This window comes from Achromobacter sp. AONIH1 (genome assembly GCF_002902905.1).
Taxonomy (GTDB): domain Bacteria; phylum Pseudomonadota; class Gammaproteobacteria; order Burkholderiales; family Burkholderiaceae_B; genus Achromobacter.
In genome coordinates this window covers 395,553-451,850 of sequence record NZ_CP026124.1, presented here as the reverse complement: position 1 = coordinate 451,850, position 56,298 = coordinate 395,553, and the positions used below count along the sequence as shown (strand labels likewise).

Sequence of the window (56,298 nt, the reverse complement as noted above, 5' to 3'; positions counted from 1 at the left end):
TCCAGACTGCGCAGCATCAGCACTTCGGACGCCGGAAAAATCGACAACTGCGGGAACCGCGTCAGCATGGCGGTCAGGTTGTCCCAATCCCCCGAGCTGTCCTTGACGCCGACGATGTGCTGGGGAAACGCGGTGACCAGCCGTTCGATCAGTGACAGGGTGAGGGGTACGCCGGACACCGCTGGGATGTGATACAGCACGATGCGCAAGGTGGGGTTGTTCACCCGCTCGATCAGTTGGCGGTAGTAGGCGAATACCCCCGCTTCGGGAACGTTCTTGAAGAAGAAGGGCGGCAGCACCAGCGCGCCGGCGCAACCCAGCTCCAGCGCGTGGCGGGTCAGCGTGACTGCGTCGTCGATGGCGCAGCATCCCGTACCCACCAGGATGCGTTCGGGCGCGATCCCCGCGTCGATCACGGCGTCGACCAACGCCATGCGTTCGCTCAAGGTTTCCGAGCAGGCCTCGCTATTTGTGCCGGAGATCGCCAGGCCGGCGCCGTCCGCGACGAGCTGTTTGCAGTGAGCGACAAAGGCGGGCACGTTGAGGGAGGCGTCCGCGCGGAAGGGACTGACCACGGGGGCGAACACGCCGTGCAAGGCAGGATGTGACATGTAGGGTTCCTTAGGATGATCGGCCGGGCGCGGCTGCGCCGGACGGAAGGACGGGCAGGGGGGCGGCGTGGGCCTGGACAAAATCCAGCAAGGCCGTGGCGAATTCGCGATCGGCGCTGCCCAGGTGCGCCACGATGGAGGTGTGATTGTGTCGCGCCACCTGGACGATGCGCGGCATCCGCCCGGCGGCGGCCACGCGCGCCGCGTATTGCAGCGCGTAGAGATCCAGGTAGGGATTTTCGTATTCCGCCACGGCGACCATGAGGGGCACGGTCATGGCCTCGGCGTGCGCCATGGGCGCGTGGCGTCGTTGCTGCGCCGGGTCCGCGCCGTAGTAGGCCACCACGCCGGCGGCGTTCGGGTTGCCGGGCAGGGTATCGGCATCCAGGCGGGCACTGATCAGGGCAGCGGCCGTCACGCCTTGCGCCTGGCCCTTGTAGCGGGGATCCGTCAGGAAGGTGGCGACATGGCTGCCACCGGCCGAATGGCCGAGCAGCACGATGCGTTCCGGGTCCCCGCCCCAGGCGGCCGCGTGCTCGCGCAGCCAGCCCACCGCCGCCGCCACGTCGTCGGCTCCGGCGGGATACGGCGCCCGTGGCGCCAGCCGGTATTCGATGTTGACGCCGATGCAGCCGGCGCGCGCGAACAGCCTGGGCACGTTGGCGTAGATGTGTGGCGTGGCGTCCTTGTTTCCGCGCAGGAAGGCGCCGCCGTGGACGAAGGCCACGATGGGCCGCGCTGTCTGGTCGTGCGCGATGGGCAGGTACAGGTCGAGCTGTTGGCGCGGATCGTCGCCGTATGCCTGCGCGGGCGCGACGCGCAGATCGTCGGCGGGAAGGGCGCCGTGGATGGCGTCGTAGATGTCGCAGACCCGGCGCCGGTTTTCCTGGATATCCTGGGCCCAGGTTGGGCCCAGGGCCAGCATGGCGGCGCGTTGCGCGTCGTCCAGTCCGGGAAACGGCGCTGGCGGGAAGGGGAATGTCATCGCGCGCTCCCGTCTATTCGGGCGTGTTCTTCTTGCCGGGCGCGGGCCTGCCTTCCTTGGCCGCCAGTATCGCGGCGGACGGCTGCACCACGAAATGCGCCAGGCGGTGCCGGTCGAACGATTCGAGTTCGCGCGGCCAGGTCTGCGGCTGGTGGTCGGCGTCGGCGGGGATCTGTTCCATGTGGGTGTAGATCTCGACGTTGTTGCCGTCCGGATCCTTGAACACCAGGAACCAGTTGCCGCCCGGGCCATGCTGGCCGATACCGCGTTCGATCTCCACGCCCTGCGCGCGCGCTACGTTCACCGCGCGCTTCATCTCGTCCAGCGACTCCACGTAGTACGAGAAGTGCTCCAGCCCGGGCCGGGTATGGCGGGGCAGGTCGTCGCGGTCGGGCGCGTCGGCTGGCAGGCGCGACAGGGCGAGATCGTGATGGTCTTCGCCCGCGCGCAGGAAGACCATCTGGTCGGCGATGCGGTCCGACACTTTCAGGCCCATGACCTCGGTATAGAAGCGCGTCGAGATTTCCAGGTCGCGGACCATCAGGACCAAGTGCCCGAGCTTGCGGGTCCGGATGGGGGCGCGGTTCTCGTCTGCTGAGGTATTCATATTGTCTCCTCGCGGGCCGGCTGCCGGCCCCGTCGTTGTCAGGGTTGCGAGGCGGTAGCGGCTATGGGCTTTCCAAGGCGACCGGGTTCTCGATGACGCCGATGCCTTCCACCCACGCCGTCATCGTATCGCCAGGCTTGAGATACACGCCACGGCCCATGCCCACGCCATCGGGCGTGCCCGTGGCGATCAGATCACCGGGTTGCAGCGTCAGGATGCGGGACAGGTAGGCGATTTGTTCCGCGATCGAGAAAATCATTTGCGAGGTGTTGCCATCCTGCATCGGTTCGCCGTTGACGCTCAGCGTCATGCGCAGATTCTGCGGATCGGCGATGCAGCCCGCCGGCACCAGCCATGGCCCCAGCGGCCCGAATGTGTCGAAGCTCTTGCCTCGGAACCAGTCGTGCTTGAAGGGATAGTCGGTGCGGCGGTTGAGATCGCGGGCGCTGATGTCGTTGAAGACGGTGTAGCCGGCGATGACGGAAAGCGCGTCTTCGACCGACACGTGGCGGCAGGTCTGACCGATGACCACGCCCAATTCCACTTCCCAGTCCAGTTTCTCGGTTTCCGCGGGCATGAGCACCGTTGCCTTGGTGGCAATGACGCTGCTCTGCGCCTTCATGAACACGTAGGGCTGGCTCTCGGCGCGTGGCGCGAGTTGCGTGCCCATTTCGTCGGCGTGCTCGTAGAAGTTCGATGCCACGCCGAAGATGCGCCGTGGCCGATAGGGCAGCGCGTAGGCGGCGCCCTCGATCGCGGTCAGGCGGCCTTGCGCGGCCAGGCCCGGCGCCTGCTCGGCCAGGGAGGACAAACGGGGAACCCAGGCATCCCAGGCGTCCAGCAGTCCGTCCACGTCGGGCATCCCGATCGTCTGTTCCGGCTGGCCGGCAAGGGCGAGCTGCGCCAGGTCATAGAGCTTGTTGTCGACCACCAGGCCGGGTCGCTCGACGCCGTTGAGGTCATAGGTTGCTAGGCCGTGCCAGATCACGGGGACTCCTTGTGTCGTGAGGATGATGGAATGGATGAGATCAAGTGTGTTTGATAATTCCGATATGGATACTTTGAACCGCCAATGTATACAAGTCAAATGGTTTGTGATAATTTTTGTGCCCATCGTCACAACTCTTGAGAAGGCAGAGCGCCGTCATGAACGCAACCACAGAAGACAAGGCCGGCCAGGCGAGTCCGCCATGGGTGTTGACCAGGGTGCCGCTGGACGCGGACTGGTTGGCCGCCATGGCCGCGCACTATCACGTGATCCCTTGGGCGCAGGCAGACGCCGCCGCCCGTGTTCGCGCGCGCGCCGTGGTGACGAACGGCTCGACGGGCTTGAGCGTTGATGAATTGGCGACGTTGCCCGCCCTGGAATTGATCGCGAGCTTTGGCGTGGGTTTTGAAAAAATCGACCTGAGCGCCGCGCATGCGCGCCAGGTGCGTGTCTGCCATGCGCCCGACGCCAGCAGCCAGGTGGTGGCCGACCATGCGCTGGCGCTCATGCTTGCGTTGGCGCGCGGCATCCCGGCGTTGGATCGCGGCGTGAAAGCGGGCGGATGGGAAGCCCTGCGCGCAGCGCGGCCGAGCCTGCGCGGCAAGACGCTGGGCATCATCGGGCTGGGCAACATTGGCCACCGGCTCGCCAAGTTGGGCGAGGCGGTGGGCATGGAGGTGGCCTATCTGTGGCACGAGGGTACGCGGGGTGACGGTTACGCGCCGCACGACGACGCGGTGTCGCTGGCGGCGGCATCCGACGTGCTCGCCTTGACATGCCCGGGCGGACCGCAGACGCATCATTTGGTGAATGCGCCGGTGCTGCGGGCGCTGGGCCCGGCGGGCTTTCTTGTCAATGTGTCGCGCGGCACGGTCGTGGATACCGACGCGCTGATCGACGCCTTGGCGCGGGGCGCCATCGCCGGCGCCGCCTTGGATGTGCTGGAAACGGAGCCCGTCGTGCCAGACCGGTTGCGCGCGATGGAGCAGGTCATCCTGACGCCACATCTGGCCGGACGCTCGCCCCAGACGCGTATCGCGCAGCACGAGGCGCTGGCCAACAACCTGAATGGATGGTTCGAGCGGGGCGAGCCGGCGCATCGTGTCCGTCCACCCGCTTGAAACCGGGTAGTGCGCGCCAGGCGATGCCCCGACCGGGGCATCGCCGCGCGTTGCGAACTTCAAAGGCCGCCGCGATCGGCCTTCAGATCGGGGTTGCGCAGGGCAGGGCCCGCCTCGCCGTCGCCACCGGCGCGGGACGCGCCGCCCCAGCCATGATCGGTCAGGTCGATGATGATCCCGTTTGGATCGCGGTATTTCACTTCATAGAAGATGTTGCCTTTCACAGGCACCTCTCCCATGTAATAGTTGCCGCCCGCGGCCTCGACCGTTTTGCGGGCCTCGACGATGTCCTCGACCCAGACGCCGATGTGATGCAGGCCGACGAAGTCCTTGCCGCGGTCTTCGCCCGCCGCGTGATCGCTCTTGTAATTGAGCAGCGCGATGCTGATGGTGCCGTCCGTCAGGTAGACGCCGCGCGCGAGTGACGAATCCGTTTCGCCGACCTTGCGGAAACCGAATGCGTCCTGGTAGAACTGGGCGGCGGCCCAGGGGTCGGGCACGGACAGGGCGATGTGACGCAGTTTGTTGCTCATGAAGAGGCTCCTTGTTGGATCCGGTTGGGTGAAACAGGCGTTGGGCGGCATCAGAATTTATGCGTGATGCCCGCCCCGAAGGCGGTCGCGGTGTCGCCCGCCCTGAGTTGGGGCAGGGGGTTGCCGGCCAGGTTGTAGCGGGCGGCCGAGCCATTCGCGAGTCGCGTGAACGAGGTCCAGAGCTCGGTGCGCTTGGACAGCGTGTAGCCGTAGCCCAGCGAGAGTTGCCAGGCGCTGGAGCCGGGGCCGGGCAGGCCGATGCCGCCCACTGGCTTGATCGCGTTCCCGCGCGCATCGCCGCCGCGGGTATACGACGCGCGCAGTTGATGCGGACCAAAGCCATGGGTGACGGCCACCTGCCAGGCGTCGCGATACACCGACCGTCCCGGCGCGGGCTGATAGCGCAAGCGCTCGTAGGCGCCGCGTAGTTTGGTGCCGCCAAAGGTGTAGGTCGCCGCCAGGCGGTCGGCGTGGTCCGCGGAGCCGTCGTAGAAGTAGTCGCGGTGGTACTCGTGCCCCCAGGCGACGAACCAGTCGCCGCTGGCGTAGCTGGCCAGTCCGGACGCCATCATGGGATTGCCGGTGGGCATGCGGCTGGGCAGCGTTACCCCCGCCTTCAGACTGAAGCCGCGCCAGTTTGGGGTGGTGTATTGAAAAAGGTTCTTCTGGCGCCGATCGAACGAGTGCGGCGCCACGCCATCGTCGGCCGTTGTGAAGCCATTGCCCATGATGGAGTTCGACGCGAACACGCCCGCCGTGAACGGGTCCACCGTATAGACCGAGGCGTACCGCAGCGGCGTTTCCCATTGCCCCATCAGGAACTCGCCGTAGGGGCCGCGCAGCCCCAAGCCGGAATTACGGTCGGAAATCTCCGCCGGGCCGGCGCCGGTCATGCGCAGATTGGTCTCGATCTGGAAGAACGCCTCCAGATCGGCGCTGATGCGTTCCTGGCCGCGCAAGCCCAGCACCGACAGGTCGTTCGCCAGTCGGGTCAGCGATTCGGTTCGGCCATTGCCCGATAGCCTGATCGTTTCCACGTCTTCCTTGATGAATCCATAGATCTGCACGCTGTCGCCAGATTGGGCCAGCGCTGGCCCGGCGGTGCTGGCCGCGAGCGCCGCCGCGGCAGCCATTCGTCCTCGGCCGCGTCGCCGCGCGATGCCCTGGCGGAGTCGTTCTCCGACCACGGAAAAGACTGAAATCGGTGTCATGGCGCTGGTCTCCGCTTGCCTATACAGGATCTGAAGCTCTATGGGTGTACATTAATTCATAAATGTATACACCACAAGCTTTAAGAATTCTTCATTGGGGAGTTACGCGGCAATGAAAGTGGCAAGGGGCTCGGATATTTCCTGGAGGAAATGATCGCGATGGGAGAAAAAGGCGGACCAGGTCTGGGTGCGGTCGGGGAAATGTTCTGTGTACAGATAGAAAATCCTGTACTTTTCTCAGGCAAAACGGGCTTCTTATGTTCTGTAATGCGATCAAGAGCTTGTCATGTGTATAATTTTTTTCCACCCGACACTGACTGCAAAGGACCGTGGTGCCCACTATCGCCGCTCAAATTAGCCAACAGCTCGCCGAAGACATCATCTCCGGTGTTCTGTCTCCGGGCGAGAAGCTCGAAGAGCCCGCCCTGGCGCAACGGTTCCAGGTGTCACGCACGCCCGTGCGCGAGGCGCTGCGCCTGCTGGACGCGCGCGGCCTGATCGAACTTGCGCCTCGGCGCGGGGGAGTCGTCGTCAATACCAGCCCCGAGCAACTGGCCGACATGCTGGAAGCCCTGTGCGAGCTGGAATCCCTGTGTTGCCGCATCGCGACGCAGCGCATGAGCGCGATGCAGCGCCGCCAGCTCGAGCTGCTGCATGAAGAAGCCGAGGCGGCGGCGGACAAGCGCGATGCCGATGCCTACCTGGCGCTGAACTCCCGCTTTCACCAGCTGATCTGCCAGGGCACCCAGAACGCCACCTTGGTGGCCGCCGTGGAAAGCCTGCGCGAGCGGCTTGCGCCGTTCCGGGCGGCGCAATCGGGGGTCGAGCGCCGTTTCGAGGTGTCGCATCGCGAGCACCAGAAAATCGTCGAAGCCGTGCTCGCGGGTCAGCCGGAGCAGGCCTACCTGGCCATGCGCAGCCATACGACCCGCCTGACCTTGAATGTCATGGAACTGATCCAGGCCCAGCACGCGGGCAAGGCTGCATAGCGCGCGGCCCGGGCCCGCGCAGGGGGGCGCTTTCGCGCCCCGATCACCGCCCGCCAGCGGCGGGCGCTGGCCTCAACCCGAGTTGCGCAGCCCCGCCGCGATGCCGTTGATGGTCAGATGGATGGCGCGCTGCACGCGTTCGTCCACCGCCGCGTCCGGATCGCGCTGGGCGGCGCGATGGCGGCGGATCAGCTCGATCTGCAGGTAGTTCAGCGGATCGATGTACGCGAAGCGCTCGCGCAGCGAAGCTTGCAGGGTGGGGTTGTCGGCCAACAGCTCGCGCTGGGTCAGCAGCTTGAGCATGGCCAGCGTGCGGCCGTGCTCGGCGCTGATGGCGCCGAAGATGCGCTCGCGCAGCGCCCGCTTGGGCACCAGCTGGGCGTAGCGCGCGGCGATGGCCAGGTCGGACTTGGCCAACACCATTTCCATGTTCGACAGCAGCGTGCGGAAGGCCGGCCACTCGCGCGCCATCTCGCGCAGCTGCGCCAGCCGCGCGCGGCGCGAGGCGGGGGCGCCTGGCGCGCCGGTTTCCAGATAGGCCTCGATGGCCGAGCCCATGCCGTACCAGCCGGTCAGCATCAGCCGGCATTGCGCCCATGAGAAGCCCCAGGGAATGGCGCGCAGGTCTTCGATGCGCTGGCCCTTCTTGCGCGAGGCCGGGCGCGAGCCGATGTTCAGGCCGGCGATTTCGCTGATGGGCGTGGACGCGAAGAAGTACTCGGCGAAGCCCGGCGTTTCGTAGACCAGGCCGCGATAGGTGCGTTGCGCGGTCTCGGACATGAAGGACATGGCCTGGCCGTGGCGCGCCATGTGCGCGTCTTCGGCGCTGGCGGCCTCGGCGCGCGGCGCCAGGCTGGATTCGAGCGTGGCCGCGACCAGCAGCTCCAGGTGCCAGCGGCCGATCTCGGCGTCCTTGTATTTGCTCTGGATCACTTCGCCCTGCTCGGTCAGGCGCAGCTGGCCGGCCACCGTGCCCGGCGGTTGCGCCAGGATGGCGTCGAAGCTGGAGCCGCCGCCGCGTCCCACCGAGCCGCCGCGGCCGTGGAACAGGCGCAGGCGCACGTGGCGCGCGGAGAATACGTCCACCAGCGCGCGTTCGGCCTGGTACAGCGACCAGTTCGAGGTCAGGAAGCCGCCGTCCTTGTTGCTGTCGGAATAGCCCAGCATGACTTCCTGCGCGCCGTGCTGCGCGCGCTTCACGCGTTCGCGGATCTCGGGCAGGTCGAGCCAGGCCGCCATGATGGCCGCGCCGCGCTGCAGGTCGGGAATGGTCTCGAACAGCGGCACCACCATGAGGCCGTCGTCGTCCTGGATCGGCGCGCCGGCCGGCGCGATCAGGCCGGCTTCCTTCTGCAGCACCATCACTTCCAGCAGGTCGCTCAGCGTCTCGGTGTGGGACACGATGGTCTGGCGCACCGCCTGCTTGCCGTAGCGCGCCCGGCCGGCCGCGGCGGCGCGCAGCACGGCCAGCTCGCGGGTGGTGTCCTCGCTGTACGCGATCCACGGCGAGGCCAGCGGGCGCGCCTGCGCCAGCTCGGCGCGCAGCAGCGCCACGCGCGCGTCCTCGTCCAGCGCCAGGTAGTCCAGCGGCTGGCCTTGGTATTGCGTGCCGGCGCGGGTGAACAGTTCGGCCAGCGCGCGCTCGTGCACGTCGGAACTCTGGCGCAGGTCCACCGTGGCGAGGTGAAAGCCAAATACTTCCACCGCCTGCTGCAGCCCGGCCAGGCGCAGCCGCACGATGGGCGCGCCGTGGTGGGCGGCCAGCGACTTGGCGACCAGCGCCAGGTCGGCGGCGAAGGCCTCGGGGCCGTCATAGGCCTGGGCCGCCACGGTGCTGCGGCGGGCCAGGTTCTGGCCGGTCAGGACCTGGGCGGTGGCGGCCAGGCGGGCGTACACGCCGACCAGCGCGCGGCGGTAGGGCTCGTCGGCGCGGTGCGGGGAATCGTCGCCGCTGTGGTCGGCCAGCGCCTGCAGGTCCGGGTCGGCGGCAATCAGCAGCGTGGTCATGGACAGGTCCGCGCCCAGCGCGTGGACCTCCTGCAGATAGTGTTCGAACAGCACCGTGGCCTGGCGCAGCAGCGCGCGTTCCAGCGTGCCGGCGTCGACGTTGGGATTGCCGTCGCGGTCGCCGCCGATCCAGCTGCCCATGCGCAGGAACGGTTCCAGCGGCGGGGGCGGCGCGGCGAAGGGCTTGGCCGATTCGCGGTTCAAGAGGCGCGACAGGTCGCCGTACAGGCGCGGAATCGCCTGCAGGAAGGTGCTGCGGTAATACGACAGCGCGTTCTCGATCTCGTCGGCCACCGTCAGACGGGTGTAGCGCAGCATGCGGGTCTGCCACAGCGTGGCCACGCGGCCCAGCAGCGTGGCGTCGATCTCGGCCAGCTCCTCGGGCGTGAGCGTGGCGTCGCGGTGGGCCAGTGCCTGGGCGATCTCGCGGTGTTCGTCCAGCGTGCTCTTGCGCTGCACTTCGGTGGGGTGGGCGGTCAGCACCGGCATCACGCAGGCCTCGGCCAGCAGGCGGCGGATGCGGGCCGGGCCGACGCCGTGGCGGCCCAGCGTCTGCACGGTCTCGCGCAGGCTGCCGCGCGACGGCGCCGGGTCGGCCAGGGCGCGGGCGCGCTGGCGGCGGTTCTGGTCGCGGTCCTCGGCGATGTTGGACAGATGCAGGAAGTAGCTGAAGGCGCGCGCCACCGAGTTCGGGTCGCTGCCCTGCAATCGCTTGACGCGCTCCTGCAGCAGCTTGCCGTCGGCGTCGTTGCCCTCGCGGCGGAATTTCACCGCGGTGCGGCGCAGCGTCTCGATGGTGTCGAACACCCGCTTGCCCTCGCATTCCGCGATGACCGTCCCCAACAGCCGGCCCAACAGCCGGATATCGTGACGCAAGGGTTCAGCGGAATCGGACTGCGGGCGGCTGCTGCTGGCATTCATCGGGCGGGTATCCGTCGGACGGGGTGGATGGAACAGGGAGGGGGATCGGGGCTCCACGCCACGCGCCATGCGCGCCTGCCGCCCCGGCGGGGCGGCGTTTTTCATCTTGGGATGGCCCGGCGACGAAAAACGCGTGGAGCAACAACACCAGAAAGGAAAAGCGCTTCGATTTTACGCAGCGATCCTTACGGGAAACGTCGGGCGCTGCGTTAAAGTGCGACTGATCCCTTCGTAATTCGATAAACCCCCTTTATGCAAAACCATCAACGTCGCGCGCTCGTGCTGTTTTCCGGCGGGCAGGATTCCACCACCTGCCTGGCCTGGGCGCTGGAGCGCTATGCGCATGTGGAAACCGTGGCGTTCGACTACGGCCAGCGCCACCGCATCGAGCTGGACGCGCGCCTGACCGTGCTGGCCCGCATCCGCGAACGCTTTCCCGACTGGGCGCCGCGCCTGGGCGAGGACCATCTGCTGGACCTGAAGGTGCTGGGCCAGGTGGGCGACACCGCCATGACCAGCGACCGCGCCATCGAGATGCAGGCCAACGGCCTGCCCAATACCTTCGTGCCGGGCCGCAACCTGCTGTTCCTGACGCTGGCCGCCGCGCTGGGCTACCGCCGTCAGCTGGACGTGCTGGTGGGCGGCATGTGCGAAACCGATTTCTCCGGCTATCCCGATTGCCGCGACGACACCATCAAGGCGCAGCAGGTGGCGCTGGGCCTGGGCCTGGGCGCGCGCGTCACCATCGAGACGCCGCTGATGTGGATCGACAAGTCCGAGACCTGGGCGCTGGCCCGCAAGCTGGGCGGCGACGCGCTGGTGGATATCGTGGTCGAGGAAAGCCACACCTGCTACCTGGGCGAGCGCGGCGAGCGCCACGACTGGGGTTACGGCTGCGGCGAGTGCCCGGCCTGCAAGCTGCGCAAGGCGGGTTGGGCCAAGTGGGACGCGGGCGGCCGTCAGGCCGGCTGACGCCAGGACGCGTCGCGGTTTGCGCGCCGGCGCGGTCCATGGCGCGCGTTCGGTGTTTCCGGGGGGCGGTGAGGCGGTTCAGCCGCCCTGCCTGGCCCGGCCGATGAAGCGCCAGCGCAGGATCGCGGCGCAGGACAGGATGGCGGCCGCGAGTCCGGTCGACAGGCCGATCGCGCCGCGCGCCCCATAACGCTCGACCATCTGCGCATAGGCCACCGGCGCGGCGGCGGTCAGCAGGAAGCTGGGGATCAGCAGCCCGCCCACCACCGCGCCGTAGCTGCGGTAGTCGAAGAGCGCCAGCGGCAGCGTGCCGCGCGCGATGGTCAGCAGACCGTTGCAGGCGCCGTAGGCCAGCGCGTAGACCGCCAGCATGGCCACATCGCCGTCCGAGGCCAGCGCCAGCGCGAAGGACAGCGGCAGCAGCAGGCACACGATCAGCGTCATCGTCAGCGGATGCAGTCGCCCGCCCAGCGCCACGTCGACCAGCCGGCCGGAGAACTGGCCCACGCCCCAGAGCGCGGCCACGCCCACGGCCGCGGCCGCCGCCAGCCCCAGGCCGGTCAGGATGGCGATCAGATGGGCGGCGTTGCCCGCCGCCAGGAAATTCGTCAGCATCGCGATCAGCGCGTATAAGGCGCCGGCCAGCCGGCGCTCGCCCTGGCTGCGCGCCAGGCCGCCAGCCGCCGCGCCGGCCTGGGGCGCGGACGCGGCGTAGCGCTGGCGCGGCAGCGCCAGGAACAGCGGCGCGGTCGCCAGCGCCAGCGCGCCATAGGCCAGCACCGCGCCGCGCCAGCCCAGCCATTCGGCGAGCAGGTGCCCGACCGGCCACATCACGGTGGACGCCAGCCCGCCGAACAGGGTGATCTGCGACATGGGCCGGCGGGCGGTGGGCCCGGCGGCGCGGGCCAGCGAGGCGAAGGCCGCGTCGTACAGGCTCAGGCGCATGCCCGCGCCCAGCACGACCCAGGCCAGGTAATAGTGCGGCAGCGCATGGGCCGAGGCCAGCGCCACGCAGCCCAGCGCCGACAACACCGCGCCGGCCGGCATCACGCGGCGGCCGCCCCATCGATCCACCGCCAAGCCGGCGATGGGCGAGACCAGCGCCATGGTCACGATGGCGGCCGAGAAGCCGCCATAGACAGCGGCCGAGTTCCAGCCCAGGCCGGCGGTGATCGCCGGACCGAGCGCGCCGATCAGGTAGAAGGTGACGCCCCAGCCGATCAGCTGGGACAGGCCCAGGCAGACGATGGCCCGGGCGCCGACCGGTGGGCGGACGGGAGCGGCGACAGGCAGGTGGCCGGCCGCGTCCCGGGGCGGGCTCACGGCCGGCCCGGCGGCGTGGCGTCGCCGTCACCCAGCGCGCGCTGCATCAGCACCGTGTCGCGCCATTCGCCATGCTTGTGTCCGACCGACCGCAGCGTGCCCACGGGATGGAAGCCCTGGCTGGCGTGCAGCGCCAGCGAGGCCGCGTTGCGGCTGTCGCCCACCACGGCCAGCATCTGGCGCCAGCCGGCCGCGGCGCAGCGCTCGACCAGCGCGGCCAGCAGCTTGCCGCCGATGCCGAGTCCGCCGCGGCCGGTCTTCACGTAGACCGAGTCTTCCACCGTGTGGCGGTAGGCCGGGCGCGGGCGGTACGGCGTGGCGTAGGCATAGCCCACCACTTCGCCGTCGATTTCGGCCACCAGGTAGAACATGCCCTGGGCCAGCACGGCGGCGCGGCGCTGGCGCATTTCCTCGATGGACGGCGGGTCCAGCTCGAAGGAGGCGGTGCCGTGCAGCACATGATGGGCGTAGATGGCCTTGATGGCGGGCAGGTCGGCGTCGACGCTGTCGCGGATGAGGAGAGTGGGGGCGGGCATGGACGGTTGGGCGCAGGAATAAAAAAACGGCGGAGGAAGTGCCGTCGGATCAAGTGCCGCCGGCATCCGGGCCGACGGCGCAATCCAGTAAGCCGTCAGTGTGAGGCAGGCAGACCTATTATTAAAGCTTTGGTCTATTATGAATTGCATAAGTAAAACTTTGGATTTGAGGTCATGCGTGGACTGAACCTGGACCATTTGCGCATGTTCGCGCAGGTGGCGGAACTGGGCAGCTTTTCCGCCGCCGCCGAACGCAACGGCGTGACGCAGCCGGCGGTCAGCCTGCAGGTGCGGCAGCTGGAGCGGCGCTACGGGCTGAAACTGGTCGAGCGCGTCGGCCGGCGCGCCCGTCCGACGGCGGCCGGGCTGGAGCTGCTCACGCATATCCGCGCCATCGACGCGACGCTGGCCCAGGCCGAGCAGGCCATGACGGCCCATGCCTCGCAGGTGAGCGGCCGGCTGCGGCTGGGCACGGGCGCCACCGCCTGCACCTACCTGCTGCCGCCGCTGCTGGCGGACCTGCGGCGGCGCTTCCCGGCGCTGGAGGTTGTGGCCAGCACGGGCAATACGGCCGACATGCTGCGCGGGCTGGAGAACAACGCGCTGGATATCGGCCTGGTGACGATGCCGGCCCCGGGCCGCATGTTCCAGGTCGAGCCGTTGCGGGAGGACGAGTTCGTGGCGATCTTCCCGGCGCACGGACCGATCCCGGTCCCGGCCAGCGCCACGCCGCAGGCGCTGGCGGCGCTGCCGCTGGTGCTGTTCGAGCCGGGCGCGCGCACGCGGCGGCTGGTGGATGACTGGTTCGAGAAGGCCGGCCTGGCGGCCAAGCCGGTGATGGAGCTGGGCAGCACGGAGGCCATGAAGGAGATCGTGGCCGCCGGCCTGGGCTGCGCCGTGCTGCCCAGGCTGGCGGTGTCGGGCGCGGGGCGGCGCGACGCGCTGACCGTGTTGCCATTGGCGCCGCGCCTGGCGCGCACGCTGGCCATCGTCATGCGCGGAGACAAGCCGCTCAGCCGCGGGCTGCGGCACCTGCGCGAGGCCTTGCTGGGCTTGCGGGCCTGAACGCCTAGAATGGGGTGTTCAACGGCATCCATCCATGAATCGTCGAAAAACGGACATTCCCCCGCCGGCCGCCAGCGCCGCGTCGGTGCGCAGTCGCGCCGCCAGCGGTCCCGGCGGCGCGCCGCGCAACGGTCCCCGCACCCCCGCGAACCTGGACCTGTTCCCCTACGAAGCCTCGGCGCGGCCCGTGGCCGGACTGGCGGTGGACTACGAGGACGGCCATCGCGTGCGCCGCCATCGTCATCGCCGCGCGCAGCTGCTCTACGCGATCTCGGGCGTGATGGTGGTGGAGACCGAGGCGGGCATCTGGGTGGTGCCGCCCACGCGCGGCGTGTGGGTGCCGGCCTGGGTGGCGCATGGCATCCGCATGAGCGGCGAGCCGCGCATGCGCACGGTGTTCGTCGAGCCGGGCGCGGCCGCGCACCTGCCCACGCAGTGCTGCGTGCTGTCTATCTCGCCGCTGCTGCGCGAGCTGATGGCGGCGGCGACCGAGGTGCCGCTGGACTGGCAGCCGGGCACGCGCGACGGCCGCCTGATGATGCTGCTGCTGGACGAGCTGCGCCAGGAACCGGTGCTGCCGCTGCATTTGCCGCAACCGGCCGAGCCCCGGCTGGCGCGCATCTGCCGCGCCATCGTGCGGCATCCGGAGCGGCAGGACGGCGTGGCCGACTGGGCCCTTGAATTGGGGGTGGATCCCAAGACGGTGCAGCGCCTGTTCCTGCGCCATACCGGCATGACCTTCGGCCGCTGGCGCCAGCAGGCGCGGCTGCTGGCGGCGATGGAACGGCTGGCGCGCGGCGAGCGGGTGCTGGACGTGGCGCTGGACCTGGGCTACGAGAGTCCGAGCGCCTTCGCGGCCATGTTCCGCAAGGCCTTGGGCGAGCCGCCCAGCGCCTTCGCGGCGCGCGGGGCGGCGTCCGCCTGAGGGTTGCGGGACCGGCGCGGGCATCCGGGCGCAAGCCGGCGCGAACCTGGCCTGAAGTCAGCGCGAATCTGGCGCGTGGGGCTCCTCCGGGCATGTCCCCAGGCGCGCGGGCGCGGAACCGGCGTATTATTTAGCGTTTCGCCCGTCCGCTAACCGCCTGAGAAAGATCATGCCGCACTACCGTTCCCGCACCTCGACCCACGGCCGCAACATGGCCGGCGCCCGCGCCCTGTGGCGCGCCACCGGCATGAAGGACGGAGACTTCGGCAAGCCGATCATCGCGGTGGTCAACTCCTTCACGCAGTTCGTGCCGGGCCACGTGCACCTGCGCGACCTGGGCGCGCTGGTCGCCAAGGAAATCGAGGCCGCCGGCGGCGTCGCCAAGGAATTCAACACCATCGCCGTGGATGACGGCATCGCCATGGGTCACGGCGGCATGCTGTATTCGCTGCCGTCGCGCGAGCTGATCGCCGACTCGGTCGAGTACATGGTGAACGCGCATTGCGCCGACGCGATGGTCTGCATCTCGAACTGCGACAAGATCACGCCGGGAATGCTGATGGCCGCGATGCGTCTGAACATCCCGGTGGTGTTCGTGTCGGGCGGCCCGATGGAAGCGGGCAAGGTGAAGTCGCCGACGGACGGCAAGGTGATCGCCAAGATCGACCTGATCGACGCCATGATCAAGGCGGCCGATCCCAATGTGTCGGATGCGGATGTGGCCGAGGTCGAGCGTAGCGCCTGCCCGACCTGCGGTTCCTGTTCCGGCATGTTCACCGCCAACTCGATGAACTGTCTGACCGAGGCCATCGGCCTGGCGCTGCCGGGCAACGGCACGATCGTGGCCACGCACGCATGGCGCAAGGGCCTGTTCGAGCAGGCCGGCCGCCTGGTGGTGGATCTGTGCCGCCGCTATTACCAGGAAGAGGACGCGTCGGTCCTGCCGCGCAGCATTGCCACCAAGAGCGCGTTCGAGAACGCGATGGCGCTGGACGTGGCGATGGGCGGCTCGACCAACACGGTGCTGCACCTGCTGGCCGCGGCGCAGGAAGCGGGCGTGGATTTCACGATGGCCGACATCGACCGCATTTCGCGCAAGGTGCCGTGCCTGTGCAAGGCGGCGCCGGCCACCGACAAGTACCACATTGAAGACGTGCATCGCGCGGGCGGCATCCTGGGCATCCTGGGCGAGCTGGCGCGCGCGGATCTGCTGGACCTGTCCTGCGGCAATGTGCACAGCGGCACGCTGGGCAATGCGATCGCGCAGTGGGACGTGGCGGGCGATGCCGGCGAGGAGGCGCAGAAGTTCTATCGCGCGGCGCCCGGAGGCATTCCGACGACGGTGGCGTTCAGCCAGGACGCGACGTTCCTGACGCTGGACACGGACCGCAAGACAGGCTGCATCCGCAGCAAGGAAAACGCGTATTCGAAGGACGGCGGGCTGGCGGTGCTGTACGGCAACCTGGCCGAGAAGGGCTGCATCGTGAAGACCGCGGGCGTGGATGAGTCGCAGTGGGTGTTCACGGGACGCGCGCGGGTGTTCGAGAGCCAGGATGATGCGGTGGAAGGCATCCTGGGCGACAAGGTCGTCGCTGGCGATGTCGTGGTGATTCGCTACGAAGGGCCGAAGGGCGGGCCGGGGATGCAGGAGATGCTGTATCCGACGTCCTATCTGAAGTCCAAGGGTCTGGGCAAGGTGTGCGCGCTGTTCACGGACGGGCGTTTCTCGGGCGGGTCGTCGGGGCTGGTGATCGGGCATGCTTCGCCGGAGGCGGCGGAGGGCGGCACGATCGGGCTGGTGGAAGACGGCGATGTGATCGAGATCGATATTCCGCGGCGCAAGATGCATCTGGCGGTGTCGGATGAGGTGCTGGCGCGGCGTCGCGAGGCGATGAACGCGCGGGAGAAGGCTTGGGAGCCGGTGGATCGGGAGCGCGTGGTGTCGCTGGCCTTGCAGGCTTATGCGGCGCTGGCGACTTCGGCAGATCGGGGGGCGGTGCGGGATCTTTCGCAGCTCAAGCAGAAGCGTTGAGGGTTTGGGTTTTGGAGAAGACGGCGCCTTTGTGGCGCCGTTTTTTTTGGGTCTTTTTTGGGGGGCTGGAGTGTTGGCGGTTTGTGAGGCTGTTGTCTTCACTGCTGCTACTGCTTTTGCTGCTGCTGCTGCTGCTGCTGCTGCTGGTGCTTCGTTGAGCGTTGTGTGCTGGCGCTTCGTGGGTCGCCCCTCGGGCGGGGCGTCGCGGCTGCTCGCGCCCACGATCGCGGTCCGGAGCCTTCGCTCCGGACTTCCCTAGGCGGGCCCCCCCTTCGTCATCCTCGTTGCCGCCTGCGGCGGCTGCCTTCGGATTCCCTCGGGCGCATCGAGGTTGCTCGCAGCCGCGCCGCCCCGCCCGAGGGGCTGCGGCTTTCGAGGGATGTGGCGTTGCTGGAGCCGTGGTCGGTGGCGAGGCTTACGTCGCCCGCAGAAACCGGCCGCGCGGGCGGCCGGTTTCTGCATACGTGGTGGCTTGCGTCGTGGGGGTGTTGGTTGTGGAGGGGCGTGCCTTGCCTGGCGGTGAGTGTTGGCGTGTGCTGCGTGGCCTGCTGTTCGCCGTTCATGCGTATAGCAGTTCGCACGCTGCTTTCGCAGTCACGCCTACCAATCCATATCCAGTGGCGGCACATCCTCATGCGACGGGAAGCGCGGCAGCACTTCCTCCGCCAATTCCTGGATGGCTTCGGCGGCGGGGCGGCGTGAGAACTGGATGCCCAGGGCGACGTGGTTGACGCCGGCAGTCTGCCATTGCGAGAGCAGATCGATGAGCGCGTGGCGGCCGATCTGCAGGATGAAACCGCCGTGCAGCAGGGTGGGCGGGTGCGTGGGGTCGTCGACCAGGTCTATCCATTCGTTGGTGGCGTGAGGGCGGAAGCCGCCGTCGGGGATGCGGTCGCGCCAAGCCTGGATTTTCTGGCCCAGGGCCTTGGGGCCCGCGGGGACGACGGACGAGCCGGGGTACGTGAGCCAGCCGTCGGCGTGTGCGGCGATCCAGTCCGGGGATTGGCCGCTGGCGCCGGTGACGAGCAGGGGGATGGGGCCGGCGGCGGGCTTGGGCAGGAGTTCGGCGTCGGTGATGTGGCCGAGCGGCGAGGTCAGGGCGCGACGGCCGGGTTGGAGCAGGCGGCGGAAGTCGGCCACCGCCTGGGCGAAGCGCTCGGCGCGCTGGTCGTGTTGCAGGCCGTAGGCGGGGAACTCGATGGGACGGTCGCCGGAGGCGATGCCCATGACGAGGCGGCCGCCGGAGAGTTGGTCGATGGTGGCGGCGGATTTGGCGAGGTCGATGGGGTGGCGCAGCGAGAAGATGGCGCTGCCAGTGGCCAGGGAGATGCGCTGCGTCCTGGCGGCGAGGTAGGCCAGGTAGGTAAAGGGGTCGAAGAGCTGGCCGGCGTCGCCGAAGCGCGGGTCGTACAGCGGGATGTCGCGGACCCAGGCGGCGGCGAAGCCGCGGGCGTCGATGTCGCTGACGAGGCGGGACTGGCCAGCCAGCACGCGCATGTCTCCTTCATAAAAGCGCAGCGGCAGGAAGATGCCCAGCGTCAGCGCGTCGGGCGCGAACATGCGGCGGTAGCCGGGATGGCGGGCATGCGCGGCCCAGGAGGCGCCGGACGGCATGTCGATAGAGTTGGTAGTAGTCGCGTTCATATTCATGATGATGATGATCCGTGCATCCGCCAGCCGGATGCCGCGGAGCCGGCTTTGCCGGTCCGCAGGCATGCCCCCTGGGGGGGGGCGCGTCAGCGCTTCGGGGGGAGGCTCATCCTCGGTCCGCAGGCATGCCCCCTTGAGGGGGAGGCGCGCAAGCGCTTCGGGGGTGGGCCTACTCATGCCCCGATGGCGGGCTCCGGGAGCATGATGCCGCGCTGCACGGCGGGTCTGAGGGCGATGCGTTCGTGCCAGTCGCTCAGGTGCGGGTAGGCGTCGAAGTCGAAGCCGATGAGGCGGGCGATATGGGTCCAGCCGAAGTGGGCGATGTCGGCGATGCTGTATTCGGCGCCGGAGAAATGGGGCTGGCCGCTGGCCAGGTGCTGGTCCAGCGTTGCGTAGGCTTCGTGCGTGAGGCGGCGGTAGCGTTCGATGGCGATGGGGTCTTTGTGGGCGGCGAAGATTTCGAAGTGGACGCGTTGGCCGATCAGCGGGCCGACGCTGGCGGCGTGGAAGATGAGCCATTGCGTGGCTTGCCAGCGGGCGCGCGGTTCGGCGGGCAGCAGGCGGCCGGTTTTCTCGGCCAGGTAGAGCAGGATGGCGGCGGATTCGAACAGGGTGATGCCGGTCTCGTCGTCGGTGAGGACGGGGATGCGGCCGTGCGGGTTCAGGCGCAGGAAGTCGGGCTGGCGGTGTTCGCCCTGGTTGATGTGGACGTGCTTGAGGGTGTAGGGCAGGCCGAGTTCTTCCAGGGCGATGGTGGCCTTGAAGCCGTTGGGCGAGCTGTCGGTGTAGAGCGTTAGCATGCAGGTTTCCTAAATGGTCGTCGGCGCTGCCCCGACGTGTCTTGAACGTTTCAGGAGCTATGATCGTCAGTGACGGCGGCATTGGGAAACGATGATTTCTGCGCGCTGGATTTAGGAAAACTATATTCATGAGCTCTTCGATTCCGCTGGCGGCGCTGCGCGCCTTCGTCGAGGTGGGCCGGCGCGGCAGCATCAAGGCGGCGGCCGAGGCCCTGCATGTGACGCCGGGCGCGGTCAGCCAGCAGATTCGCTTGCTGGAGGACCGGCTGGGCGTGGCGCTGTTCACGCGCGAGCGCCTGGGATTGCGGCTGACGGCGGACGGCGCGGCGGCGCATCCGCTGCTGCGGCAGGCGTTCTCGCAGATCGAGGCGGCGGTGGACATGCTGGCGCGGGCGCCGTCGCGGCAGACCGTGACGGTGAGCACGATGGCGTCGTTCGCGGCGTCGTGGCTGGTGCCCCGGCTGGCGCGTTTTCGCGCGCGACATCCACGTATCGAGTTGCGGGTCGAGGCCTCGTCGTCGGTGGTGGACCTGCGCCGCGACCGCGTGGACGTGGCGCTGCGGCACGGACTCGGGCGTTATCCCGGCCTGCATGCGGTGTGGCTGATGGCGCCGGTGCTGGTGCCGGTGGCGAGTCCGGCATTGCTGGGACGGCGCAAGGGCTTGAAGACGCCGGGCGAGTGTCTGGACCTTCCCCTGCTGCATGATGCCGACCGCGCGGACTGGCCGCTGTGGCTGGCGGCGCATGACGTGGCGGTCGATGCGCGCGCGCGGCGGGGTTCGTCCTTCGATGATGACTTCCTGCTGATCCGCGCGGCCGAGGCGGGGCAGGGCTTGGCGCTGGTGCCGCAGGAGCATGCGCGCGCCGAGATCGAGGCGGGCAGGCTGGTGCAGGTGCTGCACAAGCCCTGGCCGGCGCGCTTCGCGTATTACGCGGTGACGCTGCCCGATGCGTTGGAACGGCCGGAGGTGCGGGCCTTCGTGGAGTGGGTGGCCGAAGAGGCGGCGCTGGACGATGCGGCGCGGGAAGGCGCGGACAAGGCGGCAGGCGTGGCGCACGCCGCCGCGCCGGTGCGCGGCAAGCGGACTGCGACGGCCAGCGGCGCCGCGAAGCGCAGGAGCTGATTCACATGAGCGGGAGCCAGGCATGATCGAAACGCGCTTGCTGCGGCAATTCATCGCGGTGGCGGAAGAGCTGCATTTCAACCGCGCGGCCCAGCGCCTGCACATGGCGCAGCCGCCGTTGAGCCAGGCGATCCAGCGGCTGGAGGCGCAGGTGGGCGCGCCCTTGCTGGCGCGCACCAACCGCAGCGTGACGCTGACGCCGGCGGGCGCGGCATTCCTGGAGACGGCGCGACGCATGCTGGCGGCGCTGGACGAAGGGGTGGCGCAGGCGCGGCGCGTGGCGCAGGGCATGGAAGGCCACCTGACGGCGACCTTCGTCAATATTTCTCCCTATGAATCGCTGCTGCGCGGGTTGCGGCGTTTCCGCGCGGCGCATCCCGCCGTGTCGTTCACGCTGCGCGAGGCGACCACGCGCGAGCAGGTCGAGGCGCTGGAACTGGGACGCGCCGACATCGGCCTCATGCGCCATCCCGGCGTCAGCGCGCCGAGTCTGCATTTCGAGACCTTGCTGAGCGAGCCGGTGCTGATCGCCTTGCCAGCCTCGCACCGTCTGGCCGAATGCGATGTGGTGGAACTGGCCGCGCTCAGGGAAGATGCGTTCGTGGCGTCGGCGCGCACGCTCGGCCCGGGCTTTCATGACCAGCTGGTTTCGCTGTGCCTGGCGGCGGGCTTCGCGCCGCGCGTGGCGCAGGAAGCGCGGCGGCTGGAGACGGTGGTGGCGCTGGTGGCCAGCGGTTTCGGCGCGGCCCTGCTGCCAGCCTCGCTGGCGCGCGAGCCGCGCGGCGATGTGGTGTTCCGACCGATCTCGGTGGACGCGCCGGGCGCGCTGCGGCGGCTGGATCTGCTGCTGGCCTGGCGGGCTGGTGACGCCTCGCCGATACGGGATTCGTTGATCGCCGCGCTGCGCGAGGCGACGCGGCCCGTGGGCCAAGCCGACGCCGCATAGCGGTCACGGCGATATCCGGCGCGTCTCGTCGGCGCATGAATTGAATATTTTACGGATGGCCGCGAGCGCCGCACCATGACGCTTTCCACGGGATATCAGGAAGACCGTCATGCAATACCGCCGCCTGGGCCAGTCGGCCCTCAAACTGTCCGCGCTCTCCTATGGCAGCTGGATCACGTTCGGCACCACGCTGGACGACCGCGCCGCGCGCGACTGCCTGGCTTGCGCCTATGACCACGGCATCAATTTCTTCGACAGCGCCGAGGTCTATCTCGGCGGCGAGGCCGAGCGCATGCTGGGCCGCGCCATCAAGGCGCTGGGCTGGCCGCGCGACGGCTATTGTGTGTCGAGCAAGGCGCTGTACGGCGCCGCCGACAATCATGCGCCAGGAGGCGGGCCGCGCCCGACGCAGCAGGGCCTGAGCCGCAAGCACCTGGTCGAGGCTTGCGAGCAGGCGCTGCGGCGCTTCGGGCTGGAGTATCTGGACCTGTACCTGTGCCATCGACCGGACCCGGACATGTCGATCCCGGAAATCGCCTGGACCATGCACACGCTGGTGCAACAGGGCAAGATCCTGTACTGGGGCACCTCGGAATGGCCGGCGGCCGACATCGAGGCGCTGTGCGCCTTCGCCGAGCGCCACGACCTGGTGCCGCCGCAGCTGGAGCAGCCGCAGTACAGCCTGTTTCACCGCGAGCGCGTCGAGCACGAGTACCATCCGCTGGTCGAGCGGCGCGGGTTGGGGCTGACGACCTGGTCGCCACTGGCCTCGGGCGTGCTGGCCGGCCGGTATGACGCGGGCGTGCCGGCGGATTCGCGGCTGGCGGCGGAGGGCTTCGGCTGGCTCAAGGATTTCGTCTACGCCGACCGCCGGGAGGCAATGCAGGCCGCCGCGCGTCGTTTGCGCGACGTGGCCGATGAGTTGGGGGCCACGCGCGCGCAGCTGGCGATTGCGTGGGCGTTGCGCAATCCGGACGTGAGCACGGTGCTGCTGGGCGCATCCGGCGTGGCGCAGCTGCGCGAGAACCTGGGCGCGCTGGATCTGCTGCCCAGGCTGGACGCGGCGGCGGTGGCGCGGATCGAAGCGGCGGTGGACGGCGCTGCGCCGCGAGACTGACGCCGGCGCTGGCGTTTCCTACAATCTCCGTCCTGGAAGCAGGCCCGCCGCGCCTGCCATGCACTTGGAACGGACATGCTCGCGACCTCCGCGCTGGATTTGATAGGAAACACGCCCCTGATCTCGTTGGACCGGATCCACGCCGGCCCGGGCCGGCTGGTCGCCAAGGCCGAGTTCCTGCAGCCCGGCGGCAGCGTGAAGGACCGCGCCGCCAAGGCCATCCTGCTGGCGGCGCGCGCGGATGGCCGGCTCAAGCCGGGCATGCCGGTGGTCGAGATGACCAGTGGCAACATGGGCGCGGGACTGGCCGTGGCCTGCGCGGCGCTGGGGCATCCCTTGCTGGTCACGATGTCCGCCGGCAACAGCCCGGCGCGCGCCCGCATGCTGGAAGGGCTGGGCGCCGAGGTGATCCTGGTGCCGCAGGTCGATGGCGCGCCCGGCCAGGTCACGGGCGCGGACGTGCAGGCGGCGGCGGACATGGCCGCCGCGCTGGCGCGCGAGCGCGGCGGATTCTATGTGGACCAGTTCAACGCGGTCGAGTGCATCGCGGCGCACGAGGCCGGCACGGGCCGCGAGATCCTGGAACAGCTGGGCCGACCCGCCGACGGCTGGGTCGCGGCGGTGGGCACGGGCTGCACCTTCATGGGCGTGGCGCGAGCCATGAAGGCCGCCAGCGCGGCAACCGTGTGCGCCGCCGTCGAGCCGCTGGGCTGCGAAGTGCTGGCCGGCCAGCCGGTCTCGAAGGCGCGGCACCTGATCCAGGGCACCAGCTACGGCGCGGCGCCGCCGCATTGGGACGCGTCGCTGATGGACCTGAGCCTGGCCGTGACGGACGAGGAAGCCGAGGCGTGGCGTCGGACGCTGGCGGTGCGGGAGGGACTGTACGTGGGCTATTCCGCCGCCGCCAATGTGTGCGCCGCCGTGAAGCTGCTGCAATCGGGCCGGCTGCGCGCGGATGCGGTGGTGGCCACGGTGTTGTGCGATACGGGCCTGAAGTACTGAGCGCCGGGCCAGCCGCGCCCGCGTTCGTGTATGCGTGCGCGGCTACATCCGCGCCGCGATGAAATCCAGGAAGCAGGCGATGCGCCGCGACAGCTGCGTGTTGCGGTAGTAGACGGCATTCAGCGGCTGCAGGTAGTCGGTGTAGGCGTGTTCCATCACCTTCACCAGCCGGCCGTCGGCCAGCTCGTCGCGCACCATGAAGTCGGACAGGCAGGCGATGCCCACGCCGCGCAGCGCCAGCTGGTACTGGGTCTCGCCGCTGGAGGTGGCCAGCGTGGGGGTGATGGCGAAGCTGGAGCCGCCCGCGTGGCGCAGCGGCCAGACGTTCAGGCTTTCCGGCTGCGTGAAGCCCAGCAACTCGTGTTGCAGCAGTTCGTCCACGTCCTTCGGCTCGCCCCGGCGCGCGATGTAGTCGGGACTGGCCAGCAGCCAGCGCGGCGCGGGGCGCAGCGGGCGGGCGTGCAAGGTGGAGTCGGTCAGCGGACCGGCGCGCAGCGCCACGTCGCTGCGGTGTTCCATCAGGTCGACGATACGGTCGTTGCTGGTCAGCTCCAGCGTGATTTGGGGATAGGCGCGGCGGAACTCGGCCACATGCGGCACCACGCAGTGCAGCATCACCGGCGCCGAGGCGTCCACGCGCAGCCGGCCGGCGGGCTGCTGGTGCACCATGCGCATGCATTCCTCGGCCTCTTCCAGCGATGCGACGATGCCGCGCGCCTTCTGCAGGAACAGCGCGCCTTCCTCGGTCAGCTCCATGCGCCGCGTGGTGCGGGTCAGCAGGGTCACGCCCAGGTCTTCCTCCAGCCGCGACAGGCCGCGGCTGACGCCGGACGCGGTCTGGCCCAGCATCTCGGCGGCCGCGCTCATGGTGCCCGCGTCCACCACGGCCAGGAACAGGCGCAGGGCGTCGGAATTCAGGGACATTCGTGACTCCAAGGCATAAGTATTGTGAGTTTATCGGTGTTTTTCTCAATGATCCATGCGCGCAGAATGTGCGGCCATTGAGATACCCGCTGGAGCAAGACCGAATGATCCCCACCAAACCCCTGGGCCGCGACGGCGCCGAGATTCCCGCGCTGGGCCTGGGCGTGTTCCGCATGCCTGCCGAGGACACCGCCCGCATGACCCGGACCGCGCTGGAGCTGGGCTACCGCCATATCGACACCGCGCAGATCTATGGCAACGAGGCCGACGTGGGCCGTGGCATGGCCGAGGCCGGCGTGCCGCGCGACCGGATTTTCCTGACCACCAAGGTCTGGGTGGACCACTACCGGACGCCCGACCTGCTGCGCTCGGTCGAGGAAAGCCTTGCGCGGCTGCGCACCGATTACGTGGACCTGCTGCTATTGCACTGGCCCGGCGACAAGGCGCCGCTGGCCGAGCAGATCGATGCGCTGAACCAGACCGTATCTTGCGGCTGGGCGCGCCACATCGGTGTCAGCAATTTCAACATCAAGCTGATGCGCGAGGCCGCCGCCCTGAGCGCCGCGCCGCTGGTCACGAACCAGATCGAGTTCCATCCCTACCTGGACCAGGACGCGGTGCGCGCCGAGGCGGCCGCGCTGGGCATGACGGTGACGGCCTATTTCGGCATGGCGGACGGCAAGGTGCTGACCGATCCCGTGATCGGCGAGATCGCCGCGCGCCTGGGCAAGACGCCGGCGCAGATCGCGTTGCGCTGGCTGGTGCAGCAGGACAACGTGGTGACGCTGACCAAGACCTTGCAGCGCGACCGCGCCGAGGCCAATGCGCGCGTGTTCGACTTCGCGCTGTCCGCCGACGACATGGCGCGCATCGCCGCGCTGGCGCGTCCGGACGGTAGGCTGGTGTCGCCGGACGGGCTGGCGCCTGCTTGGGATTGATCGCGTGTTATCGGGCGGCCGCGTTCAGCCGTGTAGCGCCCGCCCGAAGGCCGCCAGCACCGATTCGTGCAGCGTTTCCGACAGCGTCGGATGCGCGAACACGGTGTGCATCAGGTCTTCCTCGGTGGCTTCCAGCGCGGTTGCCACGCCGTAGCCGGTGATCAGCTCCGAGGCTTCCGGGTGGATGATGTGCGCGCCCAGCAGCTCGCCGGAGCGGGCATCGAACACGGTCTTGACCAGGCCCTGGTCCTCGCCCATGGCGATGGCCTTGCCGTTGCCGGCGAAGGTGAACTTGCCCACGCGGATCTCGCCGCCATGCCTGGCGGCATGCTCGCGCGCGCGCGCCTCGGTCATGCCGATGCTGGCCACTTGCGGGTGCGAGTAGGTGCAGGCGGGAATGCGCAGCGGGTCGATGGCGTGCGCCGGCTTGCCGGCGATGGCTTCCACGCACAGCACACCTTCATGGCTGGCCTTGTGCGCCAGCCAGGGCGCGCCGGCCACGTCGCCGATGGCGTAGACGCCCGGCTCGCCGGTGCGGCACAGGCCGTCGGTGACGATGTGGCTCTTTTCCACCTTGACGCGCGTGCCTTCCAGGCCCAGGTTCTCGACGTTGCCGACGATGCCGGCCGCGACGATGACGCGCTCGACTTCCAGTTCGCTGCGCTTGCCCTGCTGTTCCAGCGTGACCTTCACGCCGGTGGCGGTGGGGCTGGAGGCCGTGACGGCGCACTGCGTCAGCACGCGGATGCCTTGTTTCTCGAAGGCCTTGCGCGCCAGCTGCGAGATCTCGGCGTCTTCCTGCGGCAGGATCTCGGCGGTCATGTCGATCAGCGTGACGTCGGCGCCGACCGCGCGATAGAAGCTGGCGAACTCCGCGCCGATGGCGCCGGCGCCCACCACCAGCAGCGACTTGGGCACGGCGTCTGGCACCAGCGCCTGGCGATAGGCCCAGATGCGCTCGCCCAGCGGCAGCGCCGGCAGCTCGCGGGCGCGCGCGCCGGTGGCCAGGATGATGTGGCGCGCCGACAGGGTGCCGCCGTTGTCCAGCGCCAGCCTGCCGGCGCCGGCGAGCCGGGCGCTGGCCTGGATCACCGTCACGCCGTTCTTCTTCATCAGGTGCGCCACGCCCTGGCCCAGGCGGCCGGCCACCTTGCGCGAGCGCGTCACCATGGCGGGCAGGTCCGGGCGCGCGGCGTCGGCGCCGGTCACGCCATAGTGCGCGGCCTCGCGGCAGGCGCGCAGCACCGTCGCGCTGTGCAGCAGCGCCTTGGTGGGAATGCAGCCCCAGTTCAGGCAGATGCCGCCCAGCTCGGCGCGCTCGACCAGCGCGGTCGACAGGCCCAGCTGCGCGGCGCGGATGGCGGCCACGTAGCCGCCGGGGCCGCCGCCCACCACCACCACATCGAAACTCGTCTTGGTCATGGCGGGGCTCACAGCAGGATGCGGACGGGGTTTTCGATGCGGGCGCGGAACGCGGCCAGCCACTGCGCGCCGACGGCGCCGTCGACCACGCGGTGATCGGCCGACAGCGTCACCGTCATGACGGTGGCGGCTTCCAGCTCGCCGTTCGGGCCGACCACGGGGCGGCGCTCGGCCGCGCCCACGGCCAGGATGGCGGCCTGCGGCGGATTGATGATGGCGGCGAACTGCTTGATGCCGTACATGCCCAGGTTGCTCACCGTGAGCGAGCCGCCGGTGAATTCCTCGGGCTTCAGGCGGTTGACCTTGGCGCGGCCGGCCAGCTCGACGATCTCGGCGGCGATGGCGGACAGCGACTTGTCGTCGGCGTCGCGCACGATGGGCGTGACCAGCCCGCCCTCGGTGGCCACGGCCACCGAGATGTCGGCGCCGGCGTGGTATTCGATGGCGTCGTCCTGCCAGCTGGCGTTCACTTCCGGCACGTCGCGCAGCGCCTGGGCGGCGGCGCGCACGATGAAGTCATTGACCGACAGCTTGATGGCGCCGGCCTGGTTGGCCTGCGCGCGCAGCGCCAGCAGCGCGTCCATGCGGCAGTCCACCGTCAGGTAGAAGTGCGGCACGGTCTGCTTGCTTTCGCTCAGGCGGCGGGCGATGGCGCGGCGCATGCCGCTGTGCGGCACGCGGCGGCCGGCGGCGCGCGGCGCGGCGGCTTGCGGCTGGCCGGCGGCGGGCGTGGCGTTGCGCGCCGCTTCCACGTCGCGGCGCAGGATGCGGCCGTGCGGACCGCTGCCCGCGACGCGCGCCAGGTCCACGCCCCATTGCGCGGCCAGGCGACGCGCCAGCGGGCTGGACAGGCGGCGGCCGCCGGCCGAGGCCGGGACGGCTTGCGCGGGCGCGGCGGCCGTGGCGGGCGCGCAGGTCGCGGTGGCGGCGCAGCTCGAAGAGGCGGGGGTTGCGGCAGCCGGTGCCGGGGCGGCCGGCGCTGCGGCCGGGGCCACGCCCTGTTCGGCCAGCGCGCGCTCGATGGCGGAGGCGTCCTCGCCGTCGGCCAGCAGCACGCCCAGCACGGTGTTCACCGGCACCGACGAGGCGCCGGCGGCGACGACGATGCGGCCGAGCACGCCGGCGTGTTCGGCGTTGATCTCGACGATGGCCTTCTCGGTCTCGATTTCGGCCAGCGCGTCGCCGACGGCGACCGTGTCGCCTTCCTGCTTGAGCCACTGGTGCAGATTGCCGCCCGAGGTGTCGGCGGCCACGGAGGGAAGCTTGATGAGGTATGCCACGTTGATGTCCTATTCAGCGGCGGCGGCCGTGTCGGGCTGGAGGTCGGGTCGATAGGCGGCGGGGTCGTCGTACTCCACCAGCTCCAGCACATTGCCTTCGGGATCGCGGAAGAACGCCAGCCAGGTGCCGGGGCGCACTTCCATCGGCGCGGGCGCGCTGTCGAACGTCACGCCCCGCGCTTGCAGCTGGCGCACCACGCCGGGCAGGTCGCGCACGATGAAGGTGAGGTAGGTGGCGCCCTGGCGGTCCAGGATGGCGCCGGCGGCCGGGCGCGGCTGGGGCGCCACGGCGGGCTGCAGCAGCTTGACACGCTCGCCGTAGCTGGTCTGCAGCCGCGCCACGTCGTAGCCGGCCGAGGTCAGGCCGGTGGCGGCCGCCTTGTCGGCGGGCACGCTCACGCGGTTGACCAGCGCCAGGCCCAGCACGCCGGTGTAGAAGGCCAGCATCCCGTCCAGGTCGGCGCAGCAGATGCCGACTTCCATCGGCACCGTCATGCGCAGGCGGGCCTGTTCGGGCGCGTTCATGCCTGCTCTCCCAGGTCGGCCAGCACGTCGGCCAGGCCGGCCATGACTTCCTCGGTGTCGGCGAAGGCGGCGCGTTCCAGCACCTTGGAGATGCTGGGCGAGGCCTCGCCGCCCGTGACGCGCTTGACGGGCTGGTCCAGCCAGTCGAACCAGCGGCGCTGGATCTCGTCGGCCAGCATGGCGCCGTAGGACGTGCCGCGCGCGCCCTGTTCGACGATCAGCACGTTGTTGGTCTTCTTGATGCTCTCGCCGATGGTGTCCCAGTCCAGGCTGGCGCGGTCCAGCGTGCGCAGGTCGATGATCTCGGCGTCGACGCCGGCGGCCTCGGCGGCCTTGAGCGCGCGGCTGACCATGGACAGGTAGGTCAGGATGGTGACCTTGCCGCCCTGGCGGCGCACCTGCGCCTTGCCGAAGGGGATGGCATAGTCCAGGTCGCCCGTCGGCACCTCGCCCGACGAACCGTACAGGTCCACGTGCTCGATCACCAGCACCGGATCCTTGGAGGCCAGCGCGGTGTTCATCAGGCCGACGTAGTCGTAGGGCGTGGACGGGGCCACGATGCGCCAGCCGGGCGCGGTGGCGAAGATGCCGGCCGGGTCCATCGAGTGCTGCGAGCCATAGCCCGTGCCCATCGCGACCTTGGTGCGCAGCACGAAGGGCACGTCGATGTCGCCGCCGAACATGTGGCGGGCCTTGCCGATCTGGTTGAAGACCTGGTCGGCCGCGACCCACATGAAGTCGGGGTACATGAACTCGACGATCGGACGGTAGCGGCCGTCCATGGCCAGGCCGCCGCCCAGGCCGGCGAAGGCGTTCTCGGAGATCGGGGTGCCCAGCACGCGGTCCGGATACTTGTCCTTCAGGCCGCGCGTGGCGCCGTTGGTGCCGCCTTTCAGGCGGTGCACGTCCTCGCCCAGCACCACCACGCCGGGATCGGTTTCCATGCGGCGGTCCAGCACGTCGGCGACGGCGTCGACGAACTTGCGCTCGACGCGCTCGCCGGCGTGTTCCGACGCTTCCTGGTAGCGCAGGCCGGCCAGTTCCGAGCCGTCGCTGCGCAGGCCCACGTCGCGGAAGTCCGGGCTGGGCCACAGGTCGGCGCGCACGCGGCGCTTGCCGCCGTCGGCGGCCTCGGTCAGGCGGCCGGCCACGTCCTTCATCACGTCCTTGCAGCGCTGGCGCAGGGCGTCGACTTCGGCCTGGGTGATCAGCTTGCGGCCGATCATCTCGGCGGCGACCTTGTCCAGCGGGTCGCGGCGGCGCCATTGCGCTTCCTCGTCCTTGCTGCGGTAGCCGAAGGCGCTGCCGGGGAAGGGGCCGTTCTGGTGGAAGTAGCGGTACACGTCCACTTCGACGATGGTCGGACCCTTGCCGGCGCGCATGTGCGCCACGGCTTCCGACATGGCCAGGTACACGGCCAGCGGATCCATGCCGTCCACCTGCCACGACGGGATGTTGAAGGCCAGGCCGCGCGCCGACAGGCGCGGTTCGGCGGTGGATTCCTCGACCGTGGTGGACACCGCGTAGCGGTTGTTCTCGATGAAGAAGCACAGCGGCGTCTTCCAGGCCGCGGTCAGGTTCATGGTTTCCAGCACCGAGCCGATGTTGACCGCGCCATCGCCGAAGTAGGTCACGGCCACGCGGTCGGTGCCGGCGTGCTTGTGCGCCCAGCCCGCGCCGGCGGCCAGCGGCACGCCGCCGCCGACGATGGCGTTGGTGCCCAGCGCGCCGGCTTCGAGCCAGCGCAGGTGCATGGAGCCGCCACGGCCTCGGCAATAGCCTTGCGCCAGGCCCATGATCTCGGCCAGCGTGCGTTGCAGCACTTCGTCGACGGCGGCGTTGATCGGGTTGCGCGGGTCCAGCCCTTGCGGCGCGACGTGTTGCAGCGCCTTGGCCAGGAACTGGTGGTGGCCGCGGTGCGAGCCGTTGATCTGGTCGCCGGCGCCCAGCGCCAGCACCGAGCCGACCGCGCCGCCTTCCTGGCCCACGGACGAGTGCGCCGGGCCGTGCACCAGGCCTTCGGCGGCCAGTTCCAGCACCGCTTCCTCGAAGGCGCGGATCCAGTGCAGCTGCGTCAGCATGTTGGACAGCAGCGCCGGATCGGCCTGTTGCCAGTCCTTGGCGTCGACCGTCAGTTGGCGCCAGGGCGCTTGCGGCGCAAGCGGGTGATGGGTGGCCATGAGTGAATCTCCAGAAATGTCGGGCGTGAAGTGTTTTAGAGGTAGCTGTAGCGGCTCCAGCCGCCGTCTGCCACCAGGGTGTGTCCGGTGATGTAGGCGGCCTGGCGCGAGGCCAGGAACACCGCCAGGTCGGCCATTTCGGCCGGCTGCGCCAGGCGCCGCAGCGGCGTGCGCTGCTTCAGCCGTTCGGGGTCGAGGCGGCCGCGCGCGGCCAGGTCGCGCACCAGATCGGTCTCGACGTAGCCGGGCGCCAGCGCGTTCACGCGCACGCCCAGCGGGCCCCATTCCACGGCCAGCGTCTCGGTCAGCAGCACCACCGCGCCCTTGGTGGCGCAGTAGGCCGCGCGGTCGGGCGCGGCCACCACGCCGTACATGGAGGCCAGGTTGATGATGCAGCCGGCGCCGGCCGGCACCATGCGGCGGCCGGCGGCCTGGGCGCACAGGAACACGCCGGTCAGGTTGATGTCCACGGCGCGGCGCCATTCCTCGGCGCTGACTTCCAGCGTGGGTTTGTTGGCCGAGATGCCGGCGTTGTTGACCAGCACGTCGATGCGGCCCCAGGCCTGTTCGACCTGGGCGAAGGCGCGTTCGACCGCGTCGGCGTCGGTGACCGAGGCCTGGCAGGCCAGGGCCTCGCCGCCCTCGGCCTGCAGGCCGGCCACGGCGACGGCCAGCGCGGCCTCATCCATGTCCAGCAGGGCCACGCGCGCGCCCTGGCGCGCGAAGGCCTGGGCGGCGGCGTAGCCGATGCCCTTGGCGCCGCCGGTGATGACGACGGTCTGGCCGCGCAGGTCGGCGTACACGGTGTCGGGAGTCTGTTGCAAGATGATTGCCTATGAAGGTTGTGGGCGGCGGCTCAGACCGCCAGCCATTCCTGGACCACGTCCTGGCGCTGCTGCAGCTCGGCGGGCGGTCCTTCGAAAACGATGCGGCCGTGGCCCATCACGCTGACGCGGGTGGAGACCTTCAGCGCGATGGTCAGCTTCTGCTCGACCAGCACCACCGACACGCCGCGCTGGTGGATGTCGCGGATCACGTCGGCGATCACTTCCACGATCTTGGGCGCCAGGCCCTCGGTCGGCTCGTCGATCAGCATGACCTTGGGATTGCCCAGCAGCGAGCGACACATGGTCAGCATCTGCTGCTCGCCGCCCGACAGGTTGCCGGCGCGGGTGCCGCGCCGTTCCTTCAGGCGCGGGAAGTAGTCGAACATCTGCTCGACGGTCCAGAACGGCGCGTCGGCGCGGCGCGGCTGCTCGCCCATGCGCAGGTTCTCGTCCACCGTCAGGTTGGCGAAGACCTCGCGTTCCTCGGGCACGAAACCCAGACCGGCGCGGGCGATCTCGAAGGGGCGCTTGTTGGTGATGTCGCGCCCTTCGATGCGGATCTGCCCGCCGGTCACGTCCACCAGGCCCATGATGCTCTTCATGGTGGTGGAGCGGCCGGCGCCGTTGCGGCCCAGCAGGCTGATGACTTCGCCTCGGCCGATGGCCAGGTCGATGCCATGCAGGATGTGGCTCTTGCCGTAGTGGGCGTGCACGCCCCGAAGGCTGAGCAGTTCCCCGGTTTGCGCGCTCATCGCGTCGTCCTTCGCGCTGTGCGCGTTGTTGTTCCCCTTGGAGGCGGCGGGATGGGTGGCGTGCTGGCTCATACGGCTTCCTCCCCGAGATAGGCCTCGCGCACGCGGGCGTCGCCACGGATCTCGGCGGGCGTGCCGGTGGCCAGGATCTCGCCGTACACCAGCACGCTGATGCGGTCGGCCAGCGAGAACACTACCTGCATGTCGTGCTCGACGATCAGCAGCGTGCAGTCGCGCGTCACGTCCTTGATCAGCTCGACCGTGTAGTCCACTTCATGCTGCGACATGCCGGCCATGGGCTCGTCCAGCAGGATCACGCGCGGCCGCGAGGCCAGCGTCATGCCGATTTCCAGCGAGCGCTGTTCCGAATAGTTCAGGTCGCCGGCCGCCACGTGCTGGCGCGGTGCCAGCCGCACCTTTTCCAGCAGGCGGTCCACGTCTTCGTTGACGGCGCGGTTGCGCGCGATGGGACGCCAGAAGGTGTAGACCAGGCCATGCATGCGCAGCACCGCCAGCCGCAGGTTCTCGCGCACCGACAGGCGCGGGAACACATTGGTGATCTGGAACGAGCGCGCCAGGCCCAGGCGGTTGATGCGCTCGGGCGCCAGGCCGCCGATGGCGCGCGATTGCAGGCTGATGTCGCCGGACGTCGGCGCGAACGAGCCCGACATCAGGTGGAACAGCGTGGACTTGCCGGCGCCGTTGGGGCCGATGACCGCGTGGCGTTCGCCGGCGCGCACCGCCAGGTTCACGCCGCGGATGATCTGCGCGTCGCCGAAGGACTTGCGCACGTCGGTGAGGGTGAGGATGTCGTGGTTCATTGCGCCGTCTCCAGGGCGGGGGCGGCCGGGTCGCCGTCGCGCCACAGCGCCAGCGCCCAGCGGCAGGCCACGAGGCCCGCGACCAGCAGCGCCAGCGGAATCAGCCAGGTCGACAGCGCCAGCGGCGCCCAGTCGCGGCCGAACAGGGAAATGGCCGGCCAGCCGGCGTCGGGGTTCAGGGCCAGCAGCGAGCGGTAGTCGCGGGCGAACATGCGTTGCAGCAGTTCCACCGTGAAGACCGTGCCGGCCGTCAGCAGCAGGCCGCCGGCCGTCGATACGGCGGCGCGCGGCAGCCAGTCGGCCAGTCCGCGCTCGCGCAGCGAGCGGGCGGCGCGCTGCACCAGGCCGACCAGGCCGTCCGGCACGAACAGCATCACCAGCACGAACAGAATGCCCTGGTACAGCAGCCACGAGCGGGTGATGTCGGCCAGCGTCTGCGACAGGAAGGTCAGGATGGACGCGCCCAGCACCGGACCCAGGAAGGCGTTGACGCCGCCGATGTAGGCGAACAGCACCGCGTCGGTGGACAGCTTGACGTCGAACAGCACGTAGTTGCCGGCCTCGATGTTGAGCGCCTGCAGGCCGCCGGCGATGCCGGCGAACATGGCGGACAGCGCGAACACCAGCGTCTTGAGCGTGTGCGGACGGTAGCCCAGGTAGCGCAGGCGGTGCGCGTTCTCGCGCAGGCCCAGCGTGAGCCGGCCCAGCGGCGTGCGGGTCAGGCCGTACAGCGCGGCCAGCGATACCAGCACCCAGGCCAGCACCAGGAAATAGACCTCGATGTCCGAGCCGAACGAGAAGCCCCAGGCCGGCATGCGCATGGCCGACAGGCCGGCCTCGCCGCCGAACACGCCCTTCAGGTGCGGCGCCAGCGCGTGCAGCAGCTCGGCCAGGGCCAGCGTGATCATCGAGAAATACACGCCCGACCGCATGGCGGCGAACCAGCCCGCGACCAGCCCGAACAGCAGGCCGGCCACGCCGCCGACCAGCGGCATCAGCGGCGTGGGCAGCAGCCCGGCGCCGCCCAGCGCGTTCATGGCATGAATGGTGGCGAAGGTGCCGACGCCGAAGTAGGCGGCGTGGCCGAAGGACAGCATGCCGCCCTGGCCGGCCAGCAGGTTGAAGGCGCAGGCGAACAGCGCGGCGATCAGCATCTGCACCGCGGCCACCAGCTGGCCCGCGGGCAGCAGCCAGGGCAGCGCGCACAGCGCGGCCACGCACAGGATCAGCAGCAGCGCGCCCGAGGCGCGGCGGGCATGGGTTGTGGATTGGCTCATGCCTGTTCTCCCTTCAGGCCCGAAGGCTTGACCAGCAGCACCACCAGCATCAGCAGGAAGGGCAGGGTCGCCGCCAGGCTGGATATCTTCACCGTCATCAATCCGCCCACGCTCTCGGCCCACTCGCCGGCGCCGAACAGGCCGAACAGCGTGGCCAGGCTGGCGTCGATGCCGACCGAGAATGAGCTGATCAGGCCGATCAGCAGCGAGGCGATCATGGCGCCGCCGAGCGAGCCCAGCCCGCCCACGACCACCACCACGAACACCAGCACGCCCAGTTCCAACGCCATGTTGGGGTTGGTGGTGTAGAAGGCGCCGGCCACCGCGCCGGCCAGGCCGGCCATGGCCGCGCCCACGCCGAACACGCTCATGAACACCAGCGGCACGTTGTGGCCCAGTGCCTCGGCCATGCGCGGACGATAGATGGCCGAGCGCACCACGATGCCGACGCGGGTGCGCGACAGCAGCAGGTAGATCACGCCGAACATGACCAGCGACACGCCGCCCATCAGCAGGCGGTAGAAGGGGTAGTCGGCGTCGAACACGCGGAAGGCCGCGAAGTTCAGGAACTGCGGCACGCGGTAGTCGACCGGGAAGTCGCCGTAGAACAGCTTGACCAGCTCGGCCACGATGAAGGCCAGGCCGAAAGTGACCAGCAATTCCTGCGCGTGGCCGAACTTGTGCACGCGGCGCAGGAAGTAGCGCTCCACCGCCATGCCCAGCGCGCCCGAGATCACGGTGGCCAGCGCCAGCGCGGCCCAGAAGCCCGTGACCGGGGTCAAGGTATAGGCGGCATAGGCGCCTATCATGTAGAACGAAGCGTGCGCGAAGTTCAGCACGCCCATCATCCCGAAAATCAGTGTCAGGCCTGCCGACACCATGAACAGCAGCAGGCCGTAAATCACGCCGTTCAACAGCGAGACGGTAAAGTATTCCATGTCCGCTCCATAAATCCTGCGCGCGGGCGCGATGCGCCGCGCGATCCATCGCGCCCTGTTGTGGCCGGCCCCGCGCCGGCGGGCGTTTTTTCCTGCGGGTCCACGGACGGGCCGCGAGCGCGGCCCGCCCCCAGCCGCATCAGTTCGGGCGGACCATCTTGCACGTGGATTGCACCGGCGCCGACACGTCGGCGGCGCTCAGCACCTTGACCGGCTCGAAGCCCATGTCGGTGTCGTCGGCCTTGTACTTGGCGTTCTTGCCGACCTTGGAAACCACCATCGGCAGCTGCACCTGGTGGTCCTCGGCGCGCATCGTGTAGGTGCCCAGCGGCGAGGTGTAGGTGACCTTCTCCAGCGCCTTGGCCAGTTCCGGCACCGACAGCTTGCCGTCCTGCGGCTTGACCTGCTTGAGCGCCTCGCCCAGGAAGGTGACGCCGATCACGGTCTGCGGTTCGGTGTAGCTGGGGTAATGGCCGGTCTTGGCCTTGTAGTCCTCGGCGAACCTGGCGCCTTCGTCGCCGGCGGCCTCGATGTTGTACGGGTGGGCGATGTAGTGGCCCAGCGCGACTTCGCCGGCGTTGGCCAGGTTGCCCACCTGGTCCAGGAACACGGTGGCGAAGCGCACCTTCAGGCCGGCGGCCTGGGTGGCCTTCATCAGCAGCAGCAGGTCGTTGGACCAGTTGCCGGTGATGACGGTGTCGGGATTGGCCGAGCGGATGCGCGCGACATACGGCGCGAAGTCCTGGATCTTGTTGACCTCGTGCAGGGTCTTGCCGACCACTTCATAGCCGTACTGCTTGGCGAAGCGCTCGGTGGCGCCTTCCATGTCCTGGCCCCAGGAGTAGTTCTGGTTGATGGCGTAGACGCGCTTGCCCAGCGTGCCGTCGGCCGACATGACCGAGGTCAGCGCCTTGACGCGCAGGTCGGCGTTGGTGGCGAAGCGGAAATGGTAGAAGTGGCACTTCTGGCCGGTCAGTTCCAGCGCCTCGCCGCCCACGTTCAGGAACAGCACTTCCTTGCCCGGATTGCGCAGGTTGTGCTTGCGCACGTCTTCGGTCAGCTGGCCGGAGATCGCCGACGAGGAACCCTGCACCAGGATCTGCACGCCCTCGGCGGCGGCCGCGCGGAAGCGGTCGGACGCGCCCACCGGGCCGCCCTGGTTGTCGAACTCGACCAGTTCCAGCGGCTGGCCGTTCCAGCCGCCGGCGGCGTTGATGCGGTCCAGCTGGTACTTGACCGCGGCGCGGAAGATCAGGCCGGTCGAAGCCTGCGGGCCGGACAGCGTCTCGATCAGGCCGATCTTGACGGGCGCGGCCTGCGCCGAGGCGGCGATGCCGGCCAGGCACAGCAGGCCGGTGGTGAAAGCCAATTTCATGCGTGTCTCCTCCGTGGAACGGGAGTGTGGTGAATCCGTGGATCAAGCGAGCGCGCTGGCGGGGCGGACCCTAGCGCGGCTCCGGTATGCCCAGGTAGCGGGCAATCTCGGCGATCTGTCCTTCCAGCATGTGCAGGCCGGCGTGCGTGCGCAGGCCGCGCGCGGCGGCGGCGCGCAGCAGCGGCGTGTCGACGCGGCTCATCACGGCGTCGGCCACGACCGCGCCGGCGGGCAGCGCATCGAGGGGGAAGGGCAGGGGATCGGTGTCGGACAGGCCCAGCGAGGTGGCGTTGACGGCGATCTCGCAATCGGCGCCAGGCGCGGCGTCGGCCAGCTGGATGTCCAGCGCGGGATAGGCGGCCGACAGGCGCGCGGCGAATTCGCGGGCGCGTTCGGGGGAACGGTTGTACAGGTCCAGGCGGGCCGGGCCGGCGTCGGCCAGGGCACAGGCGATGGCCTTGCCCGCGCCGCCCAGGCCGGCCAGGTAGACGCGGCGGCCGGCGGGCTCATGGCCCTGGGCGCGCAGGCCGGCCACGAAGCCCAGCCCGTCGAAATTGCCGCCGGCCAGCTTGCCGTCGCGCAGGCGGATCGCGTTGACGGCGCCGATCAGGCGCGCGGCCGGCGTGATCTCGTCGCACAGGACGGCGGCCTGTTCCTTGTGGGGCACGGTGACGACCAGCCCGCCCAGGTTATGCAAGCCGCGCAGGCCGGCGAACAGCGCCGGCAGGCCGTCGGGCGAGACGTGGAAAGGGACCATGACGCCGTCGGCGCCGCGCTCGCGCAGCAGGGCGTTGAGCCGCTGCGGCGTCTTGACGTGCGCGATCGGGTCCGCCGCGATCGCGTATACGGTTGTGCTGCCGGTGATTTCCACCTGATTGTCCCCTGCCTGTCCTGCGGCTTGGCGCCGTGTTTTCTGATCCGCTTGCCTGTTCGCGCCAAGTGATTTACGCTTTCAGGCAAGTTGTCAGGCAACTTTATTAAGTTGTCCGATAAATCATAGGGCAAGCGTTTTTGCCGTGTCAAGCAGACGGAGACAAGATGATTTCATTCGAACAGCAGGTGATCGCCATCACGGGCGCGGGCAACGGCATCGGGCTGGCCACGGCCAGGCTGATGGCCGCGCACGGCGCGCGCCTGGCATTGACCGACATCGACGGCGCGCGCCTGGCGCAGGTGGCGGCCGAGCTGGATCCCGGCGGCGAGCGCGTGCGCGCCTACGCGCTGGACGTGTCGTCCTCTGCCGACTGTGACCGGGCGCTGGCCCAGGCCGCGCAGGACTTCGGCGGGCTGGACCACTTGGTGCACTGCGCCGGCATCTATCCGGAAAGCCTGGTGCGCGACACCACCGACCAGGGCTGGAAAAAGCTGATGGGCGTGAACCTGGACGGCACCTTCTACGTCTGCCGCGCCGCCGAGCGCCACCTGCGCGAGAACGGCTCCATCGTGCTGCTGACCTCGCTGGCGGCCCAGCGCGGCAGCTACGCGCACGCCGCCTATTCGGCGTCCAAGGGCGCGGTGCAGAGCTTCACCCGCAGCCTGGCGCTGGAGCTGGCGCCCAAGGTGCGCGTGAACGCGGTCGCGCCCGGCATCATCGCCACCTCCATGACCAACGACCTTATCGGCCAGAAGGGCGACCAGCTGCTGGCCAGCACGCCGCTGCGCCGCTTCGGCTCGGCCGAGGAGATCGCCGGCCCGATCGCCTTCCTGTGCTCGCCGCTGGCGGCCTTCGTGACCGGCGAGGTCATGCAGGTGAACGGGGGCATCTATATCGCGTAAAGTGCAGTGCGGCGGCGCCCGGCATCCCGGCAAACCCTATACTTTTCGCAGGCGTGCGCCGCAACAGAACGTCGAGACATTCCTATAAGCCCAAGGCGGCCGTCCCGCGAGCCGCCGAATCTTCACGTTTCCCTATGCAGCCCAGTCAAGATCAGGATTCCGCGCGCGCCGCGCCCCGCAGTTCGTTGTCCGCGTCAGTGGCCGATGCCCTGGCCGAACAGATCCGCCAGGGCGCGCTCGCGCCCGGCGACCGCTTGCCCACCGAGAAGCAGCTGACCGAGATCTACGCCGTCAGCCGCGCCGTGGTGCGCGAGGCCCTGGCCCGCCTGAAGTCCGAGGGCTTGGTCACCTCGCAGCAAGGCAGCGGCGTGTTCGTGGACCCCAACTTCCAGAAGAACGCCTTCCGCATCGCCGCGCCCGCGCCGGGCGACAGCCAGGAGCTGGAACACATCCTGGAACTGATGCTGTCCATCGAGGTGACGGCGGCGCGCTACGCCGCGCAGCGCCGTGGCGACCAGGACCTGAAGAAGATGAAGCAGGCGCTGGTCGGCATGGAATACGCGCTGGTCAACGACAAGCTGGGCGACGAAGAGGACTACCAGTTCCACCTCGCCATCGTGCAGGCCACGCACAACCCGCACCTGGTGGCGCTGAACGACTACCTGGAAGCCAATGTGCGCCGCGTGATCCGCAGCGCGCGCAACAACACCGCGCGCATGTACACCGAGCGCATGGCGGCGGTGCAGAGCGAGCATCAGGCGATCTTCGCGGCCATCGAGGCGGGGGATCCTGATGCCGCCGGACGAGCGGCGGAACAGCATCTGCGCAATGCGGCGGATCGGCTGCGGCTGTTCCAGGCGGAGCGTCCGGCGCCGGTTTGAGGCGCGAGGCTCGTCCTACGCGAAGATCTGCTCCATCTCCCGCCGGAAGCGCAGGGCCGTGGACTGTTCGTCGTACTCCACATCGCGCCAGCGTATCGGCTGCGACTGACGCACGGCATGCTTGAGCTTGACCTGGTGCGACAGGCCCAGCGGCAGGTAGCCTTCCTCGACCGAATCGCGCGCCGGCATCAGCCGGCCATACACCGTGTAGCCGCCTTCGCCGTCCAGCGCCTGTCCGGCGGGCAGGTCGCGCTTGGCGGTGGCCACCACGTCGCCATGCCAGCCGGCCGGCGCGCCGGTGGGTTCGCGGCGCAGGCCGACGCTGGCCACGCTGACGCCCAGCTCCAGGCCCAACAGGTGATGGGGCTTGTACATGGCGGTGTAGTTGCCGCCGGGGTCGGTGACCAGTCCGTATTCCTTGAAGCAGCGGCGCACGTAGTCGCTGTCGGCCGCCAGCGTCACGTACACGCCCCAGCGCAGGTCGCGGAACACCGGCCGGCCGTCGCGCTCCAGCGAGGACACCACTTCCACCTGCCCGCGATGGTGCAGGATGCCGCCGTCCTCGCGCGGCCGCAGCACGCGCGCCAGGTCGTCCACGCCGCAGGGCGGGAAGTGCAGGCCGGACGGCGAGGGCTGCAGGCCGGTGGCGTTGGACACGGCGGCCATCTCGATGGCGCTCTTGGTGCCATCCAGGAAGCTGTTGAACATCTGCGCATTGAAGTCGCCGGCGGCCACCATCTCGGCGGTGAAGCCGTAGTACGGCCAGACCGTGTCGGGCGTGGAAGTATGGAATTCCGGCAGGTACTTGGTGCCCTTGCCGGCGGCCATGACCTCGAAGCCGCAGGCGCGCGCCCAGTCGACCATTTCGCAGATCAGCGCGGGCTGGTCGCCGTAGGCCAGCGAATAGACGATGCCGGCCTCGCGCGCGCGGCGCGCCAGCAGCGGGCCGGCCAGCGCGTCGGCCTCGACGTTGACCATGATGATGTGCTTGCCGTGTTCGCAGCAGGCCAGCACGTGCTCGATGCCGGCGGCCGCCTGGCCGGTCGCATCGACCACGATCTCGACGTCGGGGCTGGCGATGACGGCATCGGTGTCGTCGGTGAAATAGACCTTGCCGTTCTTGAGCGCGTCGGCGGTGCTCTCGGCGTTGAGCGCGGCCGCCGGCCAGCCCACGCGGGTCAGCGCGGCGCGCGCCCGTCCTGGCGACAGGTCGGCTACCGCCACCAGGCGCAGGCCGGGCGTTCGCGCGGCCTGGCTCATGAACATGGAACCGAACTTGCCGGCGCCCAGCAGCGCGACGCGCAAGGGTTTCTTGTCGGCTTCCCGCTGCTTGAGCAGGCGATGCAGATTCATGGAAACGCTCCTGTACAGGGCATGTCGCCGTACAGGATAGATCCAAATCATGACCGCTGGATAGCATCCGTCCGCGCCGGCCATCGGGGCTGGGATCAGAACGTGCCGCTGATGCCCACGGTGACGCCGACATCGATTTCCCGGGTGGCGGTGCGCCCGACGTAGGGCGTTACGCCGATGCGCAATTTAGGGTTCAGCGCATAGGACGCGGTGCTGGACAGGCGCGCGCGGGTACGGGTGAAGTCCGAACCGATGTCGAGTTTGCCGACGTGCTCGGCCCGGGCGACGACGCGAGGGCCTTGGCTGGAAAGATCCTGTTCGAGCTCGGCGTTGAGCGACCAGGTCAGCTTGGGCGACAGGGGTTTGGAGTAGGTGGCGCCGACATAGGCGGTGGTCAGGCGGTAGGAAGCGTCGGCATAGGTGAAGGGGAAGGCTGCGTTGTCCTCGGTATAGCCGGCCATGCGCAGGTCGCTGCGGCGCAGGCCGCCGTAGTAGCGCAGGGAAGCGGCGCGGTTCAGGGCGTGGGTGCGACCCAGCTCAAGCGAGGCTTCCCAGCCCTTGATGCGGCTGTTGCCGGATCCGGCCTCGGTGTAGTCCATGACCTTGCGGGTGCGTTCGATGCCTTGGGTATTGGCGGCGACGGCGCCGCGCAGATACCAGCGGTTGCGGGCATTGCCGCCTTGCCATTGGGCATGGAGGCCGACGCCCAGGCTGCCGCCCTTGCGGTCCAGGCTGCCGGGCAGGGGTGACCCGAGGGCTGTGGCCAAGGAGACGCCGGCGGAGATACGCTCGGTGAATGCGTACCCGAGCGAGACGCCGGAAAGCGCGTGGGCGTTCGAGCCGGCCTTGCCCAGGTCATTCATGAGGGAGTAGCAGGCCTTGCCAGGGGTGAAGGCGCTACAGCCGCGTTGCAGGCGGCCCAGGGCCAGGCGCTGGGTTTCAAAGGTGGAGAAGGTGTCGTTGGCCAGGCTGCCGACGGTCTGGACGGTATTGTCCACATCGACCATGAGGATGCCGTCGTCGTCGCCGTCGCCGGGGGCCGGTCCAGGTTCAGGTTCAGGTTCGGGCTCAGGTTCAGGTCCATCTCCCGGATCCGGCGTTGGCTCCGGGAGCTTCCACAAGACGGCATGCATATTGCCGTCGGGGAGTCGGGATGTGCCGACAACGACGGTGCCGTCGGCGGAGATGGCCGTGGCTGCGCTATGGTTGCCTCCCAGGGCACCCAGGGCGGTGGGCGTCGTGGCGCCATTGATCCAGGCCACGGCCTGCGTATCCGAATAGTCCGAGTATGACGAGCCAACAATGACCGCGCCGTTGGCGGACAGGGCGGTGGCGGTGGTGGAGTCGTATCCATGGAGCGATCCCAGATCCGTGGGAGTGGTCGCGCCCTGGCTCCATGACACCGCGTGCGTGATGTCCGGGTTGGCGCCGAAATTGGCGTCGCCAATAATCACCGAACCATCGGCGGACACGGCGGTGGCGATGGATTCCGTGCCGCCTTCGAGCATGCCCAGATTGGTCGGGGAGGTCGCGCCGTTGGTCCAGGAGACGGCCTGTCGGTCGTGGTTATTGAATAGCCCGGACCAGCCCACGATGACGGCGCCATTGGCGGAAATGCCGGTCACGCCGGAAGACTGGCCGTAGCTGACGCCCAGGTCGGTCGCGGTGGCGGAGCCATTGGTCCAGGTGACGGCGTGCTGCACGAAACCGCTGAAGGAGGATCCCGCGATGACCGAGCCGTCGGCGGAGATGAGATCGGCGGTGGAGTTCGAGTCGCCTGGAAGCGCCTGGAGGTGCGTGGCCATGGTCGAGCCATTGCTCCACGAGAGCGCCTGGTAGCGGTACGACTGGAGGCTTGCGTCCGATCCGGCCGCGTTGCCGATGATCACCGAGCCGTCGGCGGAAACTCCGGTCGCTTCCGAGGCGAGGTTGTCGATGCCGTGGTGCAATTGGATCGCCGTGTAGGTGGGGGCATTGATCCAGGCGGTCGCCACCATGGCGCCTGACGGTAGTTGGCCGTATCCGACGATGATGCCGCCATCGGCGGATACCGCTGCGGCATGGGTGTTCTTGCCGCCATGCGCTTCCAGGAGCGTCGGGTTGGCAAGACCATCGGTCCAGACGATGCTGCGGTACCAGCACTCGTTCGATCCCGGCGCGGTGAGCACGCAGGTTTGTCCCAAAATCGTCTTGCCATCGCTGGAGATGGCATCGGCCATTCCCCACGAGGTGTGGTCGTAATGCGGACCCAGGTCGTGCGGCGTTGCTTCTTCCGCGGGATTGCGATGCGCGGTCGTAGTCGCGGTCGCGGCAGCGTCTTGCTGGGCGTATGCCGGGGGCAGCAGCAGGAAACCGATCAGTAGCGATAACGGGCGTTGGCGGAATTGAAATTCCATCTGAATTACCTACCTGTCTTTGTATGAACTTTCCTGGCGCGTCAGCGGTGGGCGCGTTCCGGCACGGGCGATGCCACCGCAGCCGGGTTCTCGTGCGCGTCATGCCTGTTTGCGGGGAAAAGGGAAAGTCTTGAGACTAGATAGGAGTGCTACGAAAAATAATAAGAAAAATCTTAAATGACCGAATTTAATTGTTAGATTTAATTTTCTTGTCAATTGGTGTTTACCAGATTTCTCGGCGTTCGCTGCGTTCGGGCGATCGCGTGTCGCCGCGTGCGCGGGCTTGCCTGTGTCAGGCCGGTAGCGGGCAGAAAAAATGCCGGCCTGCCGGGCCGGCATCTGGTGGCGCTCACCCGTGGTGGCTTGCGCCTGGTCCTGACATTCAAGGGCGAAAGTCGTCAGGCTGACCCATCTGAGGAACCGCGCGCTAAGCGTCCGCCGCGTACAGCTCGCCCGCCAGCACGTTGCGCCAGTTGCTCCAGGTGATGCGGGGGCGGTCGGTCACGTCGCGGTTGTAGGGCGCGTCGAACAGGATGTGTTTCCAGCGCGGCTTGACCGCGCCCTGGATGTGGGGCTTGTCGTCGATCAGCAGGTTGCCGTGGACCAGGGTCTTGTCCTTGGTCAGCACCAGCCGGTTGGTGGCGTCGCGGCCCAGGTGCTTTTCCACCCATAGATATTTCTCGGCCACGCAGTTCTCGAATTGCGACAGCGGCGAGGTGCAGATGCGCACGTCCATGCCCAGCGCCAGCAGTTCCTTGACGGCGTCCAGCGCGCCGGGCACGGGCGGCAGGCTGCGGATGAAGCCGGGCGCGGTGTAGATGGCTTCGGCCTTGGCGCGCAGCTCGGGCGCGTAGTCCTCGCGGATGTAAAAGGACTTGCGGTCGTCGAAGGCCACCGGCGCGATGTCGGGATGGCGAGCGCGCCAGGCGTCGATGAAGGCGTGTTCGAAGTCGGCGAGCACGCCGTCTTGGTCGAGCAGGATGATCATGGGGATCCCGGGTCGTTGCGACCCGCAGATTGTGCCAGAGCGCTCAGTCGGCGGGCTGGGGGTGGGGTTGCGGGCGGGATTGGGCGACGACGCGGTAGCGGCTGCCGTCCTGCCGCGATTCGGAGGCGACGAGCACCATGCGGTCGTAGTGCCAGGTCAGCGATTCGGGGGCTGCTTCCGGGGCCTTGGCGGGGTCGATGTCGCGCAGCAGGGTGACGTGGGGGCGGAACGGTTGCGCGGGCGCTTGCACGCCGTAGCCGGACAGCCAGAGCCACAGGCCATCGTGGATGGCTTGCAGGTCGTCGGGGGTGCGGGAGGGGCCGGCCCAGAGGATGCGCTGGCGGTTGAAGACGCCGTACTGGTCGAGCGTGAGGGCGCCGGGTTCAAGGCGATGCACGGGCGTGGCGTCGATCAGTTCCTCGGCGGTTTCCATGTCGATGTTGCCAAGGAAGGCGAGCGTCAGGTGCAGGGTCTCGGTGCGCATGATTCTGCCGCCGGTGGCTGGGCGGGCTTGCTCGGCCCAGCTGGCCAGGGAAGTGGCCAGGGTGGGGGCGGGCCAGAGGGCGTAGAAGAGGCGCATGGTGGACATATGGTGGGGGATTGTATGCCTCGTTTCGGGGTTTTTGGTTCTTGTCTGTGTGCGTGGGCGGTGTGCTTGTCGCGGGTGCTTTTGAGTTCTTCAGCCGCCCGTCGCGTCGAGGGCGCGGGGCGCGCGGGGCAACGATTGCGGTCCGGAGCCTTCGCTCCGGACTTTCCCTTCGTCATCCTCGTTGCCGCCTGCCGGCGGCTGCCTTCGGATTCCCTCGGGCGCATCGACGCCCCGCGCACCCCGCGCCCTCGCCACGCCAGGCTCGCGGATTTGAATGCCGCGAAGACGCTGGGGCGGTGAGTGTGCTTGGCGTTCTTTTGTGGCGTGGCTGGTCGTTGGAAGATATTGCGGGGACGCACAAAAAAGGCCGCGCGGGCGGCCATTTTTGTGCATATGGGAGATTTGATATGGAGGGCTGGGTTGAGTTGAGCTGGTGTGCAGGCTGGGGGAGTGCCGCGTGTTATTTGCTACGCGGGTTCCAGCTTGCGCCTGTTGTGCAGTGCCAAGTCGTTCAGCGAAACACCAGCGGCTATTCCCGTGCTTCCACTGGTCAGGGCTTCTCGTCCCGCTTGCGTCAGGTGTATCCGTGTGACGATGACCTTTGCTCCCGGCCTGGAGACAATTTCTTCCCGCGCGATCAAAGGGTGTAGCCCCTGTTTTGTCTGCTGGTTCATGTCAGTACCTCCGCGTCACATCGTCACCAATTGAATCGCCAATTGCGATGAGCAATGGGTTTGTCTCGGGTTCGCCGAATACGCGTGATCCGCTCGAATCCAGTTAGATCATGTCCAATTCATGTCGTCCACTTCGATCCTGCACAGGCAGCGCGGCAGCCAAGACACGTCCGGGCGCGAGCTGCGCGGCCTGAGTGGAGGAACGACACGAAACCATGGGATGGCGACGTTCACTTCGTCTGACTTTTGCTGATCTCAGCCAATCCAATGAGAAGTGCTGCGTGGCGAAGCAAGACACCACGTATGCAGAAACTGGCCGCCCGCGCGGCCAGTTTCTGCGGGCGACGCAAACCTCGCCCCCGACCACGGCTCCAGCAACGCCACATCCGTCGAAACTCGCAGCCCCTCGGGCGGGGCGGCGCGGCTGCGAGCAACCTCGATGCGCCCGAGGGAATCCGAAGGCAGCCGCCGCAGGCGGCAACGAGGATGACAACGGGGCAGTCCGGAGCGAAGGCTCCGGACCGCAATCGTGGGCGCGAGCAGCCGCGCCGCCCCGCCCGAGGGGCGGCCCAAGAAGCGACAGCAACGACACACACCACGAAGCACAACACGCAATTCAACGGCAGCGAGCACACCGAGCACACCGAGCACCCGCCCCCGCAAAAGGCCTCCTACTTAACAGCCACCTGCCCAGCCCCAGCCCCAGGCACAGGATTCCCCCATCCTCCACCCAACGCCCGAATCAACCCCACGGCAGACCGAGCCTGCTCCCCGCTCAGCTGCACCGACACCCGCTGCTGCAGCAACACGCTGCGATCCGCCTCGATCACATCCAGATAGTTGATCGCCCCCTCCCGATACTGCGTGTGCGACAGCTTCGCCGCCCGCGCCGCCGACTCCACGGCCGCGTCCTGCGCCCGCGTCTGGTCCGCCAGAATCCGCAGGTTCGCCAGATTGTCCTCGACCTCGCGGAACGCATTCAGCACCGTCTGCCGGTACAGCGCCACGTCTTCCTCGTAGACCGCGCGGGCGCGGTCCAGGCCGGCCTGGCGGCGGCCGCCGTCGAAGATCGGCATCGACAGCGCCGCGCCCACCAGCGGACCCAGCAGGAACGTGCGGCTGGACCACTGGAACAGATTGCCCAGCTCCGACGACTCGTAGCCGAACGCGCCGGTGATGTCCAGGCGCGGGAAGAACGCCGACTTGGCGGCGCCCACGCGCGCATTGGCGGCGGCCATCGCGCGCTCGGCGGCGGCGATATCCGGGCGGCGTTCCAGCAGCGTGGACGGCAGGCCGGCCGGCACCGATACCGCGACCTTCTGCAGCGGCTGCGGCGGCATGGCGAAGTCGGACGGCGCGCGGCCCAGCAGCACGGCCAGCGCGTGTTCGGCGGCGGCGCGGCGGCGGTCGATGCCCAGCGCCTCGGACTGCGCCTGCGCCAGCTCGGACCTGGCGCGCGCCAGGTCCAGCTCGCTGATGTCGCCGGCGTCATAGCGGCGCTGGATCAGTTGCAGCGTCTCGGTGCGCAGCTGCACCGTCTGGCGGTAGAGCTGCGCCTCGGCGTCCTGCTCGCGCACCAGGAAGTAGGTGGTGGCGACGTCGGCCTGCAGCGCCAGCAGCACCGAGCGGTACAGCGCCTCGCTCTGCTGCGCGTCGGCGGTGGCGGCGTCGGCCGTTGACGAAACGCGGCCGAACAGGTCGGCCTCGTAGGCCACGCTGGCCTGGGCGCGCCAGGTGGTCGACGGGCTGGTCGGCGTGCCGTCGGGCAGGCCGCGCGACACCGCCGAGGGGCGCTGGCGCGAGGGGCCGAAGGCGGCGTCCAGGCTGGGGAAGAAGGCGGCGCGCGCCTCGCGTTGCAGCGCGCGGGCCTGCGTCAGGCGGGCGGCGGCGGCCTGCAGGTTCTGGTTGGCGCGCAGCGCTTCTTCCTGCAACTGGTTCAGGCCCTCGTCGCCGAACAGCTTCCACCATTCGCCGCGCAGGGCTTGCTCGGCGGGTTCGGCGGTTTTCCAGCTGCCGGCTTCCGAGGCGGGCAGGGCGGCTTCCTTGTAGGCAGCCGGGGTGGCGGCCGCGGGCCGCTGGTAGTCCGGTCCCACCGCGCAGCCGGCCAGCACGAGCAGCGTGGCAAGCAGGGCGGAACCGCGGATCAGTCTTTTCTTCATGATGGCTATTCTCTTGAGGGCGCGTCCCGCCCCGCTGGACGGGACGCGCTGGCTTCTGGCTCTAGTCCTGGTTCGATGGCCGGATCAGGCGCCGTGCTGCGAGGCGGGCGGCGCGTGCGGGTCGATGTGCGGCACGCAGACCGGCGCTTCATGCGGCGCCGCCGAATGCAGCTGCTTGCCGCCGATGGAGCGCAGCAGCACGTAGAACACCGGCGTCAGGAACAGGCCGAACAGGGTCACGCCCAGCATGCCGAAGAACACGGCGACGCCCATGGCGTGGCGCATTTCCGAGCCGGCGCCGGACGACAGCACCAGCGGCACCACGCCCATGATGAAGGCGATCGACGTCATCAGGATGGGGCGCAGGCGCAGGCGGCTGGCCTCGATGGCGGCCTCCAGCGGGCTGCGGCCGTTCATCTCCAGCTCGCGGGCGAATTCCACGATCAGGATCGCGTTCTTGGCCGACAGGCCCACCAGCACCATCAGCCCGATCTGGGTGAAGATGTTGTTGTCGTTGCCGGTCAGGTACACGCCCGTCAGCGCGGCCAGGATGCTCATGGGCACGATCATGATTACGGCCAGCGGCAGCGTCAGGCTTTCGTACAGCGCGGCCAGCACCAGGAACACCAGCAGCACGCTGATGGGGAACACCCACAGGCCGGCGTTGCCCGCCAGGATCTGCTGGTAGGTCAGGTCGGTCCATTCCAGCTTCATGCCGCGCGGCAGCGTCTCGGCGGCCACGCGCTCGGCCGCGGCCTGGGCCTGATCGGACGAGTAGCCCGGCGCCGGGCCGCCGTTGATGTCGGCGGCGGTGTAGCCGTTGTAGCGCACCACCATTTCCGGGCCGAAGGTCTGCTTGACCGTGACCAGCGACGACAGCGGCACCATGTCACCGGCGTTGTTGCGGGTCTTCAGCTGCAGGATGTCGTCGGCATGGGCGCGGAACGGCGCGTCCGCCTGCGCCCGCACCTGGAAGACGCGGCCGAAGCGGTTGAAGTCGTTCACGTACATCGAGCCCAGGTAGATCTGCATGGTGTCGAACACTTCCGTCACCGGCACGCCCAGCTGCTTTGCCTTGACGCGGTCCAGGTCCACGTCCAGCTGCGGCACGTTGATCTCGTAGCTGGAGAAGGCCGGGCCCAGTTCCGGCGCCTGGCGCGCCTTGGCCAGGAAGGCGGCCTTGGCCTTGTCCAGCTCGGCATAGCCGGCGGCGCCGCGGTCCTCGATCTGGAACTTGAAGCCGCCCAGCGTGCCCAGGCCCATCACCGGCGGGGGCGGGAACACGGCGATGAACGCGTCCTGGATCGCGGCGAACTTCTGGTTCAGCGAGCCCGCGATGGCATTGCCCGACAGCGCCGCGCCCTTGCGCTCGTTGAACGGCTTGAGCATCACGAACACGATGCCGGCGCTGGAACTGTTGGTGAAACCGTTGATCGACAGGCCGGGGAAGGCGATGGCGCTCTGCACGCCGGGTTCCTTCAGGGCGATGTCGCTCATGCGTCGGATGACCGCGTCGGTGCGGTCCAGCGAGGCGCCGTTGGGCAGCTGCGTGAAGCCGATCAGGTACTGCTTGTCCTGCGCGGGCACGAAGCCGCCGGGCACCAGGTACGATACGCCGATGGTGGCGGCCACCAGCAGCGCGTACACGCCCATGGCGCCGGCCTTGCGGCGGATCACGCCGGACACGCCCACGCCATAGGATTCCGAGGCGCGGCCGAACAGGTTGTTGAAACCGTTGAAGAAGCGGCCGAAGACGCGGTTCATGCCACGGGTCAGCCAGTCCGGCTTCTCATGGTGGCCCTTGAGCAGGATGGCCGACAGCGCCGGCGACAGGGTCAGCGAGTTGAACGCCGAGATCACCGTCGAAATGGCGATGGTCATGGCGAACTGCTTGTAGAACTGCCCGGTCAGGCCGGTCATGAAGGCCAGCGGCACGAACACCGCGCACAGCGTCAGCGCGATGGCGATGATGGGGCCGCTCACTTCCCGCATGGCGCGGTAGGTCGCCTCGCGCGGCGTGAGCCCGGCGGCGATGTTGCGCTCGACGTTTTCCACCACGACGATGGCGTCGTCCACCACGATGCCGATGGCCAGCACCATGCCGAACAGCGACAGCGCGTTGATGGAATAGCCGAAGACCAGGAGCAGCGCGAAAGTGCCCACGATGGAGACCGGCACGGCCAGCAGCGGGATGATGGACGCGCGCCAGGTCTGCAGGAACAGGATCACCACCAGAACCACCAGCGCGATCGCTTCCAGCAGCGTGTGAACCACCGCCTCGATGCTGGCGCTGACGAACTGGGTGGGGTCGTACTCGATGCGGTATTCCACGCCCGGGGGAAAGTCCTGGGCCAGCTCGGCCATGGCCGCGCGCACCTTGGTGGACACGTCCAGCGCGTTGGCGCCGGGCGACTGCATGATGCCCATGCCCACCGCCTGCTTGTTGTCCAGCAGCGAGCGCAGGCCGTATTCCTGGGCGTCCAGCTCCACGCGCGCCACGTCGGACAGGTGCGTCACGGCGCCGTCGGGCGAGGTCTTCAGGATGATGTCGCGGAACTCCTCCTCGGTCTGCAGGCGGCCGCGCGCGTTCACGTTCAGCTGCAGCGGCACGTCGCCCAGCGTGGGCGAGGCGCCGATCACGCCGGCGGCAACCTGCACGTTCTGCTCGCGGATGGCGTTGATCACTTCGCCGGCGGTCATGCCGCGCTGCGCGACCTTCTGCGGGTCCAGCCAGACGCGCATCGAGTAGTTGCCCGAACCCCACACCGTCACTTCGCCCACGCCCGTGATGCGGGCCAGGCGGTCCTTGACGTTCAGGATCGCGTAGTTGCGCAGGTAGGTGATGTCGTAGCGGTCATTGGGCGAGATCAGGTGCACCACCAGCGTCAGCGTGGGCGAGCTCTTGGCCGTGGTCACGCCCAGGCGCTGCACGTCCGGCGGCAGGCGCGGCAGCGCCTGCGAGACGCGGTTCTGCACCAGCTGCTGGGCCTTGTCCGGGTCCACGCCCAGCTTGAAGTTGACGGTCAGCGTCAGGTTGCCGTCGCTGTTGGCCTGCGACTGCATGTAGAGCATGTTCTCCACGCCGTTGATGGATTCCTCCAGCGGCGAGGCGACGGTTTCGGCGATGACCTTGGGGTTGGCGCCGGGGTACTGGGCGCGTACCACCACCGAGGGCGGCACGACTTCCGGGTACTCGGAGATGGGCAGCTGGAACATGGCCAGCAGGCCCGCCAGCAGCACCAGCACGGACAGCACGCCCGCGAAGATCGGCCGGTCGATGAAGAATTTCGAGATGTTCATGAGGGGTCTCGTCGGGTGCGGCGGCTCAGTTCACCGAGGCCGCGGCGTTCGATGCGGTCTGGACCGGCTTGCGCTGGGCCGAGGCCATGGGCACGACGGTGGGCGTCACGGGGTCGCCCGGGCGGATGCGCTGCAGGCCGTTGACGACGATGCGCTCGCCGGCCGCGAGGCCGGAATCGACCACGCGCAGGCCGTCCTGGTTGGCGCCCAGCTTGACCTGGCGGTAGACGGCGTTGTTCTTGTCGTCCAGCACCAGCACGTAGCGCTTGTCCTGGTCGGTGCCGATGGCCTTCTCGTCGATCAGCACGGCCTGGCGCGGCTCGGTGCCGCCCAGGCGGATACGGGCGTACAGACCGGGCAGCAGCGAGCCGTCGGCGTTGTCGAACTCGGCGCGCACGCGGATGGTGCCGGACGTGGCGTCCAGGCGGTTGTCCACCGATTGCACGACGCCGGTGCGCGAATAGCCGTCCTCGTTGGCCAGGCCCAGTTCCACCGGCACGCTGCCGGCCTTGCCGTTGCGGGCCGGGTTGATGTACTTCAGGAAGGTTTGTTCGTCCACGTCGAACGATGCGTACATCTTGGACACCGACACCAGCGTGGTCAGCGGCACCGAGGCGGCGCCGGCGGCGACCACGTTGCCCACCGTGACCTCGGCGCGCGAGACGCGGCCGGCCACCGGGGCCTCGATGCGGGTGTAGCCCAGGTTCAGCCTGGCGTAGTCCAGCGCGGCCTGGGCGCCTTGCAGGTTGGCGGCGGCTTCGCGGGCGGCGTTCTGCTTTTCCTCGAAGTCGCGGCGGGCGATGGCGTTGTCGCCCAGCAGGCGCTGGCCGCGCGCCAGTTCGCTGGCGGTGTAGGAAGCGCGGGCGCGCGCCGCCGTCAGGGCGGCGGCGGCGCGGTCCACCTCGGCCGCGTAGGGGCGCGGGTCGATGGTGAAGAGCACATCGCCCTTCTTGACGATGGTGCCGTCCCGGAAGTGCACGGCGGTCAGGGTGCCGGAGACCAGCGGGCGGATGTCGACCCGGTCGATGGCTTCCAGGCGGCCGGAATAGCGCTGCCAGTCGACGATGGACTTGTTGACCACTTCGGCCACGTCGACCTGGGGCGCGGCGGGCGCGGTCTGGGCCTGGGCGGCATTGGCGCCGGCGGGCGCGCGAAACAGGGCATAGCCGCCGCCGGCCGCGATGACGGCTGCGAAAACGGCGAGCACAGCAAAACGATTACGCGAAACCATGATGTTCCTTGATGTGAGGAGAGGAGCGAAGCGTCCGCGCGTAAAGGCCGGGGGCGGGCGGCGGCGGCCGGCGGGCCGCCTGGGCGCGGCAATCCTCGGCTTCCGATTTATGTTGCGTTGCAACATCGACCGGGGTCGACTGTCCGGCGCTGGCAGCTTGGCTAGGGCTGGCCGGGGCGCGGACGCGGAGGCTGAGGGTTGACGTGCCCGTCTGGCGGTGCCGGGAGGCACGGGCGCTTCAAGATGGTTGCCATTCTGAGTGTTATCTGGTGCCGGATAAACCCGTCTGTTTCGGCAACACTAGTCGTCAAGAACGACTAATCCCGGCGGGTTTCGGGTTATGCTTCCCACACCCCGACTTTTACAGAGCACGCCGACATGGACCGTTTCCAGGCTATGCAGGTGTTCGTGCGCGTCGTGGACGCCAATAGCTTCACCCGGGCGGCCGACAGCCTTTCCCTTCCGCGCACCACCGTCACCACCATCATCCAGAACCTCGAACGCCTGCTGGGCGTGCGTCTGCTGAACCGCACCACGCGGCGCATCGGTCTGACGCCGGACGGCGCCGGCTATTACCAGCACTGCGTGCGCATTCTGGCCGACGTCGAGGAAACCGAGGCCTGCTTCCAGGAAGCGGCGTTGCGCCTGAAGGGGCGGCTGCGCATCGACGTGCCGACCTGCATCGGCCGGCTGATCCTGATTCCGTCATTGTGCGATTTCCACGACAAGTACCCCGACGTCGAGCTGGTGCTGGGCCTGGGCGACCGGCCGGTGGACATGGTGCAGGAAGCCGTCGACTGCGTGATCCGCTCCGGCGACCTGGAGGATTCCAGCCTGGTGGCGCGCCGCATCGGCATGCTGCAGACCGTGACCTGCGCGTCGCCGTCGTACATCTCGCGCCACGGCATGCCGCAGACCATCGAGGAACTGGGCCGGCATCACGCGGTGCATTACTTCATGAGCCGCAGCGGCCGCAACTGCGCCTGGAACTTCAAGGTGGACGACAAGCACCAGGAAGTCGAAATGAAGGGCACGGTGGCGGTGAACGAGGCCGGGGCCTACCTGGATTGCGGGCTGAAGGGCTTTGGCCTGATCCAGACCCCGCGCTACATGGCGTTGCCGCACCTGCAATCGGGCGAGCTGATCGAGGTGCTGCCGCAGTGGAAGCCCGGCGCCGTGCCGATGTCCATCCTCTACCCGCAGAGCCGCCAGCTCTCGCCCAAGGTGCGCGCCTTCGCCGACTGGGTGGCCGAGCTGTTCGCCAGCTGCCCGCTGTTGAGCGGCCGCGACGAGACCGATCCCGCCGCGCTCACCTGCGGCGTCTTCAAGAGCGAGGCGGCCAAGGCCCGGTTGCCCGCGCCGCAGCCCGAGCCCGCCCGCGCCACGCTGACCGAGGCCCTGCTGGGCCGGCGCAGCGCCCGCGAGGAAGCGGCGGAATACGCGCTGTAGGCGGACGATGGCGCCGGCCCGCTTAGGGCCGGCCGCCATCGCGCCGAGCGGCGCGGGACTTCGTCCCCGACGCTTTCGCGTCCGCCCGTCCCCGTTTCCTGGGGAAACCCCGTAGCAATTACAGGCTTCGCGTCCATCGCATGATGTGAAACGTCTGTATAGTCCGACAGTCAAAGCCCGTAACGCCTTTTCTGCCGATACGCATACATGCAGCCTGTTCTTCCCGCATACCTGATCGCCCGTGGGCTTTTGTTGCTCGTACTGTTGGCGGGAGCGTATTTCCTCAGCGGTTTCCTGGTGCCCGCGCTGGCGGCGCTGATCATCGGCCTGGCCAGCTGGCCGGTCTACCAGCGCCTGGTGACGCGCTGCGGCGGACGCACCGCGTTGGCGGCCACGCTGGCGCTGCTGGTGGTCATCGTGGTGCTGGTCGTGCCGCTGTCGCTGGCGCTGTCCTACGCCATCAAGGAAGCCAGCTCCTTCTTCGCCTGGGCCATCGCGGCCAACCGCCATGGCGTCGACGTGCCCGCCTGGATCACGTCCATGCCGGTGCTGGGCGAGCGGCTGGGGGAATACTGGCAGGCCTACATCGGCCAGCCCCACGCGCTGGGCGCGCTGGTCGAGGCCGTCAGCGGCGAACATCTGGGCAACATCTACCGCATGGTGCTGGCCGCCACTGGCAATGTGTTCCAGCTGCTGCTGACCGTGCTGTTCATGCTGATCACGCTGTTCTTCGTCTACAAGGACGGCAATCGCATGGTGGCCCAGCTGGACGTGCTGGGCGAACGCATCCTGCCGGCGCGCTGGCAGCGCTTCTCGCGCGTGGTGCCGGCCACCATCAACTCCACCGTCACCGGCATGGGCCTGATCGCCCTGGGCGAGGGCGTGGTGCTGGGCGTGGCCTACTGGATCGCGGGCGTGCCGTCGCCGGTGCTGCTGGGCGTGGTGACCGGCTTCATGGCGCTGATCCCCGGCGGCGCGCCGCTGTCCTTCACGCTGGTGTCGCTGTACCTGGTCGGTTCCGGCCACATGGTCGCCGGCATCGCGCTGATGGTCTGGGGCAGCGTGGAGCTGTTCATCGTCGACAAGACCCTGCGTCCGCGCCTGGTGGGCGGGCCGGTCAAGCTGCCGTTCCTGCCGACTTTCTTCGGCCTGGTGGGCGGGGTCAAGACCATGGGCATCGTGGGCCTGTTCGTCGGCCCGGTGCTGATGGCGCTGCTGGTGGCCGTGTGGCGCGAATGGGTGCACCACGAGGAACAGGAGCGCGACGCCGCCGCCGGCAAGTAAGTCATCCGGCGCGGCCGACGGCCGCCACGCCTGCGCGTCACAAGAAATTGAAATTTCTGTCTTGACAGAAATTTCAGGCGCCTCGACACTGGAGTCATGAAACTGACTCCCATCGCACAACGCTTCATTCTCCACTGGGGAGACATGGGCAACAGCTGGGGCGTGAACCGGACGGTCGCGCAGATCCACGCGCTGCTCTTTTTCCACGGCAGGCCGCTGAACGCCGAGGAAATCGCCGACACCCTGAACGCCGCGCGCTCCAATGTCAGCAACAGCCTCAAGGAATTGCTGAACTGGGGGCTGATCCGCAGCAGCCGCCGACCCGGCGACCGGCGCGACTACTTCGACACCTCCGCCGACGTCTGGGAACTGCTGCGCACCATCGTGCGCGAGCGCAAGCAGCGCGAATTCGATCCCACCTCGCAGATGCTGCGCGACCTGATCGCCGAGCCCGGCTTCGAGGAGGAATCGCCCGACACCCAGGACCGCGTGCACGAGACATTGCGCCTGATGGAATCGCTGGGCATCTGGACCGACGAGATGCTGCGCCTGTCCCCCTCGACGCTGGACAAGGTGTTGCGCCTGGGCGCCAGCGTGCAACGCTTCATCCGTTCCGGGCAGCCGCCCACGGCCGCCCCCAAGCGCAAACGCTGAGCGGATATTTCTGTAATCAGAGAAATGTGAGGTCATCATGCGTATCCTGGTCTGCGGCGGCACGGGGTTCATTGGCCGCCATATCGTCGACAGCCTGAAGCAGGCGGGCCATGAGCCCGTGCAGCGCAGCCGCCGCACGGCGCCCCCGCTGGATTTTTCCAAGGCGCTCACGGCCGAGGCCTGGCTGCCGCATCTGGCCGGCATCGACGCCGTGATCAACGCCGTGGGCGTGCTGCGCGACAGCGCCGGCCGGCCGCTGCAAGCCATGCATGCCGACGCCCCCATCGCGCTGTTCGACGCCTGCGCGGCGGCGGGCGTGCGGCGGGTGGTGCAGATCTCGGCCCTGGGCATCGCGCACAGCGCCACGCGCTACGCCAGCACCAAGCGTGCCGCCGACGAGCATCTGCTGGCGCTGACGGAGCAGGGGCGGTTGAACGGCTGCGTGCTGCGTCCCAGCGTGGTGTTCGGCGCCGGCGGCGCCAGCAGCCAGCTGTTCCTGGCCCTGGCGCGCCTGCCGGCCCTGCTGCTGCCGCGCGCGGTGCTGCAAGCGCGCGTGCAGCCCGTGGCCGTGCGCGACCTGGCCGACGCGGTGGCGCGCGTGGCGGGTTCGGATGCGCCGTCGGGCCTGGTCGAGATCGGCGGGCCCGAGGCCTTGCCGCTGGCGGACCTGATCGCCAGCCTGCGCGCGCAGATGGGTCACAGGCCGGCCTGCGTCGGCGCGCTGCCCGGCTGGCTGAGCCGGGCCAGCGCGCGCGCCGGCGACGGGTTGCCGTGGTCTCCCTGGTGCAGCGAAACGCTGGCGCTGCTGGAAAGCGACAACGTCACCGATCCGGCCGCCCT

General features: G+C 68.9%; 48 protein-coding genes (2 of these 48 running past the window's edge). 17 read left to right on the top strand and 31 right to left on the bottom strand.

All coding sequences use genetic code 11. The features are described from left to right. The 4 genes from C2U31_RS02055 to C2U31_RS02040 form a co-directional block, all read right to left on the bottom strand. On the bottom strand, positions 1-611 hold the 5' portion of the coding sequence (locus C2U31_RS02055) for a dihydrodipicolinate synthase family protein (RefSeq protein ID WP_103271316.1). The gene continues 298 nt to the left of window position 1, outside the view; 611 of the gene's 909 nt are visible here — the first part of the coding sequence; it begins with the start codon at positions 609-611; its stop codon lies beyond the left edge, outside the window. Positions 612-621: 10 nt separating this feature from the next. Then, positions 622-1,596 (bottom strand): alpha/beta hydrolase, encoded by a 975-nt coding sequence (locus C2U31_RS02050; protein ID WP_103271315.1) that lies wholly within the window; start codon positions 1,594-1,596, stop codon positions 622-624. Positions 1,597-1,609: 13 nt separating this feature from the next. Further along, positions 1,610-2,203, bottom strand: coding sequence for a VOC family protein (locus tag C2U31_RS02045; protein WP_103271314.1), 594 nt, complete (start codon positions 2,201-2,203; stop codon positions 1,610-1,612). 61 nt (positions 2,204-2,264) lie between these two features. Next, complete coding sequence (locus C2U31_RS02040) at positions 2,265-3,191, bottom strand: fumarylacetoacetate hydrolase family protein (protein ID WP_103271313.1); 927 nt, start codon at positions 3,189-3,191, stop codon at positions 2,265-2,267. Between the two features lie 158 nt (positions 3,192-3,349). Here C2U31_RS02040 and C2U31_RS02035 point away from each other — a divergent pair, with 158 nt between their 5' ends. Then, positions 3,350-4,312 (top strand): NAD(P)-dependent oxidoreductase, encoded by a 963-nt coding sequence (locus C2U31_RS02035; protein WP_103271312.1) that lies wholly within the window; start codon positions 3,350-3,352, stop codon positions 4,310-4,312. A gap of 59 nt (positions 4,313-4,371) precedes the next feature. Here C2U31_RS02035 and C2U31_RS02030 read toward each other — a convergent pair whose 3' ends face one another. Both C2U31_RS02030 and C2U31_RS02025 read right to left on the bottom strand, forming a co-directional pair. Next, positions 4,372-4,845, bottom strand: coding sequence for a VOC family protein (locus C2U31_RS02030; RefSeq protein WP_103271311.1), 474 nt, complete (start codon positions 4,843-4,845; stop codon positions 4,372-4,374). A gap of 50 nt (positions 4,846-4,895) precedes the next feature. Next, positions 4,896-5,978, bottom strand: coding sequence for a porin (locus C2U31_RS02025; protein ID WP_103271310.1), 1,083 nt, complete (start codon positions 5,976-5,978; stop codon positions 4,896-4,898). Positions 5,979-6,385: 407 nt separating this feature from the next. On the opposite strand from C2U31_RS02025, the gene C2U31_RS02020 reads away from it, so the two are divergent. Continuing rightward, a complete protein-coding gene (locus C2U31_RS02020) occupies positions 6,386-7,045 on the top strand; it encodes a GntR family transcriptional regulator (protein WP_233772603.1) in 660 nt (219 codons plus the stop codon). Positions 7,046-7,117: 72 nt separating this feature from the next. Here C2U31_RS02020 and ppc read toward each other — a convergent pair whose 3' ends face one another. Beyond that, entirely contained in the window at positions 7,118-10,042 is a 2,925-nt protein-coding gene (gene ppc, locus C2U31_RS02015; protein WP_233772797.1) for a phosphoenolpyruvate carboxylase, read from the bottom strand. 183 nt (positions 10,043-10,225) lie between these two features. On the opposite strand from ppc, the gene queC reads away from it, so the two are divergent. Further along, positions 10,226-10,945 carry a 7-cyano-7-deazaguanine synthase QueC gene (queC, locus tag C2U31_RS02010; RefSeq protein ID WP_103271308.1) on the top strand — a complete coding sequence of 240 codons (720 nt, stop codon included), beginning with the start codon at positions 10,226-10,228 and terminating at the stop codon, positions 10,943-10,945. Between the two features lie 78 nt (positions 10,946-11,023). Here the strand turns inward: queC and C2U31_RS02005 are convergent, their stop codons facing one another. Both C2U31_RS02005 and C2U31_RS02000 read right to left on the bottom strand, forming a co-directional pair. Then, on the bottom strand, positions 11,024-12,238 hold the full coding sequence (locus C2U31_RS02005) for an MFS transporter (protein WP_103276220.1): 1,215 nt from the start codon (positions 12,236-12,238) through the stop codon (positions 11,024-11,026). 26 nt (positions 12,239-12,264) lie between these two features. Further along, the gene (locus C2U31_RS02000) at positions 12,265-12,804 is read right to left on the bottom strand and encodes a GNAT family N-acetyltransferase (RefSeq protein WP_103271307.1); all 540 of its coding nucleotides are present in this window, start codon (positions 12,802-12,804) and stop codon (positions 12,265-12,267) included. Between the two features lie 174 nt (positions 12,805-12,978). Here C2U31_RS02000 and C2U31_RS01995 point away from each other — a divergent pair, with 174 nt between their 5' ends. The 3 genes from C2U31_RS01995 to ilvD all read left to right on the top strand — a co-directional run bounded on the left by C2U31_RS01995 (position 12,979) and on the right by ilvD (position 16,826). Continuing rightward, the gene (locus tag C2U31_RS01995; protein WP_103271306.1) at positions 12,979-13,869 is read left to right on the top strand and encodes a LysR family transcriptional regulator; all 891 of its coding nucleotides are present in this window, start codon (positions 12,979-12,981) and stop codon (positions 13,867-13,869) included. Positions 13,870-13,903: 34 nt separating this feature from the next. Further along, positions 13,904-14,794 (top strand): helix-turn-helix domain-containing protein, encoded by an 891-nt coding sequence (locus C2U31_RS01990; RefSeq protein WP_233772601.1) that lies wholly within the window; start codon positions 13,904-13,906, stop codon positions 14,792-14,794. A 169-nt stretch (positions 14,795-14,963) separates the two neighbouring features. Beyond that, positions 14,964-16,826, top strand: a complete 1,863-nt coding sequence (gene ilvD, locus C2U31_RS01985) for a dihydroxy-acid dehydratase (RefSeq protein ID WP_103271305.1) — start codon at positions 14,964-14,966, stop codon at positions 16,824-16,826. A 600-nt stretch (positions 16,827-17,426) separates the two neighbouring features. Here ilvD and C2U31_RS01980 read toward each other — a convergent pair. Further along, positions 17,427-18,470, bottom strand: coding sequence for an LLM class oxidoreductase (locus C2U31_RS01980; protein WP_103276218.1), 1,044 nt, complete (start codon positions 18,468-18,470; stop codon positions 17,427-17,429). 179 nt (positions 18,471-18,649) lie between these two features. Beyond that, positions 18,650-19,276 (bottom strand): glutathione S-transferase family protein, encoded by a 627-nt coding sequence (locus C2U31_RS01975; RefSeq protein WP_103271304.1) that lies wholly within the window; start codon positions 19,274-19,276, stop codon positions 18,650-18,652. A gap of 128 nt (positions 19,277-19,404) precedes the next feature. Here C2U31_RS01975 and C2U31_RS01970 point away from each other — a divergent pair, with 128 nt between their 5' ends. The 4 genes from C2U31_RS01970 to C2U31_RS01955 all read left to right on the top strand — a co-directional run bounded on the left by C2U31_RS01970 (position 19,405) and on the right by C2U31_RS01955 (position 23,465). Continuing rightward, on the top strand, positions 19,405-20,400 hold the full coding sequence (locus C2U31_RS01970) for a LysR substrate-binding domain-containing protein (RefSeq protein WP_103271303.1): 996 nt from the start codon (positions 19,405-19,407) through the stop codon (positions 20,398-20,400). Between the two features lie 22 nt (positions 20,401-20,422). Next, the gene (locus C2U31_RS01965) at positions 20,423-21,346 is read left to right on the top strand and encodes a LysR substrate-binding domain-containing protein (RefSeq protein WP_103271302.1); all 924 of its coding nucleotides are present in this window, start codon (positions 20,423-20,425) and stop codon (positions 21,344-21,346) included. A 109-nt stretch (positions 21,347-21,455) separates the two neighbouring features. Continuing rightward, a complete protein-coding gene (locus C2U31_RS01960) occupies positions 21,456-22,463 on the top strand; it encodes an aldo/keto reductase (RefSeq protein ID WP_103271301.1) in 1,008 nt (335 codons plus the stop codon). 75 nt (positions 22,464-22,538) lie between these two features. Then, a complete protein-coding gene (locus C2U31_RS01955) occupies positions 22,539-23,465 on the top strand; it encodes a PLP-dependent cysteine synthase family protein (RefSeq protein WP_103271300.1) in 927 nt (308 codons plus the stop codon). Between the two features lie 42 nt (positions 23,466-23,507). Here C2U31_RS01955 and C2U31_RS01950 read toward each other — a convergent pair whose 3' ends face one another. Next, the gene (locus C2U31_RS01950; RefSeq protein WP_103271299.1) at positions 23,508-24,389 is read right to left on the bottom strand and encodes a LysR family transcriptional regulator; all 882 of its coding nucleotides are present in this window, start codon (positions 24,387-24,389) and stop codon (positions 23,508-23,510) included. Between the two features lie 104 nt (positions 24,390-24,493). On the opposite strand from C2U31_RS01950, the gene C2U31_RS01945 reads away from it, so the two are divergent. Continuing rightward, positions 24,494-25,327 carry an aldo/keto reductase gene (locus C2U31_RS01945; protein WP_103271298.1) on the top strand — a complete coding sequence of 278 codons (834 nt, stop codon included), beginning with the start codon at positions 24,494-24,496 and terminating at the stop codon, positions 25,325-25,327. A gap of 24 nt (positions 25,328-25,351) precedes the next feature. On the opposite strand, the gene lpdA is transcribed toward C2U31_RS01945, so the two are convergent. The 11 genes from lpdA to C2U31_RS01890 all read right to left on the bottom strand — a co-directional run bounded on the left by lpdA (position 25,352) and on the right by C2U31_RS01890 (position 37,595). After that, positions 25,352-26,749 carry a dihydrolipoyl dehydrogenase gene (gene lpdA, locus C2U31_RS01940; protein WP_103271297.1) on the bottom strand — a complete coding sequence of 466 codons (1,398 nt, stop codon included), beginning with the start codon at positions 26,747-26,749 and terminating at the stop codon, positions 25,352-25,354. Positions 26,750-26,757: 8 nt separating this feature from the next. Then, a complete protein-coding gene (locus C2U31_RS01935) occupies positions 26,758-28,029 on the bottom strand; it encodes a pyruvate dehydrogenase complex dihydrolipoamide acetyltransferase (protein WP_103271296.1) in 1,272 nt (423 codons plus the stop codon). A gap of 9 nt (positions 28,030-28,038) precedes the next feature. Further along, a complete protein-coding gene (locus C2U31_RS01930; RefSeq protein ID WP_103271295.1) occupies positions 28,039-28,554 on the bottom strand; it encodes a VOC family protein in 516 nt (171 codons plus the stop codon). Beyond that, complete coding sequence (locus C2U31_RS01925) at positions 28,551-30,734, bottom strand: thiamine pyrophosphate-dependent enzyme (RefSeq protein ID WP_103271294.1); 2,184 nt, start codon at positions 30,732-30,734, stop codon at positions 28,551-28,553. The genes C2U31_RS01930 and C2U31_RS01925 overlap by 4 nt, the downstream gene beginning before the upstream one ends. Before the next feature lie 35 nt (positions 30,735-30,769). Continuing rightward, positions 30,770-31,558 (bottom strand): SDR family NAD(P)-dependent oxidoreductase, encoded by a 789-nt coding sequence (locus C2U31_RS01920; protein ID WP_103271293.1) that lies wholly within the window; start codon positions 31,556-31,558, stop codon positions 30,770-30,772. A 32-nt stretch (positions 31,559-31,590) separates the two neighbouring features. Then, positions 31,591-32,313: an ABC transporter ATP-binding protein gene (locus C2U31_RS01915; protein ID WP_103276217.1), complete on the bottom strand. Its 723-nt coding sequence runs from the start codon at positions 32,311-32,313 to the stop codon at positions 31,591-31,593. A gap of 68 nt (positions 32,314-32,381) precedes the next feature. Next, positions 32,382-33,134, bottom strand: coding sequence for an ABC transporter ATP-binding protein (locus tag C2U31_RS01910; RefSeq protein ID WP_103271292.1), 753 nt, complete (start codon positions 33,132-33,134; stop codon positions 32,382-32,384). Next, on the bottom strand, positions 33,131-34,411 hold the full coding sequence (locus C2U31_RS01905) for a branched-chain amino acid ABC transporter permease (protein ID WP_103271291.1): 1,281 nt from the start codon (positions 34,409-34,411) through the stop codon (positions 33,131-33,133). Before C2U31_RS01905 ends, C2U31_RS01910 begins: the two co-directional genes overlap by 4 nt. After that, the gene (locus C2U31_RS01900; RefSeq protein ID WP_103271290.1) at positions 34,408-35,349 is read right to left on the bottom strand and encodes a branched-chain amino acid ABC transporter permease; all 942 of its coding nucleotides are present in this window, start codon (positions 35,347-35,349) and stop codon (positions 34,408-34,410) included. Before C2U31_RS01900 ends, C2U31_RS01905 begins: the two co-directional genes overlap by 4 nt. Before the next feature lie 139 nt (positions 35,350-35,488). Then, a complete protein-coding gene (locus tag C2U31_RS01895) occupies positions 35,489-36,724 on the bottom strand; it encodes a branched-chain amino acid ABC transporter substrate-binding protein (RefSeq protein ID WP_103271289.1) in 1,236 nt (411 codons plus the stop codon). A 70-nt stretch (positions 36,725-36,794) separates the two neighbouring features. Continuing rightward, positions 36,795-37,595, bottom strand: coding sequence for a shikimate dehydrogenase (locus tag C2U31_RS01890; protein WP_103271288.1), 801 nt, complete (start codon positions 37,593-37,595; stop codon positions 36,795-36,797). Positions 37,596-37,762: 167 nt separating this feature from the next. Between C2U31_RS01890 and C2U31_RS01885 the strand changes: the two genes are divergently transcribed. Both C2U31_RS01885 and C2U31_RS01880 read left to right on the top strand, forming a co-directional pair. After that, a complete protein-coding gene (locus C2U31_RS01885; protein WP_103271287.1) occupies positions 37,763-38,500 on the top strand; it encodes an SDR family NAD(P)-dependent oxidoreductase in 738 nt (245 codons plus the stop codon). A gap of 134 nt (positions 38,501-38,634) precedes the next feature. Beyond that, complete coding sequence (locus tag C2U31_RS01880) at positions 38,635-39,381, top strand: FadR/GntR family transcriptional regulator (protein ID WP_103271286.1); 747 nt, start codon at positions 38,635-38,637, stop codon at positions 39,379-39,381. Positions 39,382-39,396: 15 nt separating this feature from the next. On the opposite strand, the gene C2U31_RS01875 is transcribed toward C2U31_RS01880, so the two are convergent. From C2U31_RS01875 to C2U31_RS01830, 8 genes are all read right to left on the bottom strand, one after another. Continuing rightward, entirely contained in the window at positions 39,397-40,734 is a 1,338-nt protein-coding gene (locus C2U31_RS01875; protein WP_103271285.1) for an NAD(P)H-dependent oxidoreductase, read from the bottom strand. 95 nt (positions 40,735-40,829) lie between these two features. Beyond that, positions 40,830-43,130: an autotransporter domain-containing protein gene (locus tag C2U31_RS30410; protein WP_158658288.1), complete on the bottom strand. Its 2,301-nt coding sequence runs from the start codon at positions 43,128-43,130 to the stop codon at positions 40,830-40,832. A 427-nt stretch (positions 43,131-43,557) separates the two neighbouring features. Beyond that, a complete protein-coding gene (locus tag C2U31_RS01855; RefSeq protein ID WP_103271282.1) occupies positions 43,558-44,118 on the bottom strand; it encodes a 5'-3'-deoxyribonucleotidase in 561 nt (186 codons plus the stop codon). A 43-nt stretch (positions 44,119-44,161) separates the two neighbouring features. Beyond that, a complete protein-coding gene (gene thpR / locus C2U31_RS01850) occupies positions 44,162-44,698 on the bottom strand; it encodes an RNA 2',3'-cyclic phosphodiesterase (protein WP_233772599.1) in 537 nt (178 codons plus the stop codon). A 476-nt stretch (positions 44,699-45,174) separates the two neighbouring features. Beyond that, positions 45,175-45,381: a hypothetical protein gene (locus tag C2U31_RS01845; protein WP_103271280.1), complete on the bottom strand. Its 207-nt coding sequence runs from the start codon at positions 45,379-45,381 to the stop codon at positions 45,175-45,177. A gap of 671 nt (positions 45,382-46,052) precedes the next feature. Beyond that, a complete protein-coding gene (locus C2U31_RS01840) occupies positions 46,053-47,540 on the bottom strand; it encodes an efflux transporter outer membrane subunit (protein WP_103271279.1) in 1,488 nt (495 codons plus the stop codon). Positions 47,541-47,624: 84 nt separating this feature from the next. Then, a complete protein-coding gene (locus C2U31_RS01835; RefSeq protein ID WP_103271278.1) occupies positions 47,625-50,840 on the bottom strand; it encodes an efflux RND transporter permease subunit in 3,216 nt (1,071 codons plus the stop codon). A 25-nt stretch (positions 50,841-50,865) separates the two neighbouring features. Continuing rightward, a complete protein-coding gene (locus tag C2U31_RS01830; protein ID WP_199770936.1) occupies positions 50,866-52,071 on the bottom strand; it encodes an efflux RND transporter periplasmic adaptor subunit in 1,206 nt (401 codons plus the stop codon). A 378-nt stretch (positions 52,072-52,449) separates the two neighbouring features. On the opposite strand from C2U31_RS01830, the gene C2U31_RS01825 reads away from it, so the two are divergent. From C2U31_RS01825 to C2U31_RS01810, 4 genes are all read left to right on the top strand, one after another. Beyond that, complete coding sequence (locus C2U31_RS01825) at positions 52,450-53,520, top strand: LysR family transcriptional regulator (RefSeq protein ID WP_103271277.1); 1,071 nt, start codon at positions 52,450-52,452, stop codon at positions 53,518-53,520. Between the two features lie 207 nt (positions 53,521-53,727). After that, positions 53,728-54,804, top strand: a complete 1,077-nt coding sequence (locus C2U31_RS01820; protein ID WP_103271276.1) for an AI-2E family transporter — start codon at positions 53,728-53,730, stop codon at positions 54,802-54,804. Between the two features lie 96 nt (positions 54,805-54,900). Next, positions 54,901-55,458 carry a GbsR/MarR family transcriptional regulator gene (locus C2U31_RS01815; RefSeq protein ID WP_103271275.1) on the top strand — a complete coding sequence of 186 codons (558 nt, stop codon included), beginning with the start codon at positions 54,901-54,903 and terminating at the stop codon, positions 55,456-55,458. Between the two features lie 37 nt (positions 55,459-55,495). Beyond that, positions 55,496-56,298: the 5' portion of an NAD-dependent epimerase/dehydratase family protein gene (locus C2U31_RS01810; RefSeq protein WP_103271274.1), read on the top strand. The gene runs 67 nt beyond the window's last position; 803 of the gene's 870 nt are visible here — the first part of the coding sequence; it begins with the start codon at positions 55,496-55,498; its stop codon lies beyond the right edge, outside the window.

Excerpts from the sequence above, each read along its gene's own strand:
- C2U31_RS02050 (WP_103271315.1), bottom strand. The coding sequence starts at position 1,596 with ATGACATTCCCCTTCCCGCCAGCGCCGTTTCCCGGACTGGACGACGCG.
- C2U31_RS02045 (WP_103271314.1), bottom strand. The coding sequence starts at position 2,203 with ATGAATACCTCAGCAGACGAGAACCGCGCCCCCATCCGGACCCGCAAG.
- C2U31_RS02035 (WP_103271312.1), top strand. The coding sequence starts at position 3,350 with ATGAACGCAACCACAGAAGACAAGGCCGGCCAGGCGAGTCCGCCATGG.
- C2U31_RS02030 (WP_103271311.1), bottom strand. The coding sequence starts at position 4,845 with ATGAGCAACAAACTGCGTCACATCGCCCTGTCCGTGCCCGACCCCTGG.
- C2U31_RS02025 (WP_103271310.1), bottom strand. The coding sequence starts at position 5,978 with ATGGCTGCCGCGGCGGCGCTCGCGGCCAGCACCGCCGGGCCAGCGCTG.
- ppc (WP_233772797.1), bottom strand. The coding sequence starts at position 10,042 with ATGGCGCGTGGCGTGGAGCCCCGATCCCCCTCCCTGTTCCATCCACCC.
- queC (WP_103271308.1), top strand. The coding sequence starts at position 10,226 with ATGCAAAACCATCAACGTCGCGCGCTCGTGCTGTTTTCCGGCGGGCAG.
- C2U31_RS02000 (WP_103271307.1), bottom strand. The coding sequence starts at position 12,804 with ATGCCCGCCCCCACTCTCCTCATCCGCGACAGCGTCGACGCCGACCTG.
- C2U31_RS01995 (WP_103271306.1), top strand. The coding sequence starts at position 12,979 with ATGCGTGGACTGAACCTGGACCATTTGCGCATGTTCGCGCAGGTGGCG.
- C2U31_RS01990 (WP_233772601.1), top strand. The coding sequence starts at position 13,904 with ATGAATCGTCGAAAAACGGACATTCCCCCGCCGGCCGCCAGCGCCGCG.
- ilvD (WP_103271305.1), top strand. The coding sequence starts at position 14,964 with ATGCCGCACTACCGTTCCCGCACCTCGACCCACGGCCGCAACATGGCC.
- C2U31_RS01980 (WP_103276218.1), bottom strand. The coding sequence starts at position 18,470 with ATGAACGCGACTACTACCAACTCTATCGACATGCCGTCCGGCGCCTCC.
- C2U31_RS01975 (WP_103271304.1), bottom strand. The coding sequence starts at position 19,276 with ATGCTAACGCTCTACACCGACAGCTCGCCCAACGGCTTCAAGGCCACC.
- C2U31_RS01970 (WP_103271303.1), top strand. The coding sequence starts at position 19,405 with ATGAGCTCTTCGATTCCGCTGGCGGCGCTGCGCGCCTTCGTCGAGGTG.
- C2U31_RS01965 (WP_103271302.1), top strand. The coding sequence starts at position 20,423 with ATGATCGAAACGCGCTTGCTGCGGCAATTCATCGCGGTGGCGGAAGAG.
- C2U31_RS01960 (WP_103271301.1), top strand. The coding sequence starts at position 21,456 with ATGCAATACCGCCGCCTGGGCCAGTCGGCCCTCAAACTGTCCGCGCTC.
- C2U31_RS01955 (WP_103271300.1), top strand. The coding sequence starts at position 22,539 with ATGCTCGCGACCTCCGCGCTGGATTTGATAGGAAACACGCCCCTGATC.
- C2U31_RS01950 (WP_103271299.1), bottom strand. The coding sequence starts at position 24,389 with ATGTCCCTGAATTCCGACGCCCTGCGCCTGTTCCTGGCCGTGGTGGAC.
- C2U31_RS01945 (WP_103271298.1), top strand. The coding sequence starts at position 24,494 with ATGATCCCCACCAAACCCCTGGGCCGCGACGGCGCCGAGATTCCCGCG.
- lpdA (WP_103271297.1), bottom strand. The coding sequence starts at position 26,749 with ATGACCAAGACGAGTTTCGATGTGGTGGTGGTGGGCGGCGGCCCCGGC.
- C2U31_RS01930 (WP_103271295.1), bottom strand. The coding sequence starts at position 28,554 with ATGAACGCGCCCGAACAGGCCCGCCTGCGCATGACGGTGCCGATGGAA.
- C2U31_RS01925 (WP_103271294.1), bottom strand. The coding sequence starts at position 30,734 with ATGGCCACCCATCACCCGCTTGCGCCGCAAGCGCCCTGGCGCCAACTG.
- C2U31_RS01915 (WP_103276217.1), bottom strand. The coding sequence starts at position 32,313 with ATGAGCGCGCAAACCGGGGAACTGCTCAGCCTTCGGGGCGTGCACGCC.
- C2U31_RS01910 (WP_103271292.1), bottom strand. The coding sequence starts at position 33,134 with ATGAACCACGACATCCTCACCCTCACCGACGTGCGCAAGTCCTTCGGC.
- C2U31_RS01905 (WP_103271291.1), bottom strand. The coding sequence starts at position 34,411 with ATGAGCCAATCCACAACCCATGCCCGCCGCGCCTCGGGCGCGCTGCTG.
- C2U31_RS01900 (WP_103271290.1), bottom strand. The coding sequence starts at position 35,349 with ATGGAATACTTTACCGTCTCGCTGTTGAACGGCGTGATTTACGGCCTG.
- C2U31_RS01895 (WP_103271289.1), bottom strand. The coding sequence starts at position 36,724 with ATGAAATTGGCTTTCACCACCGGCCTGCTGTGCCTGGCCGGCATCGCC.
- C2U31_RS01885 (WP_103271287.1), top strand. The coding sequence starts at position 37,763 with ATGATTTCATTCGAACAGCAGGTGATCGCCATCACGGGCGCGGGCAAC.
- C2U31_RS01880 (WP_103271286.1), top strand. The coding sequence starts at position 38,635 with ATGCAGCCCAGTCAAGATCAGGATTCCGCGCGCGCCGCGCCCCGCAGT.
- C2U31_RS01875 (WP_103271285.1), bottom strand. The coding sequence starts at position 40,734 with ATGAATCTGCATCGCCTGCTCAAGCAGCGGGAAGCCGACAAGAAACCC.
- C2U31_RS30410 (WP_158658288.1), bottom strand. The coding sequence starts at position 43,130 with ATGGAATTTCAATTCCGCCAACGCCCGTTATCGCTACTGATCGGTTTC.
- C2U31_RS01855 (WP_103271282.1), bottom strand. The coding sequence starts at position 44,118 with ATGATCATCCTGCTCGACCAAGACGGCGTGCTCGCCGACTTCGAACAC.
- thpR (WP_233772599.1), bottom strand. The coding sequence starts at position 44,698 with ATGCGCCTCTTCTACGCCCTCTGGCCCGCCCCCACCCTGGCCACTTCC.
- C2U31_RS01845 (WP_103271280.1), bottom strand. The coding sequence starts at position 45,381 with ATGAACCAGCAGACAAAACAGGGGCTACACCCTTTGATCGCGCGGGAA.
- C2U31_RS01840 (WP_103271279.1), bottom strand. The coding sequence starts at position 47,540 with ATGAAGAAAAGACTGATCCGCGGTTCCGCCCTGCTTGCCACGCTGCTC.
- C2U31_RS01835 (WP_103271278.1), bottom strand. The coding sequence starts at position 50,840 with ATGAACATCTCGAAATTCTTCATCGACCGGCCGATCTTCGCGGGCGTG.
- C2U31_RS01830 (WP_199770936.1), bottom strand. The coding sequence starts at position 52,071 with ATGGTTTCGCGTAATCGTTTTGCTGTGCTCGCCGTTTTCGCAGCCGTC.
- C2U31_RS01825 (WP_103271277.1), top strand. The coding sequence starts at position 52,450 with ATGGACCGTTTCCAGGCTATGCAGGTGTTCGTGCGCGTCGTGGACGCC.
- C2U31_RS01820 (WP_103271276.1), top strand. The coding sequence starts at position 53,728 with ATGCAGCCTGTTCTTCCCGCATACCTGATCGCCCGTGGGCTTTTGTTG.
- C2U31_RS01815 (WP_103271275.1), top strand. The coding sequence starts at position 54,901 with ATGAAACTGACTCCCATCGCACAACGCTTCATTCTCCACTGGGGAGAC.